Source organism: Ruegeria sp. CE12 (assembly GCF_056537525.1).
On record NZ_JBQFRS010000006.1, the window covers coordinates 57,672 to 114,924 of the forward strand.

56 protein-coding genes (1 of these 56 running past the window's edge) are annotated in these 57,253 nt (G+C 55.4%); 30 read left to right on the plus strand and 26 right to left on the minus strand.

The features are described from left to right. Positions 1–72: 72 nt before the first annotated feature. From ACR0IO_RS15000 to ACR0IO_RS15020, 5 genes are all read right to left on the minus strand, one after another. Positions 73–3,213, minus strand: coding sequence for an efflux RND transporter permease subunit (locus ACR0IO_RS15000; RefSeq protein ID WP_480742404.1), 3,141 nt, complete (start codon positions 3,211–3,213; stop codon positions 73–75). Positions 3,214–3,217: 4 nt separating this feature from the next. After that, positions 3,218–4,357, minus strand: coding sequence for an efflux RND transporter periplasmic adaptor subunit (locus ACR0IO_RS15005; RefSeq protein ID WP_480742405.1), 1,140 nt, complete (start codon positions 4,355–4,357; stop codon positions 3,218–3,220). Between the two features lie 243 nt (positions 4,358–4,600). Further along, positions 4,601–5,509, minus strand: coding sequence for a complex I NDUFA9 subunit family protein (locus tag ACR0IO_RS15010; protein ID WP_480742406.1), 909 nt, complete (start codon positions 5,507–5,509; stop codon positions 4,601–4,603). 36 nt (positions 5,510–5,545) lie between these two features. Then, positions 5,546–6,313, minus strand: coding sequence for a slipin family protein (locus tag ACR0IO_RS15015; protein ID WP_480742407.1), 768 nt, complete (start codon positions 6,311–6,313; stop codon positions 5,546–5,548). Continuing rightward, positions 6,313–7,743 (minus strand): NfeD family protein, encoded by a 1,431-nt coding sequence (locus ACR0IO_RS15020; protein WP_480742408.1) that lies wholly within the window; start codon positions 7,741–7,743, stop codon positions 6,313–6,315. The genes ACR0IO_RS15015 and ACR0IO_RS15020 overlap by 1 nt, the downstream gene beginning before the upstream one ends. Before the next feature lie 323 nt (positions 7,744–8,066). Between ACR0IO_RS15020 and ACR0IO_RS15025 the strand changes: the two genes are divergently transcribed. The 6 genes from ACR0IO_RS15025 to ACR0IO_RS15050 are packed head-to-tail and all read left to right on the plus strand — an operon-like array spanning position 8,067 to position 12,759. Then, entirely contained in the window at positions 8,067–10,055 is a 1,989-nt protein-coding gene (locus ACR0IO_RS15025) for a TonB-dependent receptor domain-containing protein (protein ID WP_480742409.1), read from the plus strand. Positions 10,056–10,075: 20 nt separating this feature from the next. Beyond that, positions 10,076–10,516 (plus strand): hypothetical protein, encoded by a 441-nt coding sequence (locus ACR0IO_RS15030; RefSeq protein ID WP_480742410.1) that lies wholly within the window; start codon positions 10,076–10,078, stop codon positions 10,514–10,516. Between the two features lie 3 nt (positions 10,517–10,519). Then, complete coding sequence (locus ACR0IO_RS15035) at positions 10,520–11,188, plus strand: MotA/TolQ/ExbB proton channel family protein (protein WP_480742411.1); 669 nt, start codon at positions 10,520–10,522, stop codon at positions 11,186–11,188. Next, on the plus strand, positions 11,178–11,549 hold the full coding sequence (locus ACR0IO_RS15040) for an ExbD/TolR family protein (RefSeq protein WP_480742412.1): 372 nt from the start codon (positions 11,178–11,180) through the stop codon (positions 11,547–11,549). Before ACR0IO_RS15035 ends, ACR0IO_RS15040 begins: the two co-directional genes overlap by 11 nt. Continuing rightward, positions 11,546–11,941 (plus strand): ExbD/TolR family protein, encoded by a 396-nt coding sequence (locus ACR0IO_RS15045; protein ID WP_155149509.1) that lies wholly within the window; start codon positions 11,546–11,548, stop codon positions 11,939–11,941. The genes ACR0IO_RS15040 and ACR0IO_RS15045 overlap by 4 nt, the downstream gene beginning before the upstream one ends. Next, positions 11,938–12,759: a TonB family protein gene (locus tag ACR0IO_RS15050; protein WP_480742413.1), complete on the plus strand. Its 822-nt coding sequence runs from the start codon at positions 11,938–11,940 to the stop codon at positions 12,757–12,759. Before ACR0IO_RS15045 ends, ACR0IO_RS15050 begins: the two co-directional genes overlap by 4 nt. Positions 12,760–12,845: 86 nt before the next feature. On the opposite strand, the gene hpaR is transcribed toward ACR0IO_RS15050, so the two are convergent. Beyond that, positions 12,846–13,286, minus strand: coding sequence for a homoprotocatechuate degradation operon regulator HpaR (gene hpaR, locus ACR0IO_RS15055; RefSeq protein ID WP_155149505.1), 441 nt, complete (start codon positions 13,284–13,286; stop codon positions 12,846–12,848). Between the two features lie 107 nt (positions 13,287–13,393). Between hpaR and ACR0IO_RS15060 the strand changes: the two genes are divergently transcribed. From ACR0IO_RS15060 to ACR0IO_RS15095, 8 genes are read left to right on the plus strand one after another with little or no spacing between them, the layout of a single operon-like run. Continuing rightward, on the plus strand, positions 13,394–13,792 hold the full coding sequence (locus tag ACR0IO_RS15060; RefSeq protein ID WP_480742414.1) for a 5-carboxymethyl-2-hydroxymuconate Delta-isomerase: 399 nt from the start codon (positions 13,394–13,396) through the stop codon (positions 13,790–13,792). Between the two features lie 3 nt (positions 13,793–13,795). Further along, entirely contained in the window at positions 13,796–15,307 is a 1,512-nt protein-coding gene (gene hpaE, locus ACR0IO_RS15065) for a 5-carboxymethyl-2-hydroxymuconate semialdehyde dehydrogenase (protein WP_480742415.1), read from the plus strand. 53 nt (positions 15,308–15,360) lie between these two features. Then, entirely contained in the window at positions 15,361–16,344 is a 984-nt protein-coding gene (gene hpaD, locus ACR0IO_RS15070; RefSeq protein ID WP_480742416.1) for a 3,4-dihydroxyphenylacetate 2,3-dioxygenase, read from the plus strand. A gap of 9 nt (positions 16,345–16,353) precedes the next feature. After that, the gene (locus ACR0IO_RS15075; RefSeq protein ID WP_480742417.1) at positions 16,354–17,826 is read left to right on the plus strand and encodes an NAD-dependent succinate-semialdehyde dehydrogenase; all 1,473 of its coding nucleotides are present in this window, start codon (positions 16,354–16,356) and stop codon (positions 17,824–17,826) included. Beyond that, positions 17,826–18,680 (plus strand): fumarylacetoacetate hydrolase family protein, encoded by an 855-nt coding sequence (locus tag ACR0IO_RS15080; RefSeq protein ID WP_480742418.1) that lies wholly within the window; start codon positions 17,826–17,828, stop codon positions 18,678–18,680. Before ACR0IO_RS15075 ends, ACR0IO_RS15080 begins: the two co-directional genes overlap by 1 nt. Beyond that, positions 18,677–19,477, plus strand: coding sequence for a 2-oxo-hept-4-ene-1,7-dioate hydratase (gene hpaH, locus ACR0IO_RS15085; RefSeq protein ID WP_480742419.1), 801 nt, complete (start codon positions 18,677–18,679; stop codon positions 19,475–19,477). The genes ACR0IO_RS15080 and hpaH overlap by 4 nt, the downstream gene beginning before the upstream one ends. Before the next feature lie 13 nt (positions 19,478–19,490). Continuing rightward, positions 19,491–20,546, plus strand: coding sequence for an aldolase/citrate lyase family protein (locus ACR0IO_RS15090; RefSeq protein WP_480742420.1), 1,056 nt, complete (start codon positions 19,491–19,493; stop codon positions 20,544–20,546). A 30-nt stretch (positions 20,547–20,576) separates the two neighbouring features. After that, positions 20,577–21,308, plus strand: a complete 732-nt coding sequence (locus ACR0IO_RS15095; RefSeq protein ID WP_480742421.1) for a metallophosphoesterase family protein — start codon at positions 20,577–20,579, stop codon at positions 21,306–21,308. Between the two features lie 8 nt (positions 21,309–21,316). Here ACR0IO_RS15095 and ACR0IO_RS15100 read toward each other — a convergent pair whose 3' ends face one another. From ACR0IO_RS15100 to ACR0IO_RS15140, 9 genes are all read right to left on the minus strand, one after another. Next, entirely contained in the window at positions 21,317–22,372 is a 1,056-nt protein-coding gene (locus ACR0IO_RS15100) for a 2Fe-2S iron-sulfur cluster-binding protein (RefSeq protein WP_480742422.1), read from the minus strand. Then, positions 22,369–22,596 carry a hypothetical protein gene (locus tag ACR0IO_RS15105; RefSeq protein ID WP_155149491.1) on the minus strand — a complete coding sequence of 76 codons (228 nt, stop codon included), beginning with the start codon at positions 22,594–22,596 and terminating at the stop codon, positions 22,369–22,371. Before ACR0IO_RS15105 ends, ACR0IO_RS15100 begins: the two co-directional genes overlap by 4 nt. A gap of 81 nt (positions 22,597–22,677) precedes the next feature. Beyond that, on the minus strand, positions 22,678–23,838 hold the full coding sequence (locus ACR0IO_RS15110; RefSeq protein WP_480742423.1) for an aromatic ring-hydroxylating oxygenase subunit alpha: 1,161 nt from the start codon (positions 23,836–23,838) through the stop codon (positions 22,678–22,680). Positions 23,839–23,890: 52 nt separating this feature from the next. After that, positions 23,891–24,466: a TetR/AcrR family transcriptional regulator gene (locus tag ACR0IO_RS15115; protein ID WP_480742424.1), complete on the minus strand. Its 576-nt coding sequence runs from the start codon at positions 24,464–24,466 to the stop codon at positions 23,891–23,893. Between the two features lie 412 nt (positions 24,467–24,878). Beyond that, positions 24,879–25,757, minus strand: coding sequence for a glucose-1-phosphate thymidylyltransferase RfbA (gene rfbA, locus ACR0IO_RS15120; protein WP_480742425.1), 879 nt, complete (start codon positions 25,755–25,757; stop codon positions 24,879–24,881). 40 nt (positions 25,758–25,797) lie between these two features. Beyond that, positions 25,798–26,667, minus strand: coding sequence for a dTDP-4-dehydrorhamnose reductase (rfbD, locus tag ACR0IO_RS15125; RefSeq protein WP_480742426.1), 870 nt, complete (start codon positions 26,665–26,667; stop codon positions 25,798–25,800). Next, positions 26,667–27,704 carry a dTDP-glucose 4,6-dehydratase gene (gene rfbB / locus ACR0IO_RS15130; protein ID WP_155149481.1) on the minus strand — a complete coding sequence of 346 codons (1,038 nt, stop codon included), beginning with the start codon at positions 27,702–27,704 and terminating at the stop codon, positions 26,667–26,669. Before rfbB ends, rfbD begins: the two co-directional genes overlap by 1 nt. Positions 27,705–27,706: 2 nt before the next feature. Next, complete coding sequence (gene rfbC / locus ACR0IO_RS15135; protein WP_170334694.1) at positions 27,707–28,267, minus strand: dTDP-4-dehydrorhamnose 3,5-epimerase; 561 nt, start codon at positions 28,265–28,267, stop codon at positions 27,707–27,709. Between the two features lie 572 nt (positions 28,268–28,839). After that, positions 28,840–29,844 (minus strand): LacI family DNA-binding transcriptional regulator, encoded by a 1,005-nt coding sequence (locus tag ACR0IO_RS15140; protein WP_480742427.1) that lies wholly within the window; start codon positions 29,842–29,844, stop codon positions 28,840–28,842. Between the two features lie 247 nt (positions 29,845–30,091). Between ACR0IO_RS15140 and ACR0IO_RS15145 the strand changes: the two genes are divergently transcribed. The 7 genes from ACR0IO_RS15145 to ACR0IO_RS15175 all read left to right on the plus strand — a co-directional run bounded on the left by ACR0IO_RS15145 (position 30,092) and on the right by ACR0IO_RS15175 (position 35,947). Continuing rightward, on the plus strand, positions 30,092–31,387 hold the full coding sequence (locus ACR0IO_RS15145) for an extracellular solute-binding protein (RefSeq protein ID WP_480742428.1): 1,296 nt from the start codon (positions 30,092–30,094) through the stop codon (positions 31,385–31,387). 72 nt (positions 31,388–31,459) lie between these two features. After that, positions 31,460–32,341, plus strand: a complete 882-nt coding sequence (locus ACR0IO_RS15150; RefSeq protein WP_480742429.1) for an ABC transporter permease subunit — start codon at positions 31,460–31,462, stop codon at positions 32,339–32,341. Between the two features lie 11 nt (positions 32,342–32,352). Next, positions 32,353–33,246 (plus strand): ABC transporter permease subunit, encoded by an 894-nt coding sequence (locus tag ACR0IO_RS15155; RefSeq protein WP_480742430.1) that lies wholly within the window; start codon positions 32,353–32,355, stop codon positions 33,244–33,246. An 11-nt stretch (positions 33,247–33,257) separates the two neighbouring features. Further along, a complete protein-coding gene (locus tag ACR0IO_RS15160; RefSeq protein ID WP_480742431.1) occupies positions 33,258–34,304 on the plus strand; it encodes an ABC transporter ATP-binding protein in 1,047 nt (348 codons plus the stop codon). Next, a complete protein-coding gene (locus ACR0IO_RS15165; RefSeq protein WP_480742432.1) occupies positions 34,301–35,329 on the plus strand; it encodes an endonuclease/exonuclease/phosphatase family protein in 1,029 nt (342 codons plus the stop codon). The genes ACR0IO_RS15160 and ACR0IO_RS15165 overlap by 4 nt, the downstream gene beginning before the upstream one ends. Positions 35,330–35,403: 74 nt before the next feature. Beyond that, positions 35,404–35,664 carry a type II toxin-antitoxin system ParD family antitoxin gene (locus ACR0IO_RS15170; RefSeq protein ID WP_480742433.1) on the plus strand — a complete coding sequence of 87 codons (261 nt, stop codon included), beginning with the start codon at positions 35,404–35,406 and terminating at the stop codon, positions 35,662–35,664. Next, positions 35,654–35,947: a hypothetical protein gene (locus tag ACR0IO_RS15175; RefSeq protein WP_480742434.1), complete on the plus strand. Its 294-nt coding sequence runs from the start codon at positions 35,654–35,656 to the stop codon at positions 35,945–35,947. Before ACR0IO_RS15170 ends, ACR0IO_RS15175 begins: the two co-directional genes overlap by 11 nt. 62 nt (positions 35,948–36,009) lie before the next feature. On the opposite strand, the gene ACR0IO_RS15180 is transcribed toward ACR0IO_RS15175, so the two are convergent. From ACR0IO_RS15180 to ACR0IO_RS15200, 5 genes are all read right to left on the minus strand, one after another. Continuing rightward, positions 36,010–37,350: an NAD(P)/FAD-dependent oxidoreductase gene (locus ACR0IO_RS15180; RefSeq protein ID WP_480742435.1), complete on the minus strand. Its 1,341-nt coding sequence runs from the start codon at positions 37,348–37,350 to the stop codon at positions 36,010–36,012. 124 nt (positions 37,351–37,474) lie between these two features. Then, complete coding sequence (nagA, locus tag ACR0IO_RS15185) at positions 37,475–38,632, minus strand: N-acetylglucosamine-6-phosphate deacetylase (RefSeq protein WP_480742436.1); 1,158 nt, start codon at positions 38,630–38,632, stop codon at positions 37,475–37,477. Next, positions 38,629–39,660, minus strand: coding sequence for an SIS domain-containing protein (locus ACR0IO_RS15190; RefSeq protein WP_170334673.1), 1,032 nt, complete (start codon positions 39,658–39,660; stop codon positions 38,629–38,631). The genes nagA and ACR0IO_RS15190 overlap by 4 nt, the downstream gene beginning before the upstream one ends. 8 nt (positions 39,661–39,668) lie before the next feature. Next, entirely contained in the window at positions 39,669–40,433 is a 765-nt protein-coding gene (locus ACR0IO_RS15195) for a GntR family transcriptional regulator (protein ID WP_480742437.1), read from the minus strand. Continuing rightward, complete coding sequence (locus ACR0IO_RS15200) at positions 40,433–41,320, minus strand: glucosamine kinase nucleotide-binding domain-containing protein (RefSeq protein ID WP_480742438.1); 888 nt, start codon at positions 41,318–41,320, stop codon at positions 40,433–40,435. Before ACR0IO_RS15200 ends, ACR0IO_RS15195 begins: the two co-directional genes overlap by 1 nt. Before the next feature lie 157 nt (positions 41,321–41,477). On the opposite strand from ACR0IO_RS15200, the gene ACR0IO_RS15205 reads away from it, so the two are divergent. The 6 genes from ACR0IO_RS15205 to ACR0IO_RS15230 all read left to right on the plus strand — a co-directional run bounded on the left by ACR0IO_RS15205 (position 41,478) and on the right by ACR0IO_RS15230 (position 47,507). Then, on the plus strand, positions 41,478–42,371 hold the full coding sequence (locus ACR0IO_RS15205) for an N-acetylmuramic acid 6-phosphate etherase (protein WP_480742439.1): 894 nt from the start codon (positions 41,478–41,480) through the stop codon (positions 42,369–42,371). A gap of 30 nt (positions 42,372–42,401) precedes the next feature. Further along, positions 42,402–43,652: an ABC transporter substrate-binding protein gene (locus ACR0IO_RS15210; RefSeq protein ID WP_480742440.1), complete on the plus strand. Its 1,251-nt coding sequence runs from the start codon at positions 42,402–42,404 to the stop codon at positions 43,650–43,652. Between the two features lie 65 nt (positions 43,653–43,717). After that, positions 43,718–44,632 carry a carbohydrate ABC transporter permease gene (locus ACR0IO_RS15215; RefSeq protein ID WP_480742441.1) on the plus strand — a complete coding sequence of 305 codons (915 nt, stop codon included), beginning with the start codon at positions 43,718–43,720 and terminating at the stop codon, positions 44,630–44,632. Positions 44,633–44,645: 13 nt separating this feature from the next. Further along, the gene (locus ACR0IO_RS15220) at positions 44,646–45,485 is read left to right on the plus strand and encodes a carbohydrate ABC transporter permease (RefSeq protein ID WP_155149451.1); all 840 of its coding nucleotides are present in this window, start codon (positions 44,646–44,648) and stop codon (positions 45,483–45,485) included. Further along, positions 45,482–46,510 (plus strand): Gfo/Idh/MocA family protein, encoded by a 1,029-nt coding sequence (locus tag ACR0IO_RS15225; protein WP_480742442.1) that lies wholly within the window; start codon positions 45,482–45,484, stop codon positions 46,508–46,510. The genes ACR0IO_RS15220 and ACR0IO_RS15225 overlap by 4 nt, the downstream gene beginning before the upstream one ends. 1 nt (position 46,511) lies before the next feature. Continuing rightward, positions 46,512–47,507: an ABC transporter ATP-binding protein gene (locus tag ACR0IO_RS15230; RefSeq protein ID WP_368669843.1), complete on the plus strand. Its 996-nt coding sequence runs from the start codon at positions 46,512–46,514 to the stop codon at positions 47,505–47,507. Positions 47,508–47,514: 7 nt separating this feature from the next. On the opposite strand, the gene ACR0IO_RS15235 is transcribed toward ACR0IO_RS15230, so the two are convergent. From ACR0IO_RS15235 to cyoA, 5 genes are read right to left on the minus strand one after another with little or no spacing between them, the layout of a single operon-like run. Beyond that, positions 47,515–48,222 (minus strand): SURF1 family protein, encoded by a 708-nt coding sequence (locus tag ACR0IO_RS15235; RefSeq protein WP_480742443.1) that lies wholly within the window; start codon positions 48,220–48,222, stop codon positions 47,515–47,517. Next, positions 48,219–48,575, minus strand: coding sequence for a cytochrome o ubiquinol oxidase subunit IV (cyoD, locus tag ACR0IO_RS15240; RefSeq protein ID WP_155149445.1), 357 nt, complete (start codon positions 48,573–48,575; stop codon positions 48,219–48,221). Before cyoD ends, ACR0IO_RS15235 begins: the two co-directional genes overlap by 4 nt. Beyond that, positions 48,572–49,210, minus strand: coding sequence for a cytochrome o ubiquinol oxidase subunit III (gene cyoC, locus ACR0IO_RS15245; RefSeq protein WP_480742444.1), 639 nt, complete (start codon positions 49,208–49,210; stop codon positions 48,572–48,574). Before cyoC ends, cyoD begins: the two co-directional genes overlap by 4 nt. Beyond that, complete coding sequence (gene cyoB / locus ACR0IO_RS15250) at positions 49,210–51,243, minus strand: cytochrome o ubiquinol oxidase subunit I (protein WP_480742445.1); 2,034 nt, start codon at positions 51,241–51,243, stop codon at positions 49,210–49,212. The genes cyoC and cyoB overlap by 1 nt, the downstream gene beginning before the upstream one ends. A gap of 33 nt (positions 51,244–51,276) precedes the next feature. Next, entirely contained in the window at positions 51,277–52,338 is a 1,062-nt protein-coding gene (cyoA, locus tag ACR0IO_RS15255) for a ubiquinol oxidase subunit II (protein WP_480742446.1), read from the minus strand. Positions 52,339–52,536: 198 nt separating this feature from the next. Here cyoA and ACR0IO_RS15260 point away from each other — a divergent pair, with 198 nt between their 5' ends. After that, a complete protein-coding gene (locus ACR0IO_RS15260; protein ID WP_480742447.1) occupies positions 52,537–53,808 on the plus strand; it encodes an MFS transporter in 1,272 nt (423 codons plus the stop codon). A gap of 66 nt (positions 53,809–53,874) precedes the next feature. On the opposite strand, the gene ACR0IO_RS15265 is transcribed toward ACR0IO_RS15260, so the two are convergent. Continuing rightward, positions 53,875–54,561, minus strand: coding sequence for a DnaA N-terminal domain-containing protein (locus ACR0IO_RS15265; RefSeq protein ID WP_480742448.1), 687 nt, complete (start codon positions 54,559–54,561; stop codon positions 53,875–53,877). Positions 54,562–55,029: 468 nt separating this feature from the next. Here ACR0IO_RS15265 and ACR0IO_RS15270 point away from each other — a divergent pair, with 468 nt between their 5' ends. Continuing rightward, a complete protein-coding gene (locus ACR0IO_RS15270) occupies positions 55,030–56,337 on the plus strand; it encodes an AAA family ATPase (protein WP_155149432.1) in 1,308 nt (435 codons plus the stop codon). Then, positions 56,334–57,253 carry the 5' portion of a ParB/RepB/Spo0J family partition protein gene (locus ACR0IO_RS15275; protein ID WP_480742449.1) on the plus strand. The gene runs 187 nt beyond the window's last position, so 920 of the gene's 1,107 nt are visible here — the first part of the coding sequence; its start codon is at positions 56,334–56,336; the stop codon falls past the right edge of the window. The genes ACR0IO_RS15270 and ACR0IO_RS15275 overlap by 4 nt, the downstream gene beginning before the upstream one ends.

The following is a 57,253-nucleotide window of genomic DNA, read 5'->3' on the forward strand; positions in this document are numbered from 1 at the left end:
GTCTACTAAGGCACGTGAGGGCGGATCGCTCGATAACTGCTCCCGGCGATCCGCACCAATCCGGCTCTTAGCTTAATTGATTTCCTCTGTTTCCTGAACCTCACCCGGCCCATGAACCTTCTCGCGGAACCATTGCGCCAGCACGTAGAGGGCAGGAATAAAGAACACGCCGACAAAAGAAGCCGCGATCATGCCACCAAAGACCGGTGTCCCAACGCCCTTGCGCGCGAGCATCGATGCTCCGGTCGCGATGACCAGAGGGAAAAGCCCTGCAATGAAGGCAAAACTGGTCATCATCACGGCGCGGAAACGAGATCGCCCCCCGTCAATCGCTGCGTCCACGATGCTCATACCCTTCGCGCGCCTGTCCATTGCAAATTCCACAATCAGAATGGCGTTCTTGGCGGCCAAGGCGATCAGAACAACAAGCCCGATCTGGGCATAGAGGTTGTTGGCCAGACCCGCGATCAGCAATGCCGCCATGGCGCCGCAAGCCGCGAACGAGACCGAGAGCAATACGATCAGTGGGATCGTCCAGCTTTCATACAATGCAACCAGAAACAGGTAAGCAAAGAGCACCGCAAGGCCCAATACGATTGGGGTCTTTCCGGCCGCGGCGATTTCCTGTTGTGCAGTTCCCGTCCAGTCATAGCTATAGCCATTGGGCAAGGATTTGGCGGCCACTTGCTCCATGGCAGCGATAGATTGGCCCGATGACACACCCGGTGCTGGATTGCCGGATATCGTCACAGACCGATAGTTGTTGTAGCGCACCAGTTTCTCAGGTCCGGTCGTCAGTTCCGTCGTAGCAACAGAACGCACCGGAACCATCTCACCCTGATTGTTGCGTACGTGAATCCGACTGACATCTCCGATGGTGCCTCGGAACTCTTCCTCCGCTTCAAGATTAACCTGCCAGGTCCGCCCGAACAGGTTCATGTCATTGACGTAGTACCCACCCATTGTCACCTGCATCGCCTGAAACAATGTGCTGACATCAACACCCAAGGTCTGCAGCTTCTCTCGATCCAGATTCAAATTCAGCTTGGGCGTATTGGCCGAAAACGTCGTATACACGCCCGAAAGCCGCGGATCGCTATTGGCATCCGTGATCATTCCCTTTGCGGCAGCACCCAGTTCCAGCGGGCTGCCACCTTGCAGATCCAAGAGTTGGAATTCGAACCCTGAACCGGTTCCCAACCCTGAAATCGGCGGAAGGTTAAAGGGAATTCCGATGGCCGATTTCATCGCCGCGAGGTGTTGGCCCGTATAGGCAATCGATGCATCCACGGACAGGGAAGGGTCCGTGCGTTCTTCGAAAGGTTTCATGATGGCAATCATGAAACCGGCATTTGATTCCGTAAGCCCATCAATAATGCTGTAGCCCGTGACGGTCATCACATCCTGAACGCCCGGAGCCTTCAACAGGATTTCATAAGCCTCATCCATGACCTTGGCCGTGCGATTTACCGATGCACCCTGAGGCAACTGGATTTCCACAAAGTACGCACCCTGATCTTCGGTCGGCAGGAACCCGGATGGTGCTATCTTGAACAATGTGCCTGCGCCAAACATGGCGGCCCCAAGAAAGACCAGGCCAAGAATGGCGCGCCGCGCAAACATACCCGCGACGACAGCATACCCGTCCCGGGCATTGTCAATCCTGCGGGATACCCAGGCCAGCGGGCCCTTTTTGGGTCCCTCATGACGTTTGAGAAGGATCGCACACAAAGCCGGGCTAAGCGTCAGCGCATTCAGGGCCGATATCAGCATCGAAAATGACACAGCCACGGCAAACTGACGGAACATGGCCCCCGTAATCCCCGGTATGAAGGCAACCGGAACGAAGACCGACAAAAGAACAAACGTGATAGCCAGAATAGGGGCGGTGATCTGCTCCATCGCCTCGGCGGTGGCTTCGGGGACCGAAAGATCGGGTCGCTCTGACATGACTTTTTCGACATTTTCGAGAACAACAATCGCATCATCCACAACGATGCCGATCGCCAGAACCAACGCCAAAAGGGTCACGGTGTTGATCGAAAAACCAAGCGCCATCATGAATGCCAGCGCGCCGATCAGCGAAACCGGAACCGCAATCAAAGGTATCAAGGCCATCCGCAGGCTGCCCAAGAACAGGAACACCACGAGCACGACCAACGCAAAAGCCTCGATCAGGGTTTTGACAACCTCATCGATACTGGCCTCGACAAAGTAGACCGAGTTATAGGGAATTTGCCATTTAACCCCATCAGGGAAGGATGGTTCCAGCTGCTCGATTGCATTGCGCACTTCTTCAGCCGTGTTCAGCGCATTGGCCCCCGGAGCCAGATAGACCCCGATCATTGCAGTCGGACTGCCGTCAAACTGAGCAAATGAATCCTGCGACTGCGCGCCCAGATCAACCCGCCCGATGTCGCGGATGTATATGAACGACCCATCGGGTTGAGCACGGACAACAATGTTCTCGAATTCTTCGACTGTGCTCAGACGCCCTTGCGTCTGAATGTTCAGCTGAAACGTAGGGTCTTCCGACATCGGCTGAGCGCCGACACGACCCACAGCCGCCTGAACGTTCTGAGAATTCAACGCAGAAACAACGTCAGACACCGCAACATTCAGACCGGTCATGGTGTCCACATCCAGCCATATCCGCATGGAATAGTTCTGCGCACCAAAGATCGTGGCATCCCCGACACCCGGCGACCGTTTGATACTGTCGAGCAGGTTGATGGTTGCAAAATTCGACAGGTACAGCGTGTCGTGTTCAGGATTGTCCGACGTGACCGCAATCGCCTGCAAAAGCGAAGTTGATTGCTTTTGCGTAACAACCCCCGCTCGCACCACCTCATCAGGAAGTGAGGCCGTTGCAAGCGATACCCGGTTCTGAACGTTGACCGCATTGATATCCGGATCCGTTCCGGGTTCGAACGTGACCTGTAAGCTGTAGCTGCCATTTCCACCGCTGGTGGACTTCATGTACAGCATGTCGCTGACGCCGATAATCTGTTCCTCAATGGGCTGGGCGACGGTGGATTCGACAACCTCGGCGCTGGCCCCGGGGTAATAGGCTGTCACTTGTACCGTGGGTGGAACAATGTCGGGCAGTTGCTGCACCGGCAATTGCGTCAGCGAGATCAGACCAGCCAACGTGAACAATACGGAAATGACGATCGCAAAGCGCGGTCTGCGAATGAAAAGACGAGAGATCATTCGCTTATTCCTTGGCTGGTTGCTGGGTGGTATCTGCCGGCTCTGCCGTGACTTCCATACCCACGCGCACCTTCTGCGCGCCTTGGGTGATCACCTTGTCGCCCTCCTTCAGCCCATCAGTGACCACGGCCTTTGTTCCGGTAACCTCACCGGTCTTGATCGGTGTTTTTGCAACCTTCCCGTCGCTTCCGACTGTCAGGACAAAATAGCCACTCTGATCGCTTTGCAGCGCATCAGCGGGTATTGTCAGGGACTTTTTATCCGGATTGTCTATCACGTTGACCCTGGCAAGCTGATCATTCAGCAACGTCCCGTCAGGATTGGGGAAAATCCCACGGACAAGAACGGTATCCGTGCTTTCCTGAACCGTGGTATCGATGACATCCACCTTACCCGTACTCTCATATACCTCGCCATTCGCCAGAGTGAGCTGAAGCGTGACCTTACCACCCTGCAGGTTTTTACCCTTTTTCTGGAAATCAAGCAGTTGCGCATTGGCTACCGGAAAGGAAACATAAATCGGATCAATGCTGGTCAGCGTCAGAAGCGTGCCGCTTTGCGGACCCACATAAGCACCCTTGCTAAGGTCTGTCAGACCGATACGCCCGTCAAAAGGCGCTGCGATTTTGGTGTAAGAAAGCTGAATATGAGCATCCTGCAAGCTGCCCTGCAGCTGCGTGATCAAGCCATCTGCCTGACCCTGCTCAGCTTGTGCCTTTTGGACGACATTTTCCGGCGTATCCCCTTTGGCAAACAGTTTTTGCTGCCGGTCCAGTTCAATATCGGCCAGAGTTTTCTGCGCCTTCGCGGATTCAATCTGGCCCTGAATTTGAGTGATATCGGCCTGATAAGAATCTTCTTCAATCTCAATCAGGACATCTCCTGATGCGACCTTTGCACCGTCTTTGAAATTGATGTTTTCAATGAACCCATCAACGCGAGCGATGATATCGACCGAGTCAATCGCCTCTATGCGACCAAGATAGGTATCGCTGTATGTGACCGCCGTCATCGATGCTTCTGCGACCACCACGCTTGGCTTGGGAGGGGCCTCCGTCTGCGCCTCAACCGGGGCGGACGACAGGATGAATGCCAACAAACATAGTGTCGAACCCGATACGAAGCCTGATTTTGTGAAATACATTGCAAACCCTTGGTAATTTATTTTGCATAGCCCCGCCGCAACGTGGCAGCCCACCCAAAGAATGAGACTGCAACAGATCTGCGAGCGAAGTCACGAAAAAGATCGAAGCAGGGAGCACAATTGACCAAGATATAGCGTGACGCAATAGAAAGTGCCGGATCAACAACTTGGCGACAGATCCTCATCAGCGTCACGATAGTGCCCAGCTCCACTGGTTCGTACCGGTCTAAAACGGCAGTTGGCTCAGATCAAACCCAGAGCAACAGCAGATTGTGGATGGATTTCAAGATCGGAAAAGGTCGCGACATTGTCCCCAACAACGTTGTCCTGCCGCATAAGCGCCACCTGAGCGGTCGTAATAGGCGGCTGGGGCAAAGCCGCCATCGTCATAGCAAGCAGCCACCAGAGCTGGTAGGGCACAGGTACTAGCAACCTCTTTTTGCCGCCGCGCCGCGCCAGTCTTTGGACTATATCCCTGTAGGTGAGGACATCTGGCCCACCCAATTCGTAAATGCGCCCGCGAGCATCAGAGAATCCGGAGACACGAACCGCGGCCCTCGCAACATCACCGACCCAGACCGGCTGCAACTGAACACTCCCATCCCCAAACAACGGAAAAATCGGCATGCGTTGTACGATCGCGACGAGGTCGCCAAAAAAAGCACCGTTTCGGCTAAACAAAACACTTGGGCGCAGTATCGTAGCATCCGGACAGGCGCAGAGAACAACTTTTTCTCCTTCCGCCCGCGCACGCACATAGGCGGATCGAGAATTGCGATCAGCTCCGATCCCGGAGACATGAATCAGGGATCTGACACCAACCGAGATCGCTGCCTCAGCGACGGAGCGCGCACCGATCACATGGATATCCTGAAAAGTTTCCGAGCGGGTTTCGCTATAAAATCCGATACAATTGACGACAACGGCAACGCCATTGAAGACACGCCGCAACGTCTCTGGTTCCTTCAAATCACACCGCACCACACCAACAGAGCTCTCATCACCAAAGCCCAGTTGAACAGCATTTTCTGGAAATCGCGTCGCAACACTGACGATGAACCCTGCGTCCTTCAGTTCCCGGACAACCCTGCGTCCGAGGAATCCAGTGCCGCCAAGAACGACTGCCGTTTCTCCGGTCTTTGTCGTGGCCATGGCCGCCTCCTGTGATGCTGCGCTTCACCGCTTGCTTCAAACGTCGGACTTTGAAGATTTGGGCAACAGATCAATAGGCAAAGGAAACACGACCGTCGTTGTACCATCTGCGGCGATATCGTTGAGAGCGTTGAAATAGCGCAGTTGCATGGAGTTTGGCTGGGTCGCCAGAAGTTTGCCCGCTTCGACCAGTTTCGACGCCGCCTGAAACTCACCTTGTGCATTTATGACCCGTGCCCGTCGCAAACGTTCAGCCTCGGCCTGTTTGGCAATGGCACGCACCATGCTCTCGTCAATATCCACGTGCTTGATTTCGACATTCGCTACCTTGACGCCCCAAGCGTCCGTCTGGCGATCCAAGATCTCCTGGATGTCAGCATTTAGCTTGTCCCGCTCAGCCAGCATCTCGTCCAGTTCGTGCTTGCCCAGAACCGACCGCAAAGTAGTTTGTGCCAATTGGCTGACGGCGGCCCGGAAATCAGCCACGTTGATGATTGCCCGCTGCGGATCGACGATACGAAAGTAAATCACCGCGTTAACCTTGACCGAGACATTGTCACGGCTGATCACGTCCTGACTGGGCACATCTTCCACGAACATACGCAGGTCGGTACGCACAAGCTGCTGTACCACCGGAATGATCAGAACAAAGCCCGGTCCCGAAACCCGTGTGAACCGCCCCAGAGTGAACAACACCCCACGCTCATACTCCCGAAAGATGTAGATTGCTGCCTGCAGGAACAGGAAGACCAGCACCAACGCGATGAGATAGGCGATCCATTCAAACTGGAATGCTTGCATCATCAAACCCCTCCACCAGTTTCAGATTGCTTGTCCATCGCCGGGCCGACACGCAGCGTTAGCCCGTCGACCCCCAAAACGCGCACCTCTTGACCAGGCCGCAAGTCGGCATTTCCGTCGGCCTTCCAGCGCTCGCCCTCAACCCAAACAAACCCGACCCCATCGGACCAATCCAATACGCGCGCTGGCGCCCCGATCATCCGGTTTGCGCCCGTAACCGGCGCACGCCGGTAGGTCTGAATCGTATATCCAAGAAGTACAGCCAGGATCGATGCGCTGACCATCGCCATGACACCGATCAGCCACCACGAGACACGGTAGGCCTCGACTTCCGTGTCCACAAGCATTGCTGCCCCCAGAGAGAAGGCGATGATCCCACCCAGCCCCAGCACCCCGAAACTGGGAGAGAAAGCTTCGGCCACCATGAATGCGATACCAAGGCCGATAAGTGCCAGCCCGGCGTAATCAAGAGGCAGTTGATTGAGCGCATAGAGCCCCAGCGTCAGGCAGATCGCACCAACCACTCCGGGCACAACAGCCCCAGGGTTCCAGAACTCGAATATCAGGCCATAAACACCCAACATCATCAGCACCAATGCCACGTTCGGGTTTGAAAGGATGCTGAGTATGCGTGTGACTGCCCCCATCTCGATCCGTTCCACGGGCAGACCTGAAACCTTCAGCGTTTCTCGGGTTTCACCCATCACCACGCTGCGCCCATCCGCATCCCGCAACAGCGCATGCAAATCCGAAGCCATCAGGTCGATAACGTTCAGTTCCAGTGCCTGTGCTGCAGACAGACTCTCGGCTTGCCGCACCGCACTTTCGGCCCAGTCTGCGTTGCGATCGTGTAATTCAGCCAGGCTGCGGATCAGGGCCGCCGCATCGTTTGTGGCCTTGGCCGACATGACATCCTTTGGGGCCAGCGGATCGTCAGAGGTACCCTCTTCAGTCTCGTCACTCTTCTCGTCCGCAGCATCGGGGGGTTGCCCAGGCAAGCCACCAGGAAGACCACCAATTGCAACTGGTGTGGCCGCACCCAGATTGGTTCCCGGTGCCATTGCCGCAACATGGCTGGCATAGAGGATATAGGTACCTGCGCTGGCGGCATGGGCACCCGGAGGCGCGACATAGGTAATTACCGGAACTGGTGAAAGCAGTATCTCGGAAATAATCTCGCGCGTTGCGTCAGCCAGCCCTCCCGGGGTGTTGAGCTGAAATACGACAGCAGAGGTTGGTTGGTTCCTTGAGCCCTCAAGAACGCGGGCAACATGATGCACGGTTGCCGGACCAATTGGTCCTTCTATCACCGTGTGCAACACGCGGTTCTCAGTTGCCTCTGCCGTATCAACCTGACCATCTAAACGGTCTGCTGACAGAAAGGCCAGAATGATAAGACAGAGGAATCGTAGCTGTTGCTTCGCAAGCTCCATCTCTGCTTCTCCAGAACATAAGATAGAGCGATCCGCCGTGGTCTCAAATCACCGACAGAATTTGCGCTGCTTATTCGAGCGCGTGGCCACGGTCACAAGATTGATCGCAAGGCTATACTTCCGCTGCATCCATTGTGACCTCACAGGCCGCTGCCGGACGTTGCGTAGTCAATATTGATATAAAGATTGTTTGTTGACTATTTTAGTAAGCTTTATTAACGGTCCCACGTCACTGAACAGTGATTCAGAAAACAAGACCAAAACAGACCACCGCCAGCTTAGTGCAAGCCCTTCCGGTCCAAGTGTGTATCGAAGGGACAGAAATGCGTGCACAATTTCGAATGATGAGGCTTTTGGGCACAGCCTCTTGCCTGAGCATAATCGCAGCAGGGGCTTTGGCGCAGGAACAGGGACAAGAACAGGAAGATGGCTTCCTGGGCACCTTGGAACTGAGTGAAAGTAAACGTGAGATCCAGACAGACACGGCAATTCCGATCACAAACATTGATCAGGAAGAGATCAATGATCGGCAGGCCAACACTGTTGCAGAACTGATCGACTCGGTTCCTGGTGTGACGCTTGTGAATGGCTCGACGCCTCAGGGGTCCGGTATAAATATCCGCGGCTTCGGTGCGAATGGTACATTCGGAACCGACCAGAAAGTTCTGATTCAGGTCGATGGCGCGACCACCGGTGCCGAAGAACTCTATCGCATCGGCAACCAGCTGTTCACCGATCCGGAGCTTTATAAAAGCGTATCGGTTCTACGCGGCACCGTAGGTTCATTCGAGTACGGATCCGGCGTTGTTGGTGGTGCAATTCTGCTTGAAACCAAAGACGCCTCTGACTTCACCGGAGGTCAACCTGGCTTCCGCTTCCGACAAACCTTTGGCGGAGCATCAAATGGCGATGGCTTCCTGTCCTCATCCATTCTGGCATGGCAACCGACCGAGCAGTATGAATTCTTGCTGAACTACACTCACCGCGAACAGAGCGATCAGAAAGATGGCGGCGGCGAAACCATCGGAAACAGTGCATTTGAGCTGCCGTCATACCTTGCGAAAGCCAAATACTCATTCGGTGACAATTTCGAGCACTCTCTGACCGCGTCTTGGAACAACTCGACCTCTCAGGAAAGAGATGTCCCTTACGACTCGTTTGGAACGACTTCCGGTGCTTTCGGGAATGTCGACAGAGATATCGAGACGGCTGTTGGTATCTTGCGCTATCAATATCGACCTGCAGACAATGATCTGATCGATCTTGACGTCAATCTGAGCTACTCGGATCAGCAAATCGACAGTTCTGCCGTAGGACGTCCTTCGCCACTGCTGGACGCCGATCACCGGTATGAAACGACTAAGCTGACGGTCAAGAACACAGCTTATTTCCAGACCGGAATAGTCAATCACGACCTGCGCGTCGGTGTTGAATACATCAACCGCGAACGGCTTGATGCGTTTGCAGCGCCCGGTGGAACGGATCGTCGATTTGCATTCTTTGCAGTTGACGACATGCAGGTAGGTGAAAACTGGACAATCACACCCGCCATTCGCTACGAGACCCAATCGATCAAAGGCGACGCGGACCAAAGCCCGCCGGACAACGCCAGCTACAACAACAATGCCCTGATGGGCGGGTTGTCGGCACGTTACGAATTCGAAAGTGGTTTCGCGGTATTTGCCAGCGGTGCCTATACGGAGAATCTGCCGATCATCGACGATCTTGGAACTCCGTTGTTCATGACCCAGCCCGAGAAATCGACGACCTGGGAAGCTGGCTTCTCATATGACCGTGGCGATGTGTTTTCCTCTGGTGACGTTATACGTGCCAAAGTCAACCTGTATGATACAACCCTGCGGGACATCACGTCGTATCGTAATCTTGACGAAGTCAACGCTCAGGGCGTTGAGATCGAAGCCTCCTATGCACATGCAAGCGGCTTCTACGTCGACTTCAATGCCAACGTGACGGACGCGACAGAAACCACCAACACCGGGGCTGAATCCCGCTGGCGCAACGAACCGGCAGACACAGCCCGCCTTACACTCGGCAAACGGTTTGGTGAAACGCTGGATGTAAGCTGGGAAATCTTGGGTGCCAAAGCTGTTCAAACCAACGGCCGTACTCTGGCTGCCGGGTATGGTGTGAATACACTGCGCGCAACCTACCTGCCGCAAGAAGGTGCCCTTGAAGGTTTCGAGTTCCGCGTCGGGATCGAGAATATCCTGGACAAGAACTACCTGCCTTATCTGTCGACCCGAAATGCACCAGGTCGCAACTTCAAGCTGACACTGGCGAAAACCTTCTGATTCAATCGAAAGGACCGACAATGAAGAAAACCCATTTTCGCAACATTGTCCGAGCGGTCCCGACAATCCTGCCCCTGATCACAGGGGCAGGATTTGCCGCAGCTCAGGAACCCTCGGGTGTTATGATCGAACTGAGTTCGGCGGAAGCCAAAGACGACGGCTGCCTGCTGAATTTTCTGATCGAGAACAGCAATCCGGATGACATTTCCTCAGCTGTTTATGAGGTCGTCCTGTTCGGCGAAGAGGGAGAGGTTTCGTTGCTGACTCTGCTCGACTTCGCGGAACTACCCACCGGACGTCCGAGGGTAAGACAGTTTCAGTTTAACGACAGAAAGTGCGACCAGATCGGAGGAATTCTGATCAACGGCGCAGCGACCTGCGAGATTAACGGCAATTCGACAGACGCCTGTATGGATGGTCTGCGTCTCAAAAGCCGGCTTGAAACAGAGATGATTGGTTAACCCATGTCAGATCTTCACAATACCCTACTGGAAATACTCGAACTTGGCGGCCCGGTTGTCGCCATTCTGATCGCCGCATCAATCGCCACGCTGTCATTGGTCCTGTATAAGCTGTGGCAATATAAAGTTGCGGGCGTTGGACGCCATCTGGAGCTCTCTCTCGCGATTGAAGCCTGGGACAGACATGACCGCGACGCAGCGCTGGCCCATTTACGCAAAAGCCGCAGCTATCTGGAACCTGTGGTCCGGATGGCACTTTCAGGCGGAGATCAGACACTCTCGGACCGCGTCGATGCCGAGGCCGAAGACCGCTTTGCCCGGCTGGAACGCGGATTGAATGTTCTGGATATGGTGTCACAACTCGCACCTCTTTTGGGGCTGTTTGGAACAGTACTTGGAATGATCGAAGCCTTTCAGGAGCTTCAGGGCGCCGGAAGCGCGGTGGACCCTTCGCTTTTGGCAGGCGGTATCTGGGTAGCCCTTATGACAACCGCCGCAGGTCTGGCGGTGGCAATGCCCACCTCTTTGATCCTGACCTGGTTCGAGGCTCGTATGCGACGCGAACGCATTTTTGCGAACCGGGCTCTGCGGACGATCTTTGCACCCGGTCACGCGGCAGAGGAACCACTGGGCGCCACCCTCGCGACCACGAAACTGGCTCATGGCGCTTGATACCCGAAAAAAGCGGCGCAAGCGCCTGTCACTGACATCGCTGATCGATGTCATCTTTTTGCTGCTGCTGTTCTTCATGCTCAGTTCGACCTTTTCAAAGTTTGGCGAAATCGAACTGACTTCGGCAGGGGCTGGTGGCAGCACACAGGAAAGCACCATCCGCTTTCTGAAACTCGAGGCCGAGCGCATCACACTTGATGGCAAACCCCTACTCCTCGACCAGATTGGGGCAGCTTTACAAAGTGACAAGCAGCAGACGGTGCTGATCAGTCTCGAAAAAGAAGCAAGCTCGCAGCAACTTATTGACCTGCTGACGGTGCTGCGCCCCATGAAGATGCTACAGACACGGGTGCTGGGATGATCAGTCTTGATCCAAAATCTGATCAGGCCAAAGAGCCGACAATTGCACTTATCAATGTCGTCTTTCTGATGCTGGTCTTCTTCATGATCGCGGGCAGTATCGCGCCGCCACTAAGCAACTCTGTGCAGCTTGCAGAGACACGGGATCTGGAAGGGCGCGAACCGCCGGATGCATTGGTGATCCGAGCTGACGGCGTTCTCGAATATCGTGGTGCCGAACTGACCTCGGTTGGCGCATATGTGGATCGTGCAGCGCTGGAATTGCCGCTGGATAGCGTTCGGGTCGTCCCGGATCGGGCCTTGCCAGCAACCGAGCTGGTGAAGGTCAGCACAGAATTGCGCGGCCTTGGGGCCAAAAAGATCTTCGTCGTCACTGAAAGAGCGCTGCAATGATCCCGAGTTCCCGTACTGCGGCCATCATCGCCGTCCTGCTGGCCCTCGCAACCCACAGCGTTGCGCTGCACGATTTCTCAGCAAAGGAAGAGATACAGATCGAAGGCGGTGGATCTGTTGAGGTTGCTGCGTTGGGTTCCTCTTTTGAAGACTACACAGCGGGAACTGCAGCAGCAGCTGAAGTCACCAAACAACATACCGCTGAAACACCCGAACAATCAAAACCTGTAGACCCTTCCAAGCAGGTGATGGAACCAGAGATCGCTGCTGCAGCCAGTCCGGCACCAGCAACCGCCTCAGCCAAACCTGTCGTTGCCGTTCGAAAACCGGCCACGCGACAACAGGCCATGAAACCAGTCGAGCAGGCCAAACCAAAGGCAGCGCCAGAGCAAAGCAAAGTCAAAAAACCAGAACCCGAACCAGAGGCAAAAAATCAGGTCGCGGCGCAGCAGGGAAATTCTCAGAACAATGCCAAAAAAGGCAGTGAGGCCGGCGAGACAAGCAAAGGTGATGCAAATGCGCAAAAAGCCAAGGTCAATTCCGCAAAGCAAGGCAATGCCGAGGCGAGTAATTATGCCGGACTGGTCAAGCGTGCCATCATGCGCGCGCGCCGAAAAAGCGTTAACATCCGAGGAGCGGCGCTGGTATCATTTCGCATTGCCGATAACGGCTCCTTGATGTCGGCCTCGATAAGCCGCAGCTCGGGATCAAAGCGACTGGATCAGGTCGCACTTGCACAGGTAAAAGCCGCGGCTCCTTTTCCTCCTCCTCCGGCATCTGCAAGACGGGAATTCACGATAAAAATTGTTGGAAAGTAGCAAACCAACAACCTTGAATACATCTCTATTCTTCGTACGCTGAAACTAGTGTCCAGCCCAACGCGCAAGCCGATCGCCTTAGGGGATCAGACCCTGACCGCCTGCAGCTCCTCAAGCAGGTCCAGTAGCTGATCCAGCTTCTCCTGCCCCATCTGCTGTTCGATGCTGCTGTAAATCGCCAGCGAGGTCGCAAGGTTCTCTTCGAGTATGAGGCGACCACTATCAGTGATCGTTACCATGGTGCGCCGCTTGTCCTGACTGTCCTGACGACGGGTGACATGACCGTCGGCCTCCATCGTCCGAAGAATACGGGTAAGGCTGGGCAGCAACAGGCAGGCCTCTTTCGAGATCGTGCTCTGCTCCACTTCTCCCATCTCATCGAGAACGCGCAGGATTCTCCACTTTTGCTCGGTCAGCTGGATGCCTTGCAACATGTCGCGGATCGGCGCCATGACGGTTTCGCGCGCGCGCAGCAAGGCGATGGGCAAAGCACGCGAGGTGCTGGTGGTATGGCTTTGTACAGTCATATCCGCGTTCTAGAGGCCTGATCCAGGAATTGCAAAGATTAACAAAGCAAGTTCTTGACAGGATCGATATCATTTACTAAACATGTTTACTAATTAGAGGAGACCACATGCCCCACTTCCACGTCGAATATTCCGGCAATCTCGAGGATCGGATCGACATGGCTGGCCTGTGTGAATGCATCCGGTCAACCGCAGCCGAGATTGATACCTTTCCCATGCCCGGCATCCGCGTGCGCGCAACAAGGGTCGATCACTACTCCATCGCCGATGGTAACCCTGATCATGGCTTTATTGATATCTCGATCCGGTTGCGCGCCGGGCGCCCTGACGAAGTCAAACAGGATGCTGCCCAACAGATATTCGAAGCCGTAAAGGCGTATCTGGCACCGGCCTTCTCGCAATACTCCATCGCGCTATCGTTCGAAATGCGCGACATCGACCCCGACCTTTCACCCAAAACCGGCACGATCCGTGACCATTTGGGACCAAGCACTCAGGAGACCTGACGCATGAGCGCACTGGACACCAATATCGAAAAACTGACCGGCTATCTGGCGCGCTTCAGGCAAGGCGGGATCAAGAACCGTATCGCTGGCAAAGATCAGGACGGCACAGCAGGCGTGTTCCAATCTACATCACCGGTCGACAAGTCAGTGATCTGCGATGTGGCACATGGCACCGCACAGGACATAGATGTCGCTGCCAAAGCCGCCGCTGATGCCTTTCCGGAATGGCGCGACATGCCAGCCACCGAACGCCGCAAAATCCTGCTGAATGTCGCCGATGCGATCGAGGCACGAGCCGAAGAAATTGCCTTGTGCGAATGCTGGGACACCGGCCAGACCATCCGCTTCATGTCCAAAGCGGCCCTGCGCGGTGCAGAGAACTTTCGCTACTTCGCCGATCAGGTTGTTCAGGCGCGGGATGGGCAGCATCTGAAATCCCCGACGCTGATGAATGTCACAAGCCGGGTACCAATCGGGCCGGTGGGTGTGATTACCCCATGGAACACACCGTTTATGCTGTCCACGTGGAAGATTGCCCCTGCGCTGGCCGCAGGCTGTACAGTTGTCCACAAACCAGCCGAAGACTCGCCGCTGACGGCAAGGCTGCTGGTTGAGATCGCAGAAGAGGCGGGGCTGCCCAAAGGTGTGCTGAATACCGTGAACGGGTACGGGCCCGATGCAGGCAAAGCTCTGTGCGAACACCCGTTGCTGAAAGCGATCGCTTTTGTGGGCGAAAGCCGCACCGGCAGCCTGATCGTGAAACAGGGTGCCGATACTCACAAACGAAACCACCTTGAACTGGGCGGCAAAAACCCGGTCATCGTCTTCGACGACGCTGATCTGGATCGGGCGCTGGATGCCGTGATTTTCATGATCTATTCGATCAACGGTGAACGCTGCACATCATCTTCACGCCTGTTGATCCAGGACACGATCAAGGAAGAATTCGAGGCGAAACTGATCGAGCGGGTGAACAATATCAAGGTCGGTCACCCGCTGGATCCGGCGACCGAAATCGGCCCGCTGGTCACCCAGGAACATTACGACAAGGTCACCAGCTATTTCGACATCGCCAAAGAAGATGGCGCAATCGTAGCAGCTGGAGGGGTCAAGGTAGGCGACGAAGGCTATTTTGTACGCCCCACCCTGTTCACCAATGCAAGCAACGATATGCGCATTGCGCGGGAAGAGATCTTTGGCCCTGTCCTGACTTCGATCCCGTTCACAACCGAAGATGAAGCCCTGCGGATTGCCAACGATACACCCTATGGTTTGACAGGCTATGTCTGGACCAATGATCTGACGCGCGCGCTGCGGTTTACCGACAAGCTCGAGGCCGGAATGATCTGGGTGAACTCGGAGAATGTACGCCACCTGCCCACACCATTCGGCGGGGTCAAAGCATCGGGCATCGGCCGCGACGGCGGTGACTGGAGTTTTGAATTCTACATGGAGCAAAAGCACATCGGCTTTGCCACTGGCCAGCACAAGATCATGCAATTGGGCAAGCTCTAACGGCAGGCCCCGATCCAAGACGCGCGAAACCACACCAACTCCAGGAGGCTTCAATGCCCGTTCCCGCCCCCAATCTGTATCCTGATTTCAACACGATCCGCCTGAGCCATGTCTGCCTGAATGTTAGTGATCTGACCGCATCGCGTAAGTTCTATTCCGAAGTTCTGGGCCTGCAGGTTTCAGACGAGAGCGACACCCATGTCTATCTGCGCGCCATGGAAGAGCGTGGTCATCATTGTGTGATCCTGCAGAAATCAGATCAACCGGGCACCGTCGAAGTCATGGGGTTCAAAACCTTCGATGAAGCGGACTTGGACCAGGCCGAAGCATACTTCAAAGCCAAGAGCCGTCCGACCGAATGGGTTGAGCGTCCTTATCAGGGGCGGACACTCCTGACCTCGGACAATATGGGAATCCCGCTGGAATTCTATCACAAGATGGACCGGTTGGAACCGATCCATCAGAAATACGCGCTCTATCGTGGGGTAAAGCCGCTGCGGATCGATCACTTCAACTGTTTCTCGACCAATGTCGACGACAGCGTCGCTTTCTACAGCGATTTCGGGTTCCGCGTGACCGAATACACCGAGGATGAAGACAGCAAACGTCTGTGGGCCGCATGGATGCATCGCAAAGGTGGCGTTCACGACATGGCATTCACCAACGGAACGGGCCCGCGCATGCATCACGTGGCGTTCTGGGTGCCAACGCCGCTTAATATCATTGATCTGCTCGATCTGATGTCCACGACCGGCTACGTCGACAATATCGAGCGCGGACCAGGGCGGCATGGTATTTCAAACGCATTCTTCCTGTACATCCTCGACCCCGATGGTCACCGCATCGAAATCTATTGCTCGGATTACCAGACCGTCGATCCTGATCTGGAGCCGATCAAATGGGACCTGAAAGATCCGCAGCGCCAAACCCTCTGGGGAGCCCCTGCCCCGCGCAGCTGGTTCGAGCACGGCACACCCTTTGTCGGTGTTGACGTGAAAGAGGCTGATCTTGCCGCCTCACCCATCATTGCGCCGTAAGGGACTGGAATGCTGGAACTGAAAGATCCCGGGCTGCTGCGTCAGGCAGCCCTTGTCGGCGGTGACTGGATTGAGGCCGATGCCAAAAACGGCTTGGCCGTGACCAACCCGGCTACAGGCGATATCATTGGATATGTTCCCAATCTGGGGGCTGAAGAGACACGCGCAGCCATCAAAGCGGCTCAAATCGCGCAAAAAAACTGGGCAAAGCGGACGGCCAAAGACCGCAGCCAGATCCTGCGTCGTTGGTTTGAGCTGATGATGGCGCATCAGGACGATCTGGGCGCGATCCTGACTGCTGAACAGGGCAAACCGCTGGCTGAAGCGAAAGGTGAAATCGCCTATGGCGCCTCCTTCATCGAATGGTTCGCCGAAGAAGCCCGGCGCGCCTATGGTGACGTCACGCCCGGCCATGCGCCAGACAAGCGGATCATCACGATTAAACAACCCATCGGTGTTGTCGCCGCAATCACACCATGGAACTTCCCCAACGCTATGATCACGCGCAAGGCAGGGCCAGCCTTTGCAGCGGGCTGTTCAATGGTGCTGAAACCCGCCAGCCAGACCCCGTTCTCGGCAATTGCACTGGCAGTATTGGCTGAGCGGGCGGGACTGCCCAATGGCTTGTTCTCGGTCATCACAGGCTCAGCCCGCGACATCGGCGGCGAGATGACGTCGAACAAGATCGTGCAAAAACTGACCTTTACCGGGTCGACCGAGATCGGTGCGATGCTTTATGCGCAATGCGCGCCCACGATCAAGAAACTGGGTTTAGAGCTGGGCGGCAACGCGCCCTTTATCGTGTTCGACGATGCAGATTTGGATGCTGCCGTCGAAGGTGCTGTAGTCGCCAAATTCCGCAACAACGGCCAGACCTGTGTCTGTGCCAATCGAATTTACGTGCAGTCCGGGGTTTATGACGCCTTTGCTGAAAAGCTCGCCGCCAAGGTCGCGACCCTGCCCACCGGAAACGGGTTTGACGAAGGTATCATCTTTGGTCCGTTGATCGACCAAGCCGCCGTAGACAAGGTGACCGAACATATTTCCAACGCTACATCAAAGGGCGCTCAGATCACGCTTGGTGGCAAACCGCATGCTCTTGGCGGCACCTTCTTTGAACCCACCATTCTGACCGGCGTAACGCCGGATATGGCTGTGGCCAATGAGGAAACGTTTGGCCCGGTCGCGCCGCTATTCAGGTTCGACACCGAAGCCGAGGTCGTCGCGGCAGCTAATGATACCGAGTTTGGGTTGGCCTCGTATTTCTATTCGCGTGACATGGCCCGCGTCTGGCGCGTCTCTGAAGCGCTTGAGTATGGCATGGTTGGCATCAACACCGGATTGATCTCAACCGCCGAAGCTCCCTTTGGCGGCGTTAAAATGTCTGGGCTGGGCCGCGAGGGATCGCGCCATGGTCTGGATGACTTCATGGAACTCAAATATCTGTGCATGGGCGGGATCGATGCCGCCGAGGAGGTCTGATGCGCTTTGCCACCTACACTGCCAACAGCGAAACCTACTTCGGTGCAATCACCGACGAGGGGGCAATTGCGTTGAATGACGCCTTCCCGGGTCACAGCAGCCTCTATGAAGTGATCGCCGCAGGGCAGTTCGACCAGCTGGCTAAAGCAGCAGAAGGAAAGCCGGTTACCCACACGGATTTCACCTATGAAATGGTCATGCCCGATGCCCGCCGTATCCTTTGCGTCGGGGTGAACTTTCCGGACCGAAATGCCGAATACAAAGATGGTAGTGAACAGCCAAAATACATGTCGCTGTTTCCCCGCTTTGCCAGCGGCTTCACCGGCCATGATCGCCCGATGATACGCCCGCCGGAGAACCAAACTCTGGACTATGAGGGCGAAGTGGCCATCGTAATCGGCAAAGCCGGGCGGCGGATTTCGCAGGAAGATGCCTATGATCACATCGCTGCACTGACATTGTGCAACGAGGGTACGATCCGTGACTGGGTGCGGCACGCCAAGTTCAACGTCACACAAGGCAAGAATTGGGACAACTCGGGCGCAATTGGCCCGTGGCTGGTGCCGTTCACCGACGCGGCGCAGCTGGATGACGCCCGCATTCAAACCCGCGTAAATGGTGAACTACGTCAGGACGACACGCTGAACCGCATGATGTTCCCGATCCGGCGCGAGATCGAGTACATCTCGACCTTCATGACGCTACAACCTGGCGACATCATCGTCACCGGCACGCCCACGGGTGCCGGCGCGCGGTTTGACCCACCCAAATACCTTGCCCCGGGTGATGTCGTTGAAATCTCAGTCAATGGGATCGGTAAATTGCGAAACACCGTTGAGGATGAACAGGTATGACACCCGAAGATCACGTCCGTGCCGCAGCAGATCTGCTGGAAGCCGAACGCACGGGTGAGCAGATCGGTTTGCTCACGCTGCGCCACCCTGAGATGGGAATGGACGACGCTTATGAGGTGCAGAACGCCATCTATCACCAGAAACTGGCCGAGGGGCGCAAGGTGATCGGATGGAAGATCGGGCTTACTTCGAAGGCAATGCAATACGCGCTGAACATCGACATCCCCGACAGTGGCATACTGTTCGATGACATGGCGTTCGACAACGGTGATACGGTGCCTGCAGGCCGGTTCATTCAGCCCCGGATCGAGGCGGAAATCGCCTTTGTCATGAAGTCAGCCGTCGGTGGGGAAAACGTTGCGCGCGACGATATAGTTGCCGCAACAGACTATGTTGCGCCCTCAATCGAAATCCTCGACACGCGCATTCAGCGGGTAGATTCTGCAACAGGCAAATCCCGGACCGTCTTTGACACGATCAGTGACAATGCTGCCAACGCGGGCATCGTTTTGGGAGCCGAACAACACGCCATCGATGTGTTTGATTTGCGCTGGGTCGGGGCGCTGACGTTCCGAAATGGTGAGATTGAAGAGACCGGTCTGGGTGCAGGTGTACTCAACGATCCGGTTGAAAGCGTTGTCTGGCTGGCACGACGCATGGCGCAATACGGCCAAAGCATCGAACCCGGTCAGGTCATCCTGTCGGGCAGCTTCATTCGCCCCGTCGAATGCCCGTCAGGCACCGAGATTCACGCGGATTTCGGGCCGTTCGGATCGGTCGATATCAACTTCGCCTGAAGGAGCGCCACACATGCCCGCGCCAAAGAATATGTTCAAAGCCGCTCTGAAAGCAGGTCAGCCTCAACTTGGATGCTGGATCGGGATGGCCAATGCCTATGCTGCTGAAATCGCATCGACCGCAGGGTTTGATTGGTTGTTGGTCGATGGAGAACACGCACCCAACGATCTACGCTCGATCCTTGACCAGGTGCGTGTGATCGAAGGTTCGGGCAGTGTGCCAATCGCACGTCTGCCAGTCGGTGAGACCTGGATGATCAAACAGTATCTGGATGCGGGTGTTCAGAACATTCTGGTGCCGATGGTCGAAAGCGGCGATCAGGCCCGAGAGCTGGTTCGGGCCATACAATATCCGCCACTTGGCGTCCGGGGTGTCGGGTCTGCACTTGCACGCGCATCACGCTTTGCTGCGATCCCTGACTATCTGAAAACTGCCGACGAACAGATCTGCCTGCTGGTCCAGGTTGAAAACCGCGCTGGTCTGGACGCATTGGACGATATTCTGGAGACCGAAGTAGACGGAGTTTTCATCGGGCCATCAGATCTCGCAGCGGATATGGGACATATTGGTGAGGCCGGTCATCCGGACGTAACAAAGGCCGTTTTGAACGCGATAAGCCTGATCGTTGCGTCGGGTAAAGCTGCCGGTATTCTGACGCTCGATCCAGTATTGCAGCGTAAATGCCTGGATCTGGGTGCAACATTTGTCGCCACCAGCATTGATGTGAACTTGTTTGCCAATGCAATACGCAAGGCGGCGGATGACGCGCTTGCCCTATTGCCGAACCAAAAAGTGTCTGGTGTCGCCCAGACCGGTTCGGCCAGCAAATATCTGCAGCAATTGTGCAAGCACTGGTCCCATAAGGCCGAAGCGTCGTTTGATGCGCATCAGGGCAGCGTGTCGTTCACCGATGGCTATCGGGTCTCAATGACTGCCGACGACATCCATCTGAATATTCAGGCTGAAACTGGTCCTCGGGGTGATATCACAAAATGGAAAGACGTGATTGAGAGCCATCTGATACGATTTGCCTTCCGCGAAGACTTCAAAATCGAATGGGCTGATTAGCGCAAGATAAGGCCAGAAAGGAACGATCGATTGGCACCCAATCCCGTTTACGCCATCGGAGATATCCATGGCCAGCTAGAGATGCTGCAGGAGGCATTGGCACGGATTGAACAGGACGGCGGAGCGGGTGCCAGGATTGTCTTTCTGGGCGATTACACGGATCGCGGACCACAAAGCCGTGAGGTAATAGACTTGTTGCTGCGCGGACAAGCAGACGGTCGAAACTGGATCTTCCTGCGCGGCAATCACGATCAGATGTGTTCCATGTTCATGGAAGAGTATCCTCGCAACGATGCCCGTTTATTGGTCGGATACCACTGGCTTCATCCCCGGATCGGAGGGATCGAAACGCTGAAATCCTATGGGGTGGACGTTGCTGAAGGCGATCGGATCTATCAGGTTCATGCCCAAGCTCGAAACGCCGTACCTAAAGCGCATTTGGAGTTTCTGGCAGGGCTGAAGACCCTTCATCAGGAAGATGGGGTTCTGTTTGTGCATGCCGGTATTCGACCCGGTATCGCACTGAATCAACAAGATCCCGACGATCTGATCTGGATACGCGATGAGTTTCTGACCTACCGCGAGCCACACCCCCAACTCGTCGTCCATGGTCATACCCATGTGACCATGCCCGAACATCATGGCAACCGGATCAATCTGGATACGGGTGCGGGATACGGGAATGCGCTTACCGCCGCCGTGTTCGAGGGCACCCGGTGTTGGGTTCTGGATCAGGTCGGCCGAAAACCACTCACCCGCTAGCCCGAAACTCAAGGATACTCGATTGTCAGCGCATCCGATTCAGCAACGCTCTGACAGGTCAGGATTTCGCCGCGCGCGATCTCTTCGTCATCCAAGGCCATCTGCGCACGCATATGGACCTTGCCCTTTTTCAACCTCGCCTTGCAACTTCCGCAAACGCCCGACTGACAGCTATAGTCTGGACGCAAACCCGCAGCGAGGGCTGCTTCGAGCACGGTTTGATCCGCAGCAATCTGAACCGTATGCTCCTGACGGTCCAAAGTAATCGAAGCTGTCGCAGCGATGCCTTTGACCGTTGTGTCAATGGCGCCTGCGCCACCAAAGCTTTCCAAGTGAATACGGTTGTCAGGCACGTCCATCGCCAGCAATGCAGCTCGAGTTGCCTTGTTCATCTCCCCTGGTCCACAGATCCAATATTGTACGTTCTGCGCGACTGGCGGTGACTCATCGATCGCAGCCGCGATCGCCTCGGCGTCTACCCGACCAGAGCGCCATGGTGAAAACCAGGTCCACATCGAAGGCGAGGACAGAATGTGCCGAACAGTGAAACGTTCAGGGTATTCTGCTGCCAGTGCATCAAGTTCTTCGTGAAAGATGATGCTCTTGTGGGATTTGTTGCCATAAATCAGATACGCAACCGAATAAGGTTCATCAGTCAGTACTGCATTGATCATCGCATATAGTGGGGTGATACCACTGCCCGCGCCAAAGAAGTAATGCGTGCGCCGTTTCAACGATCCCGGTTCAAGAACAAACCGTCCATCCGGCCTCTGAGATTCAACGATATCGCCAACCTTCAGCCGATCAGCCACATAGTTTGAAACCACACCACCTTTGGTTCGTTTGACGGTGATACGCAGATTTTCACCCGGTGGGTTCGAGATCGTGTAACAGCGGCGATGTTCCTGCCCGTCGATCATAAACCGCAAGGGCAGATGTTGCCCCGCCTGCCATTGAAACTGATCGTTCGCCTCTTCCGGAACGGTCAGGATTACGCTTGTAGCGTCACCGCCAATTTCCTCGCGAATGTCAGTTACACTCAGTTTGAAGAATGCGGCTGTCATGCAACGTATCCTGCACCTAACATCACCCAAAGGCCGCCCAGCACCGCGAGAATTGCGCCCCAGATCCAGTTGGGCGGTTCATATCCGGTAATCCACATGACCGCGTAGTCGACAGCAAACCAGGCGACAACCCACCCCGCCCACATGACAAGGCCGGCACCGCTCAGCATCAACCAGACAAAGCTGGCCAGAAAGATCAGGTTAGAAAGAAAAAACAGTATCATGGCTACCCCATCTAAAGTTCAAGGCCGGCAACAAAGCGAGTTGAACAATCAGCCTGATGAACTCGCAGTTTTTCACTTGTCTCAAGACGCCTCTTGCGCCTTCATGAAATCCAGAATTGCCTGCTGATGGTTCGTAATCGGACTTTCCCCAACCGCGGAAGGCCCGATTTCCAGATACGGGCTGTACAGGGATTTCTGCTGCTGTTCACAGGCATAGACATCCTCGGCGGTGAAATCACCCGACGCCATCGGATCGTTTTCATCAATGGCGTCATCGCCTTCGTATTTGGGCCCACCAAAACCCTTCCAGAATCCCCAACTGTTCCATTGTTGCTTCTGGAATTCCCAGCCCGAGACGTTAGCCAGCTTGCTCCGGTTCTGGATTCGCGTCAGATCAGGTGCCAGTGGGGTGATGATGAACAGATTCCAGCTCTCTTCACTTGCCCCTATTCCAATCCCGGGGAACAGCATCGGCACCCACGCCCCCGAGTGCGGTTTGGGGATGACACGCGGAAACGGCAGGTTGTTTTCCAGATCTTCCGCATAGTCCGGCGCCGGCGGTTCCCAGAAATGATAATGAGGACCTTTCCAGCCATACTCGGCCTTGGCGTGATCATACATATACAACGTATTCGAATGCAGATGGCTCAGGTGATAGACATCGATATAGTTTTCGACGACGATCTTCCAGTTCGCCCTGATCTCATACGAGCTGGCTGAATCCGGGTATTCGACCAATTCTTCCGGTTTGTGAGGTCCGAGATACGGGTCAACCGCACCGAACCATTCTGCCAGAGATGGCGGATCTGGATCTGGATGTACGAACAGCATTCCCCGCCAGATATCGACACTCGCCGGTTTCAAACCAAAACACTTCTTGTCAACACCGTTCGGGAACTCTCTGGCCTCATCTGGCACCGAAATCAGGTTGCCTTCCAGGTCATATGTCCAGTCGTGATAGGGGCAGGTCAGAGCCTTTTGTGTTTTGCCCACCGCGCGGATCAACTGAGTGCCGCGATGGCGGCAAATGTTGTGAAACGCGCGCAAACGACGATCCCGCCCCATCACGATAAAGATATTGTTCAGGCCCGCCTGCACCGAGATATAATGCCCCGGCTCAGGAACGTCCTCGGCCAGCCCGGCAAATCGCCATGTCCGCGAGAAAATCAGGCGTTGTTCTTCATCAAACCAATCCTTTGAGGTGTATGCCTCAACCGGCAGACGGTGGTACATTCGGGTCATTTAATGGCTCCTCAGCCAAGATCGATGGCACGTGTTTTGAATTGCCAAAGCTCTATTTTTTTGGTTCCAGACTGCTTGTCAGCAAGAGGGCCGCGCTTTTCAGCTCGTCGCGCCATGTCTCTGGTGGTTTCAGGGGTGACAGAGAGTCAAATGATACAAAAATCGAAGATACGCCCTGCGCCACAGCGCGAACGCGCTCGGCATCTGCATCGGGGCATGTTCGTTTCAATGTCTCTTCGAGCACTGCCAAAAACCGCACCATGGTCTCCAGTAGTGGTTGAGCAAGGGAGGGGTAATCCCCAACGGATGCCGTCAAAGATTGCCAAACGGTCATCAGTCGTGGATCGATAGCACCATCGCTGGCGAACAGGACTTCGACCAACTGATCGCTGGTTTCAATGTACTGCAATACCTGATCCAGCTCTCCCGTCAGAGCATTGAATGTCCCGACCACATGCTCATTAAGCGCCTCAATCATTTGATCTCGATTGCCCAGATAGTGACGCAGCAATGGGCGCTTTACTCCCGCCTCTTCCGCAATTCTTTCTTGCGTGGCACCTTCAAGCCCAAAACGTGCAACACACGTCATATACGCGTTCAGAATTTCCTCGGAACGTTGTGTTTTCAAACTTGGTCGCGGCATCGAAATTCCATCATTTGTCGGAGTTATACATAGTTGGCCACAGTAAATTGTCAATGTTGACGATAATCGGTATTGTTTCAGAAGAACCTGAATTCAGGCACGTGTCCATGCCGCACAGCCGTCACCAAAGTTCAATAGGTCACCAAGTTCTCGGAAAACAAACAACCCCATTGGCTACAAAAACCTAAGTTTTGCAGCCAGAACTGACCAAGTCAGCAGAAGCAATAAATAAAGATCATATTTGTCTGGATCCGCAGCTGCCTTCAGGAGGTACAGCCAGGCCAGCACCCGTCACGACAAACCAGACCTGCAGTCCATGTGGATTATCATTAGAGGCCCGCAAAAATTGCGGGCCTCATTGAGTACTTAGCAACCAGATCCGCCCCGACGGCACGGACTAGTTTGGCTCATTCAGATTGGCCAGATACCGGCCATAGGCATTCTTTTTGAACATCTCAGCGCGTTCTGCGATGTCATCCGCGCTGATCCATCCCTGACTGAAGGCGATTTCCTCAAGACAGCCGGTCTGCAAACCCTGTCGCTGCTCAAGGGTGCGGACGAAATTGCTGGCATCCAGCAAACTGGCATGAGTGCCCGTATCGAGCCAGGCATAACCACGCCCCATCCGTTTAACGGTCAGCTTACCAGCCTCCAGATACATCTCGAGCAAAGTGGTGATCTCAAGCTCGCCCCGCTCGGACGGCTTCACTTCGCGCGCAAGCTTTGGCGCATCGCCATCCAGGAAATACAGTCCTGTCACCGCATAATTCGATGGGGGCACTTCCGGCTTTTCAATGATCTCCACGGCCGAGCCGTTCTCGTCAAAGCTGACAACACCATATCGCTCAGGGTCGGTCACGTGATAACCAAACACCGTGCCGCCGTCTTGCTGGCCGTCAGCCTCTGCCAGAATATCCGGCAATCCGTGACCAAAAAAGACATTGTCGCCCAGAACCAGAGCCGAGGGCGCACCATCCAGAAAATCCTCTGCCAGCAGATACGCCTGCGCTAGTCCATCAGGCGATGGCTGTACGATATATGTCAGAGAAACGCCCCACTGACTGCCATCCCCGAGCGTCCGCTTGAACTGTTCCTGATCCTGAGGCGTAGTGATTAACGCAATCTCGCGAATGCCAGCCAACATCAGCACCGAAATCGGATAATAGATCATGGGCTTGTCATAGAGCGGCAAAAGCTGCTTTGAGATGCCCATCGTGATCGGATACAGCCGTGTTCCGGAACCACCGGCCAGAATAATACCTTTGCGATCTGTCACGTTTCGCTCCTTGAGGCTAATCGGATTTTTGAGAAGTCGCTCATGAAATCTCACCCTTCTGCCGCAGTTGTTCAACAATGGTCTGTGTTGCATCGCGCCAATCCGGGCGTGGCACGCCAAACACGGCCTGAGTCGTACTGCAGTCCATGCGCGAATTCATCGGGCGGGTGGCAGGCGTCGGATAATCCGCCGTCGGAATCCCGGTGACATCAACGGTGCGACCGGCAATGCTGAAAATCTCGCTGGCGAAATCTTTCCAGCTGACATCGGGCGCGCCAGAGAAATGGTAGATCCCGCTCTTGCCGGAATCTTCACATAGCTGCTCGGCAATCGCCAGGCAGGCCTCGGCAATGGCGCGGGCTGGCGTTGGTCCACCGATCTGGTCATCCACAATCGACAACGCATCGCGCGTCTCCGAAAGCCGTAACATGGTTTTGAGGAAATTGTTGCCATGTCCCGAGAACACCCAGGACGTACGCAAAATGGCATATGTAGCGCCCGAAGCGGCGATACCTTTCTCCCCCGCCAATTTGGACCGGCCATACGCATTTTGCGGGTCCACCGGGTCGGTCGGAGACCACGGGGTCTCACCCTGTCCGTCAAAGACATAATCGGTAGAAATATGTACCAGCGGACAAACAAGCGCGGCGGCTGCACGCGCCATGGCGGCAGGTGCCTCGCCATTGATGACATGAGCGAGTGCGTCTTCTTCTTCGGCCTTGTCCACGGCAGTATAGGCAGCCGCGTTTATCACTGCGCGCGGTGTGTGTTTGCGGATTGCCGCTTCACAAGCCTCGGGATCTGACAGATCGACAGCAGATCTGGGCAGGAATACCGCGTCGGGTGCCAACGAAGTCAGTTCATGCGCAACCTGTCCGGTTTTGCCGAATACGAGGAGCGGAGCAGCCATCAGCCGTGCCCCAACCTTGTGCCAACGCCTTCGCGATCCAGGAGCGGACGCCACCAGTCCTCGTTTGCCAGATACCAATCGATGGTACGCTCAAGACCTTCCTCGACAGTAACCGACGGGCGCCAGCCCAGCTCGGTGCGAATACGATCGGGATCAATCGCATAACGGGCATCGTGACCCGGGCGATCGGTCACAAAGGTGATCAGCTTCTCATAAGGTTCAGAACCCGGGCGCTTTTGATCCAGCAGCCGACAGATCGTTTCTATCAGCTCGATGTTGGATCGTTCGTTTTCACCACCGATATTGTAGCTGCGACCAAGTTTGCCTTTTTCCAGAACGCACAACAGCGCGTCTGCGTGGTCTTCGACGTAAAGCCAATCACGAACGTTCAGTCCCTGCCCGTAAACCGGTATCTCTTTGCCGGAAATGGCATTGAGGATCACTTTCGGCACCAGCTTTTCGGGGAAATGGTAAGGACCGTAGTTGTTGGAGCAGTTGGTCAGAACCACTGGCAGACCGTAAGTCTCATGCCAGGCGCGAACCAGATGATCGGATGATGCTTTTGATGCCGAATACGGGCTGCGCGGATCATACGGGGTTTCTTCGGTGAACATTCCGTCTTCACCAAGCGAGCCATAGACCTCATCCGTCGAGATATGATGGAAGCGGAAATCGTCCGGACGCCCCTGCCCCACCCAATAGCTGCGCGCTGCCTCGAGCATGTTATAGGTGCCGGTCACATTGGTTTCGATGAAATCGCCCGGACCATCGATTGAACGGTCAACATGACTTTCAGCGGCAAGGTGCATCACTGCATCAGGGCTATGCTTTGCAAAAACCCGATCCAGATCAGCCCGGTTTCTGATGTCGGCCTGTTCAAAATGATAAAGCGGGCTGTCCGCTACTGGCGCTACATTCTCGAGGCGCCCCGCATAAGTCAGTGCATCAAGATTGATAACCTCATGGCCCCTGCTGATGGCCAAACGCACAACAGCTGAACCGATGAAACCTGCGCCGCCGGTGATCAGTAGCTTCATGTTCATTCCTCGTATTCAAATGGGCTGTCAAAGTCTTTCAGCAAAGTCGCATCCTTGTCCTTTTGAGACAGAACAGCATCAGCCGTCAGACCCCAGTCGATCCCGATATCAGGATCGTCAAAACGAACGGACCCGTCACATTCCGGCGCATAATAATCTGTGCATTTATAGACGATTTCGGTATCAGGTTCGCGCGTGACAAAACCGTGCAGGAAACCTTCGGGTATCAGCAACTGCCTGCCGTTTTCACTGCTGAGTTCAACCCCGATCCACTTGCCATAGGTCGGGCTCCCCTTACGGACATCGACAGCAACGTCGAACAACCGGCCACGACCGCAGCGGACCAGTTTGGCCTGCGCATGTGGAGGTGACTGAAAATGCAGCCCCCGCACAGTATTCACGGTCGCTGAAAGTGAATGATTATCCTGCACAAAATCGATGTCGATTCCTTCAGCGAGCAGCGTCTTGCGGTTCCAGCTTTCTGAGAAAAAGCCGCGCTCATCGCCAAAACGGGCGGGTTCTAACAACAGAACTCCGGGCAACTCGGTTTGTGTAACTTTCACAGGACCCTCCACTTCGGGTGCAGTACATTAAATTTTCTCGTAAAAACCCTCTTATACTTGCAAGAAAGAAGGCTTCGACTATCGTTCTTTATCCGGATGACTGACGCCTGTTACAACGTCCATGATGCGCGCCCAGCTGTATCACTTTGATATCACTTTTAGTCAATCTCCACTCTGGCCGCGAGTCTGTGGGTGACCTCGGCAGTGGCTATACCTCCGGCATCCAAGACGCAAAGTTGGTCGGCTGTTACAACACATGTTAGAAGATGCGCAACCGTGATTGTCAAATGATCCCACTGAGTGATTGCGGCGAAACAACACCTGCATAACGTCGAAGAAAGGCAAGTTCCCACACCAGCATCAGCGCGAAAATGCCCTTTGTCAGCAAAGACATGGGCACAGTGCAGCGAACCTACCGGCAGAGATGGCACCTCTGGCCCATGGAAGTGAGATGAGACACCCATTGCCATCTGAGACAAGCTGAAGTCTGCCGATTGCAGATTGGCACAGATCAACTCTTAGCTGTACTGTCGCCTGGTTCCAAGCTGACATTCTGCGCAGCGGAGCAGTGCTTAGTGGGTCTTCCGAAGTACGATTTCCGGATCAACAAACACAGTCTGCGATGCTCTGCCCGGATTGGTCAGGCGGTGCTCAAGCAAGGCAATGGTTTCATCGACTGATGCGTTAATGGGATTGCGAACTGTGGTCAGGCACATTTGCGGCCAGCTTGCCATCGACACATCGTCAAATCCGACCACTGAAATATCGCCGGGAATATCAAGCCCGTTGTCTTGTGTTGCGGACAACGCCCCAAAAGCCGTCGCATCATTAGCGCAAATCAATGCGTCAATACCAGGCGCCCTCTTTAGAATTTCCGATGCCGATTGGTAACCACCTTCAACGGTGTAGTCTCCCTGTACTTCAGCCTCCAGTTCCAGACCAGCTTCTTCCAGAGCACTCACAACTCCATTCCGCCGCTCACCCGAAGAATAAAAGTCCTGAGGACCTGCGATAAACCCAAAACGCCGACGCCCCTTTTCCAGCAACATCCGTGTCATCATCATCGTGCCATCGGCATTTCGGCAACAAACGTTATCGACGCCGGGCGCGTCAATGGGGCGGCCTGAGGATATCATCGGAATACCCAGCTTGGTGCATTGCCCAACCATCTCGGCAGACATGCTGCCACCTCTGACAATCAGGGCGTCCAGCGGATACCGCAATACATCTTCGATCGCAGATCTGGAGTTATCATCGCTGCCATCAATGAGAATGGGCCAGCGCTTCATTCCGTTGAGCTTTCCCACGAGCCGGCTGACAAAAGCAGTGTCATAAGCGCTGCGCATATTGCCCACAAATATGGCAACCAGTCGCGACCGACCGCCCTGCAACCCGGCAGCCAATGCATTGGGCTGATATCCAAGCTCTGCCGCGACAGCATGTATCCGCTTTCGTTTCTGCGCATCGACATAAGCGCCTGGCGTAAAGGCACGAGAAACCGCGGATCGCGATACGCCAACCATGTCGGCCACTGTTTGTGCCGTCACGCGACGGTGTTTTGGGCTGTCTTCGTTCATATACAACGTCTCATCGACGCACGGTGAATTTGTCAAGATTCTCAAACAAAAGCTTCACAAGACTGTCACGCTAACCGGCTATGTGAACGCGTGTGCACATCTGGTGCGCGTTCGACCAGAGATGCGGCTGCCGCATTTCTGCAAACACTGCTGCAACGGGGTCTTTTCCCTTATATTCTGAGGATGTTCAGCATCCTCACCGACGCCCTGTATTGGGCGCGAAAACCGGAGTACCGAGATGCTTAACATGAAGTTCAGCACCACCGCCGCCGCCTTTGCCATGATGGCAGGCACCGCCTTCGCCGAAACCGAAATCACCTGGTGGCATGCAATGGGCGGCCAGCTGGGAGAGACCGTCAACAAGATCGCCGAGGATTTCAACGCCTCGCAAGACGAATACAAGATCACCCCCGTATACAAAGGCAGCTATGAAGAGACGCTGACTGCTGGCATCGCCGCCTTCCGCGCGGGCGAGCAGCCCAACATCATGCAGGTGTTTGACGCCGGTGCCGCCACCGTAATCGGTGCCAAGGGCGCAACCATCCCGGTTCAAGACCTGCTGGCCAGCAACGGCGTTGAGTTCGACATCAACGATTATATCGCCGGCGTTCGCTACTTCTATGCCGACAGCGACGGCAAGATGATCGGCATGCCGTTCAACTCGTCGACGCCCATCATGTACTATAATGTCGACGCGCTCGAAAAAGCAGGCGTCACCCCGCCAAAGACGTGGGAAGAGTTCCAGTCCACCACAGCAACTGCCCTGAAAGATGCAGGCTACATTGCACTCAGCCAGTCACACCTGCCGTGGATCTTCACCGAGAACTTCATGTCGCGCCACGACCTGCCGTTTGCGACGAACAACAACGGCTATGACGGCAACGACACCCAGATCCTGGTGAACAACGACGCGATCAAAGCGCACTTCACTGCCGTAACCGAATGGAAAGAAAACGGTCTGTTCGAATGGTATGGCACCGGCTGGGGTGACAACGCCAAGCCGTTCGAAGAAGGCAAAGTTGCCATGTGGCTGGGCTCGTCCGGTTCCTTTGGCGGATTGCTGCAGAAAGACCTGCCGTTTGAGTTCAGCGCGACCGAGCTGCCCTATTGGGAAGCTGTCACAACCGAGCCATCCCAGACCTTCATTGGTGGTGCTGCCCTGTTCGCCATGTCGGGCAAGTCGGATGAAGAAAACAAGGCAGCAGCCGAATTCTTTCGTTTCCTGACCTCGCCTGAGACTCAGTATTTCTGGCATCAGGAAACCGGTTACGTTCCGATCACCGAAGCCGCATACGAAGTTGCCAAGAAAGACGGCCACTACGACCGCTTCCCAGCCGCCGAAGTAGGTGTAAACCAGCTGCAGGCCAAAGCCGGTGACAACACCAAGGGTTACCGCATGGGCTTCTATGTTCAGATCCGGGACATCATGAACCGAGAATATGGTCGTATCCTGACCGGTGAAACTGATGTGGAAACCGCGTTCAAGACCATCGAAGCCGAAGCCAACGAACTGCTGGCCCGCTTCTCCAAGACCCAGAGCTAAACTCTGGATCACCCCCAGGATGGTCACGCTGTCAAGGCGTGGCCATCTCTCTTTTTTCGCAATGGACCACTCATGAAACGCGCGGGCTTCGACAATATCTGGCTTCCTGTGGCGCTGCTGCTGCCTCAGTTGATGATCATCGCCATCTTCTTTTACTGGCCCGCTGGCTGGGCACTGCAATCCTCTTTCTTCCTGCAGGACCCGTTTGGGTTCGGATCGACCTTTGTCGGCGCCGAAAACTACACCTCCCTCTTGGGCAACGATCAGTACAAACGCGTCGCTGGGTTTACGATCATCTACTCGGTACTGGTCACGTTCTTCTCGCTGGCCATCGCCCTGTTGCTGGCGGTCAAAGCCGACAAGGTAATCCGGGGCGCCAAGACCTATCGCACGCTGCTGATGTGGGTTTATGCGATTGCGCCACCTGTCGCAGGGTTTCTGGGCATCTTGTTCTTTGACCAAAGCACAGGCCCCATGACCAAGTTTTTTCAGATGTTCGGCTGGGATTTCAAACTGGGCGTGGACTATAACGCCACTGCAACGGCAATGATCATCGTCGCCGTCTGGAAGCAAATCCCGGTCAACTTCATCTTCTTCCTGTCTGGCCTGCAATCCATTCCGCGTTCAGTGCGCGAGGCAGCCATGATCGACAACCGATCGGCCACCGGGCGTTTCTGGGAAGTGACATTCCCTCTACTGGCGCCAACTGCGTTCTTCCTGCTGATCATCAACATCACCTACGCGCTGTTCGACACGTTCGGCATCATTGACGCGCTGATGAAGGGTGAACCGGGCAACAACCCGATGACGCTGGTTTACAAGGTCTATCTCGACGGATTCCGAGGCAATGACCTTGGCGGATCATCGGCACAATCCGTGGTTCTGATGGTGCTTGTTCTGATCCTGACTGTCTTTCAGTTCCGGCTGGTTGAACGCCGGATTCACTACACTTGAGAGGGCTGACAATGGCTGACACAACCCTTGAAACACCTGTCACTGTTCATCGCCCTCGCCGGATCAAATGGGAGGCGATCGGAGATCACACCGTTCTGATCCTTGGCGCTTTGTTGATGATGCTACCGCCCCTTCTGGCCCTGACCACGGCCAGCCACGATGCGGTCACCATTCACCGCGAGGGTCTGCAACTGACATTGGGTGACGATCTGGGCAAGAACTTCAACGCCGCCATGTTCGAAAAGGGCGGCTTTACCCAGACGGTCGATGGCACACTTATGCTGATGAACTCGTTCATTCTGGGCATCGGCTTTGCAGTAGGCAAAATCGTGATTTCGATGATGGCCGCCTATGCCATCGTCTACTTCCGCCTCCGCTTTGCGACGCTGGCCTTCTGGGTGATCTTCACCACTCTGCTGCTGCCGCTTGAGGTGCGCATCCTGCCCTCTTACGAAGCAATCCAGAAGCTGGGCCTGACGAACACTTACACCGGATTGATCGTCCCTCTGATCGCGTCGGCAACCGGTACGTTCTTTTTCCGGCAATTCTTCATGTCCGTCCCCGAAGAACTGGCCGAGGCCGCCCGGATCGACGGCGCGGGTCCGTGGAAGTTCTTTATCGACATCCTCGTGCCCCTCAGCCGGACCATGATCGCGGCAATCTTCATCATCATGTTCGTCTTTGGCTGGAACCAGTATCTGTGGCCGACGCTGATCACCACGGATGAGAGCTTCTTCACGCTGGTCCGCGGCATCAAGCAGATCGTTCTGTCCTACACCGACAGTCAAATCCCCGAACACGGGCAGGCTTTGGCGCTGGCCATCGTTGCGATGATTCCGCCGGTGGCGATCGTCGTTTTCTTCCAAAACTGGTTCGTCAAGGGCCTTACAGAATCCGATAAATAAGGAATACGCGCATGGCTCAGGTATCATTAGAGGGCATCCGCAAGGTCTATCCAAACAGCTTTCAGGCAGTTGAGACTACCAGCTTCACTATTCAGGATGGCGAGTTCGTCGTTCTGGTCGGCCCATCGGGCTGTGGCAAGTCCACCTTGCTGCGCATGATCGCGGGCTTGGAGGAAATTACCGAAGGGACGCTGAAAATCGGCGACCGGGTGGTCAATGATGTGGACCCCGCAGATCGGGACATCGCAATGGTGTTCCAGAACTACGCTTTGTATCCGCATATGACGGTCCGCAAGAACATTGGTTACGGGCTGAAGAACCGCGGCACATCGACAAGCGAGATCGACGCTAAGGTACAAGACGCGGCGAAGATGCTGAACCTGACCGAATATCTGGACCGCAAACCGGCGCAATTGTCGGGCGGTCAGCGTCAGCGCGTCGCCATGGGTCGGGCGGTGGTCCGCGATCCGTCTCTGTTCTTATTCGATGAACCCCTGTCCAACCTCGATGCCAAGCTGCGCAACCAGATGCGGATCGAGATCAAGGCCCTGCAACGCCGTCTTGGAACCACGGCCGTCTACGTCACCCATGATCAGGTCGAAGCGATGACTATGGCCGACCGCATCATCGTTCTGAACGCTGGACGGATCGAGCAAATCGGCACGCCATCCGAGATCTATCACAACCCGGCCTCGACCTTTGTTGCCTCGTTCATGGGTGCGCCACCCATGAACCTGATCGACGCACAAGTGGAACAGGGACAGGTAAAAATCAACGGGTACGAAGGGCTGATGCCTGCCTCGGCCTCCAACACAGGTCCGGTTACACTGGGTATTCGCCCCGAAGACGTGGTGCTTGACGAGCAAGGTGCAGTTCCTTTCCGGGTCGATATCCTTGAGGAGCTTGGAGCCCACCGGCTGTTGCATGGTGATCTGGGCGGCCAGTCCTTCACCGTCCTCATAGGCAAGGACCATGCGGCTGAAATCGGTGAGACCCGGGTCCGTCTGAAACCCGACGCCCTGCGTCTGTTTGATGTTGAATCGGGAAAAGTTCTTTGATCACAACCACGGTAAGCGCGCTGCCCGCGATCACACCGGTACAGCGCGAACGGATTTTGACCGCACCTCGAACGGCTGAGGCACATCGTGCACTGCTGTCCAATCTGCCTGCCATGAATGCTTTGCAAACGGGGGGCGAGGCATCATCCAAGCAACTGCCCGGCAATTTCACTGTGGCGGCCTGGAATGTCGAACGTTGCCTGTTCCCGGAAGAAACAGCCGATCACCTCAGCAATATCGCCCCGGATGTGGTCCTGCTCTCCGAGGTCGATCACGGCATGGCAAGAACAGGTCAACGGCACACAACCGAAGCCATGGCTTCCGCTTTGGATATGGCCTACGCCTTTGGCGTCGAATTCCACGAACTGGATTTGGGCGGACCGACAGAACGCGCATTCTGTTCCGACAATTTCAATGTGCTTGGATGGCACGGCAATGCGATCCTGTCCTCTGCGCCTTTCGAGCGCACAGCGTTGATCCGCCTCGATGATCATGGACACTGGTTTGCTGCAGATGCAGGCGCTGCCGACCCCGATCAACCCCGGGTCGGGGGTCGCATGGCTATCGCAGCCGTCATTCCGACAGCCAATGGACCTGTGTGTTTCGTTTCCACCCATCTGGAAAGCAATGCCGCTGCTGCGCACCGCCATGCACAGTTTCTGACCCTGCTGAATGCTCTCGACCAGTTTGCACCAGATATGCCAATCCTGATTGGCGGCGATCTGAATACCGGAAATCACCTGCCACCCGATTTTGACTGGCGGCATGAGACATTGTTCGAACTGGCTGAACAGCGCGGTTACAATTGGGGGTTTACCGCAGATGGGCCGACAACCCGGCCCAGTCTGATCACCCCGCACCCGGACCGGGTCATGAAGCTCGACTGGATCGCAGGCCGTGATCTGACTTGTGTGGATAAGGGCGTTCTGTCTTCGCTCGACCAGAACGAAAAACCTCTGTCAGATCATGATTGCGTCTGGAGCAAGGTCACGGTTGCGGATCACCAAGCGCCTAATAAATCCTGACAGAACAAAGATCTGAAAGATCAGATCACAGGCAGGGCTTGGCGTCGATATGATTTAATACTATTATATGAGATATGAAAAACGTCAGTATCTCACTTACGGATCACCACGCTGCAGAAATTGATGCGTGCATTGCCACGGGCGACTATGCGTCTGTTTCTGAGGTTGTGCGCACCGCTTTGCGCGAATTCCTGTCGCGTGGGATGGTCCCGGATGCCCGCCAGATCGATCATGACATCGCCGAATATCTGGAAAGTCAGAGGAATGGTGAAAGACTGTTGAGCGCAGATGCAGCGAAACGGGATGTTCTGGGCGCTCTGACCAGTGACACCTAACAAACTTGTTTTCACAGCAAGGGCCAGCACCGATATCAAACGTCGCGCGCGTTATCTGATGAGTGAGCGTGGTCAGGCATTTGCCACAGCCTGGGTAGATGCACTTTTTGACTGGCTTGAAAAAATTGCCGAAGGGGGTGCGCTCATTGGAACCGCGCATCCGGTGCAATCGCAAATTCGGACTTTCGGCTACAAGCGTCAGGCGACAATTCTTGCTGAGTTTGCCCAAGGCGAAATGCGGATTATCCGCATCTACTTCCCCGGGCAGGATTGGTCTCGGTAGCTGAAACCATCACATCCGGTTTCCAAACCGCCATCAGATTTCTGGACCAATTAGAGCAGCAATCACTCCTTTCCCGACCGCCACTCTTTCCAAATCAGATAGCTGTTTGCCCCAAGCGATCCGAACGGCTCCGGCGGCAATCGGGGCGGCATCGGCTGAGCAAGGAAATGATCCGCGATCTGTGATCCCCCCTGCAATATCAGTTCTGAAACTCCCATCCCTTGCAGAGTGCCGCGGGCAATGCCCAACCCGTTCTGACAGCACGCGGAAAACACCCCTGAGTCCAGCTCTCCGAAAGCCGCTGATCCATTTCGGCTCAGACACAGCATTCCGGCCCAGCGGTGCTCCATCCTGACATCCGCGAGCTGAGGAAACCTCTCGCTGAACTTGCGATCATGGACCCATCCCGCATTGCGCAAACGCATCCTGGTCGTTTCCTGCGTCGGATGAAAACTCGAACAGCTACGGATCAGAATTCGGTCGCCATAACTGCCGGAAACACGGCGTACTGATGTTCCCATCGGATCAGCAGGCGTGGCGGCCCAACGTGGCTGACCACCCAACCTGTTGATCTGCTCAGACGTCAGCGATTGGGTCAGCGAGGCATAAAGGCAGATATGCATCAAACGTCGTTGATAGAAACCGAAACTTTCCAGATGACCATTGTTAGTCAGAATAATCCGACCTGTTGAAACACGGGCATCTGGCGTTTTGACCAACCAGTCCGCACCTTCCTTTTGAAAACCTGTAACCGGAGAGTTTTCAAACAACTCAACCTTCTGCGCCAAATGCTCTGACAAGGCCCTGATGTAGGCGGCAGGCTGAATCATCACGGTACCGGGCGCAAACAGCCCTGATCGATAGTGCGTGCTGCCTGTGATCTCCTGCATCTCACGACGGTCATAAAGCGTATGCGGCTCACCCAGCCGGTCAAGATAGGCTGCAAATTCGCGGTTGTGCCTGTCTCCTGCCCGCGTCGCTGCAGCATTGATCTTTCCACAGGGATCAAACATCTCATCCGTCAACGCGCATTCTTCAGCAACCTGCGTCGCAAAAGCGATGGCTTGCCGGTTCAATGCGATGGTGTGTTTGTCATCCTCAAACGTTGATCCCGCGTAGTTATCCGAACTCAGATCATGGGGCAGATCAATCATGAAGCCCGAATTCCGCCCGGCTGATCCTTCAGCAAACCGACCAGCCTCGAGAACAACAACCCTCAGCGTTGGATCAAGCTGGTGCAGACGCCGGGCAGCGGTAAGGCCAGCAAACCCACCGCCTACAATCGTGATATCGGCAGAGATGTTATGCTCAAGCTTTGGGAAAAACGTCTGTGTTGGCAGAATGGCATTCCACCCTGAGGCACCAATCTGCCGAGGCAAACGTTTCGCACTGTACTGAGTCAAAGGTCCGCCTTTTCCGATTTACGCAACCCGAAGATCACTACCTTTATACTCGGCAGCGTCATAGCTGAAACCACACGGCGAGCTCTTGCACCGCCAACTCGACCAACCCTAGGGTGTTGTCAGACTAGCTCACCAATTGTTTTCCGCTCTGCCACACACCCTGCAGAGTCCGATCTATACCAATATGCAAAATGTTTGCTGCGGCACCCGGAGAAAGGCGACCCAAATGCGGCTGCCGAACCAAATCTGCGGGGATGCGACTGGCCATTTCAACAGCTGTCTCTAATGAGACATCGGTTAGTTCGGCAACGTTCTTCACTGCATCCAACAACTCGAGATGCGCCCCGGCCAACGTACCATCAGACAGGGTCAACCGGTTTTCGCTGCGCAATATTTCCCTGCCATTGAGCATGAAGCTGGCGATGTCTGAACCCGCCGTCGCCATGGCGTCACTGACCAGAAACACGCGACCCGGTCCATTCTTTGCGTGGATAGCATTGCACATTGAGGCCGGGTGAACATGAATCGTGTCAGCGATCAGACCAGCGGACAATTCACCCAAAGCAAGTGCAGCCCCGACAGTGCCCGGCTCGCGATTTCCCATCTGACTTTGCGCGTTGAACAGATGCGTCACGCAACGCGCGCCAGCTTCAGCTGCGGCACGACAATCTTCATAACTCGCATCAGTGTGGCCCAACGACACCACGATCCCAGCCTCTGACAAAGTTCTGATCTGGTCACCGGAGACGCTCTCGGGTGCAACTGTCACCTTCAGAACCGGCAGCTTCTGTGCAGCTGCAAGCAGCCGTTCTAGATCCGTTTGCTCCATTGGCCGGATCAGATTGGCTTCATGTGCCCCTTTTCGCGATCTGGACAGATGCGGACCTTCGAGGTGGAGGCCAATGATACCTGGCACCTCGTTTTCAACAGCCTCGATGGCAGCCGCAATTGCCTGTTCCGTAATCTCGGGCGTATCGGTGATTAGTGTCGGCAGGATCGAAGTGGCACCGATCTGCGCATGCGCCTCAGCCATACGGCGCAGCGTCTCAACATCCGGCGCATTGTTGAACATCAATCCACCGCCGCCGTTGACCTGAAGGTCAACGAAACCCGGGATTAGCACACCTCCGTCGAGCTCGATAACTTCGACACCGGCCCCAAGATCAGCTTTCGGTACAATGGACTCGATGCGGCCAGCGTCATGCAGCAAAGCATGATCCCGCACGATACCTTCAGGCGTCAGTATGTCTGCACCGACTACGGCACTCGGCTGCTGGCTCATACGGTTTCAGTCACCTTGTTCAAATGGCGCGGGGTATCTGGATCAATACCCCGGGATGCTGCAAACGCCTCTACCATGGAATAGAATGACACGATAAGGCTCAGCGGGTCGGCAAGCGCATGATCCGTTCGCACATGATCCACTCTGAGCGCCCGCTTCACCTTGTCAGTTGTCGCAAACACCCGCGCACCCTTGGCGCTGATCGCATCCGCCACTTCGGCCAGAGCATTTTCAGCGGCATCTGCTGCCGCAAAGCTCAGAACCGGAAACCCCTCCTGAACGATGGAAACCGGTCCGTGCAGCACTTCGGCAGAAGAATAGCTTTCTGCATGCAACTGACAGGTTTCTTTAAACTTCAAAGCCGCCTCATGTGACACGGCCAGGGCCTGCCCGCGTCCCAGAGTAAACAACGATGGATGCGCTCCGATTGCCTCTCTGACTTCGGGCCAGTCAATCCTGGCTGCCGCTTCCAACTGCTTTGGCAGTGCCCGAATGGCCGCGAGCAGCTTGTCGTCCCTGCTCCACTCTGCCAGCAACCATAGGCCGGCAACAGCAGATGTCACAAAGGTCTTGGTTGCAGCAACGCTCAACTCTGGTCCTGCGTGAATATCAATCGGGTGCGCACTGGCCTCTGCCAATGGAGAGGTTGCATCATTTGTCAGCGCGACAGTTAACGCCCCATCGCGTCCCGCATTGCGCGCCATAGCCAGGATATCGGGGCTTTTTCCGGATTGTGAGACTGACAGGCACAAGCCGTGCTGCAACTTCAGAACGGAATCATAGATCGATGCAATGGATGGCCCTACTGACGCGACCGGAACCCCCAGCACAATTTCAGAAGCGTACTTAAGATAGGTACACACGTGATCAGACGATCCTCGCGCAACCGTCACAATGAAGGTTGGATCAAGCTCTCGCGCAACATTGGCGACGGCCGCGATATCGCTCTGACCCTGAACCAACAGCCGCTCAACGGCCTGAGGTATCTCATCGATTTCCCGACGCATTCGGGTGATCTGTTGCTGCATGCTGTTTCCTAGCTATTGGCCAAGCGCAGTTCCGCCACAAAGTCATAGGCATCGCCGCGATATATGGATCGGGTAAATTCAACGACCCGGCGGTTCGACAGGTATGAGGTGCGTACAATGCGCAATCCAGCCGCTCCCGGTTCAACACCCAACAGGGCGGCGTCGTCGTCTTCGAGATTGATGGCTGAAATCCTCTGCAATGCGCGAACCGGACGATTTCCATCGCGTTCCAGAACTTCATAAAGCGAGGATTCAACTAAGTTTGGTTTTGGCAAAATATCGATCGGTAGTGAGGCGCGCTCGATCGCCATTGGTCGGTCGTTGGCGCGGCGCAGGCGGGAGATCCGCGCAACCGCTTCGCCCGAAGACAGAGCAAGCGCCATCACCTCTTCAGGAGAAGGTGTATGCACACCCCGCTCCAGCCATTCGCTGGAGGAATCCAGCCCGCGCCGGGTCATGTCTTCGGTAAACGACGTCAGCCGGGAAAGGGATTGCTCAACCTTCGGCGTGCCGTCGGCAACAAAGCTCCCCGATCCCTGACGCTGAATGATAATGCCCCTATCCACCAGATCCTGCATCGCGCGGCGAACCGTAACGCGCGACAGGCCGGTCAGATTGGCGATTTCCCGTTCTGCAGGCAAAGGTGCACTCTCGCCCAGCAGACCCGTTTCGATGCTTTCTTCGATCCGCTTGCGCAGGCGCACATATCGTGGACCCGTGGCGTCTTGCATCCAGTCGTCGGACTTGAGGAAGTTCTCGATGGTATCTGCCATCACTCTGCCTCCACTTTCGCTTGCTCGGCCAACCGACCCGCCAGTAACAGGGCTCCATCGACTGCGGTCCCTTTGGGTTTTGCTAAGGCCTCGCGCATTTCTGACGGCAGATAATCTGCATAATGTGGCGCCACGCCACCTACTGCGCAGATGGGTTCGTCTTTGGCGCACCCCAATGCGTGCAACCCAGCCACGAGGTAATCCGCACCGCTTTGCATGATCTCCACCGCGACCTGATCTGCATCCTTCGCCGCTGAAATGATCATGGGGGCGAACTCGGCAAATTCAGCGGGGCGCGCAACCCCTGAGAACTTGACGATTTCCGCCGGATCATCGCTGAACCTTTTACTGATGTCTCGGGTCAGTGGGCTGTGCGGCGCAATTGCGTCCATGGCCAGCAAGACGCGCCGAACAAGTTGCAGGCCCAACCAGTTTCCCGATGCCTCGTCTCCGATCAACGGCCCATAGCCACCGATGAATCTGATCTCACCATTACATTGACGCGCCAAAAATGAACCGGTCCCAACGCCAAGCAATGACCCATTCACTGTCCCCAGCGCACCCACGACTGCTGATCTGCGATCATCTTCAACCTCAACGATCCGCGATGGCAATCGGTCTGCAACCTCTGACGCCACTGTCGCATCAGTGACGCCGGCCAGCCCCGCATAAACCGGAATGTCCGACAGTGCTGAATACGGAAGCCCGGCCCGCTCGATCAATGCACCCAGACCATCCACCAACGTCTGCACGGCTGCTTCACGATCCGAGAAAACATTGGCGCTACCAAGCATTACCTCAATCCGCCCCGCAGGCGAAGTCATAGCAAAACGGCAGCGCGTGCCGCCGCCGTCAATTGCAATGAGATATGGGAAGGACTCATCCATGTAGATACCTTTACAATACCTATTGTATGAAAAAAAGACCTTTGCCACATTTATCTTGCTATTTTGGTGATTTTTCTTGGTAATTACGTTATTTCCAAGCAAGAGGTAGACAAAAGGTATTATATAGGTATTAATTACTCCACCAAAGGGGAATCACATGTCGCCGCAAATGCTGCCGCAAACCGAAATGCTGCGAGACGAAGCTGAAGGGCTGGACCTGCGTCCAGATCCGGACATTCTCGTACGCCTGCTCGACGCGCAGAAGGCTGCCCTAAACGGTCTGGACAACTGCATTGAAGATCTATCCTCGGGCGCAGCGATCCTTGCGGAAACAATCAGAAACAACGGTCGCATCTATTATGTTGCTGCGGGTTCTTCGGGCCTGATGGGTCTGGCGGATGGCGCCGAGCTGCCGGGTACATATGGGCTGTCCCCTGAATCGATCGCCATCTGCATGGCTGGTGGAGTGCCGACCGGCGCAGAAATGCCCGGTCATACCGAAGACGATGCAGAAACAGCCAGGGTCGCAACTGCCAAGATCAAACCCGGGGACTCAGTCATCGCCATTTCTGCAAGTGGCTCCACCCCCTATCCCGTAGGCTTCGTTCAGCATGCCCGTGCAGCGAGCGCCCGGATCATCTGCATTGCCAACAACAAAGATGCCCTGCTGTTCGAACATGCCGACTGCGCCATCTTTTTGGATACACCGCCAGAAATGATTGCAGGGTCAACCCGGATGGGCGCTGCTACGGCGCAGAAAGTAGCGTTGAACATGATGTCTACCTTGATGGGTATTCGGCTGGGGCATGTCCATGACGGCATGATGGTCAATGTCATCGCAGACAATCGCAAACTGCGTCAGCGCGCCGAAGGCATTGTTCAGAACATTACCGGAGCCTCGGATCGCGCTGCAAGCGAGGCGCTGGATCAGGCCTCAGGCAACCTGAAACAGGCCGTTCTGCTGGCCGCAGGGGCAACCGATCTGACACAGGCAAAGCAACTGCTTGATAGCGCAGGCGGGCATCTGCGCCCGGCGCTTGCACAAATTTGAACCAGAACAAAACATTAGGGAGAGAAGACCATGAAAAGAACATCACTAAGCGCAATTCTGCTTGCGTCCTCAGCTCTGGCTGGTGCCGCGCAGGCAGAAACGGTTCTGACAATCGAAAGCTGGCGCAATGACGACCTTGCCCTTTGGCAGGAAAAGATCATTCCGGCCTTTGAGGCACAAAACCCTGACATCAAGATCAAATTCACACCTTCCGCCCCGGCTGAATATAACGCCGCGCTGAATGCCAAACTGGATGCCGGTTCCGCCGGTGACCTGATTACCTGCCGCCCGTTTGATACTTCGCTGGGTCTGTACGAGGCCGGACATCTGGTGGACCTGTCTGATCTGAGCGGAATGGCCAATTTCTCGGATGTAGCAAAATCCGCCTGGCAGACCGATGACGGCTCGGCCTCGTTCTGCGTTCCGATGGCCTCAGTAATTCATGGCTTCATCTACAACAAGGATGCCTTCGAAGAGCTTGGCCTGTCCGTGCCGGAAACCGAAGAAGAGTTCTTTACTGTCCTCGAAAAGATCAAGGAAGACGGCAACTACATTCCAATGGCCATGGGTACGAATGACCAGTGGGAAGCCGCCACCATGGGCTACAACAATATCGGCCCGAACTACTGGAAAGGCGAAGAAGGTCGTCTGGGCCTGATCGATGGATCGCAAAAACTGACGGACGAGCAGTGGGTTGCCCCTTATCGCCAACTGGCAAAATGGGGCGATTATCTGGGTGACGGGTACGAGGCGCAGACCTATCCCGACAGCCAGAACCTGTTCACGCTTGGGCGCGCCGCCATCTACCCGGCAGGCAGCTGGGAAATCAGCGGCTTTAACAATCTGGCCGATTTCGAAATGGGTGCGTTCAAACCACCAGTTCCTGCAGCAGGTGATAATTGCTACATCTCCGATCACACTGATATCGCGATTGGCCTGAATGCCGCATCTCCGAATGCCGAAGCAGCCCGGACTTTCCTTGATTGGGTCGGTTCGGAAGAGTTCGCAACGATCTATGCGAACGCCCTGCCCGGTTTCTTCTCGCTGTCCAGCTTTGATGTTCCCATGGAAGATCCGCTGGCGCAGGAGTTCGTAAGCTGGCGCGGAGATTGTGGGTCGACCATCCGCTCGACCTATCAGATCCTATCGCGCGGAACACCAAACCTTGAGAACGAAACCTGGAACGCCTCGGCTCAGGTGATCAAGGGCGAGGAGTCTCCAGAAGACGCCGGCAAACGACTGCAGGATGGCCTGGCCACCTGGTACGCCCCGCATCAGTAAACCACTCACGACACCAATGGCTCCGGCTTTCAGGCCGGAGCCAACCTGAACTCTTGAGGCATGACATGGGCAATAGCCGGATCAAATGGCACATCGTGGTTTTTCTGGCACCCGCTGTGCTGGTTTACTCGGCCGTCATGGTCTTTCCACTGTTCAATACGCTGCGGTTGGCGCTTTACACCGAAGTTGACCAGACCCGCGTGTTTGTTGGCCTCGACAATTTCCGAACCCTGTTTGGCGATCCACTATGGTCTGAATCCTTCTGGAACGCGTTGGGCAACAACTTCTGGTTCTTCTTCATCCATATGCTGGTGCAAAATCCCATCGGGATTGCATTGGCCGCTATGCTCAGCCATCCGCGATTGCGCTTTGCCGCTTTCTATCGCTCGGCCATCTTCATCCCGACAATCCTGTCCTTTGTGATCGTCGGATTTGCATGGAAGCTGATCCTGTCCCCGATCTGGGGCATCGCGCCGGATATGCTGGCTGCGATTGGCCTTAAATCCCTCTATGCCCCCTGGCTGGGGAAAGAGGAGTACGCTCTGACAACACTCGCGCTGGTCTCGGTCTGGCAATTCATCGGGATACCAATGATGCTGATCTATGCCGCGCTACTGTCGATCCCCGAAGAAATTCTAGAGGCCGCCGAGGTCGAGGGTATCACCGGAATGTCTGCTTTCTGGAAAATCAAACTGCCGCTGATCCTGCCATCAATCGGCATCATCTCGATCCTGACCTTTGTCGGTAACTTCAACGCATTCGACCTGATCTATGCCGCACAGGGCGCGCTTGCAGGGCCGGATTTCTCAACCGATATTCTGGGCACTTTCATGTACCGCACCTTCTTCGGCTTCCAGCTGCAACTGGGTGATCCGCATATGGGATCGGCAATTGCAACGGGCATGTTCGCGATCATCCTGACCGGAGTCTGCATCTACCTGTTTCTGATCCAGACCCGTATCCGCCGGTATCAGTTCTGAGGGGGATGGGATCATGAACAAAGCTCGCAGAAACCCCTTCAACATCGCCGCCATGCACGGCGCGCTGATCCTGTACACGCTGATCGCGCTATTCCCGGTCTTTGTGATCGTGATCAACAGCTTCAAATCCCGAAAGGCGATCTTTCGTGAACCGCTGGCCCTGCCGGATGCCGAAACATTCTCGATGATCGGTTATCAGACGGTGATGAAACAGGGTGATTTCTTCCTGTATTTCCAGAACTCGATGATTGTGACCGTAGCGTCGTTGTTCTTCATCCTTCTGTTCGGAGCGATGGCGGCCTTCGCGCTCAGCGAATACCGGTTCAAAGGCAACACTCTGATGGGGCTCTACCTGGCGTTGGGCATCATGATCCCGATCCGCATCGGTACAGTTGCGATCCTCGACATGATGGTGGCGACGGGGCTGGTAAACACGCTGATGGCGCTGATCCTCGTCTATACCGCACAAGGTCTGCCGCTGGCCGTCTTCATCCTTTCCGAATTCATGCGCCAGGTCAGCGATGATCTCAAAAACGCCGGGCGCATTGACGGGCTCAGCGAATACACAATCTTTTTCCGGCTGGTTCTGCCACTGGTGCGCCCGGCGATGGCGACCGTGGCCGTGTTCAACATGATTCCGATCTGGAACGACCTGTGGTTTCCTCTGATCCTGGCCCCTGCTGAGGAAACCAAAACGCTGACGCTGGGCAGCCAGGTTTTCATCGGACAGTTCGTCACCGACTGGAACGCGGTTCTGTCCGCGCTCAGCATGGCGATCCTGCCGGTGATGGTTCTGTATGTCATCTTCTCGCGACAACTGATCCGCGGCATTACTTCGGGGGCGGTCAAATGATCCGGGTTCTCATCGCAGGTCTGGGTAACATGGGGCTGAGCCATGCGCTGGCGCATCACCATCACGCTGACGCTATAATCGTTGGGCTGGTGAACCGATCCGGTACGGTCGATCACGCTGACCTGCGGTCATACCCGGTCTTTACAGACTTCCAGACAGCACTGGCCGAAACCAAGCCGGACCTGGCCGTGATAGCCACCTACTCCGACAGCCATGCCGATTTCGCCTGCGCAGCCATGGAGGCCGGGGCGCATGTATTTGTAGAAAAGCCGCTGGCAACTACAGTTGAAGATGCCCGTCGCGTCGTGGAAAAGGCGGTTAAGACCAATCGCAAACTGGTCATCGGCTACATCCTGCGCCACCATCCGTCCTGGATGCGGCTGATCTCCGAAGCCCGTGATCTGGGTGGTCCCTATGTTTTCCGCCTCAATTTGAACCAACAATCGACCGGCCCGACCTGGGAGACGCACAAGGCTCTGATGCAGACCACCTCTCCCATCGTTGATTGCGGTGTCCACTATGTCGATGTGATGTGCCAAATCACCGACGCCATGCCTGTTCGTGTCAACGGAATGGGTCTGCGGCTTTCGGATGAGATCGCACCCGACATGTACAATTATGGCCAGTTCCAAGTGGTCTTTGAGGATGGCTCCGTTGGTTGGTACGAGGCCGGCTGGGGGCCAATGATGTCCGAAACCGCGTTTTTCGTGAAAGACATCGTTTCACCCAACGGTGCGGTATCGATCACCGAAGGCGACAAAGGCGACTCAGACGACGTGGACGGCCATACCAAAGTGGGTGGCATTCTGGTGCACAAACCCGGCGGAGATACCCTGATCGAAATGGAAGGCGAACCCGGCCATCAGGAACTCTGCGATGCGGAACAGGCTTACATGCTGAAAGCCATTGCCGATGATATCGACCTGACCCGCCACATGAGCGACGCGGTGCAATCCCTGCGCATCTGCCTTGCCGCCGATCAAAGCATAAGAACCGGCCAGCCGGTCGACCTGAAGGAGACGTAACGTGACCGCCCTGACACTAAGCAATGTGTGCAAGTCATTCGGCCAGGTGGAGGTCCTGAAAAACATCGACCTGACCGTTGAGGAAAACGAATTCGTCGTATTCGTCGGTCCTTCGGGCTGCGGTAAATCTACGCTCCTGCGCGTAATCGCGGGATTGGAGGATGCGACATCGGGCACTGTCGAAATCGACGGGGAACGGGTCAATGACACGCCGCCTGCCAAGCGCGGCATTGCCATGGTGTTCCAGTCATATGCGCTCTATCCGCACCTGACGGTCCGGGGCAACATGGCGCTGGGTCTCAAACAGGCCAGACATCCGAAGAGTGAGATTGACCGTCGCATTACCGAGGCCAGCAGGATGCTGTCTCTGGAACCGTATCTGGAACGCCGCCCAGCCGAACTGTCCGGTGGTCAGCGCCAGCGGGTTGCAATCGGTCGCGCGATCGTGCGGAATCCGAAACTGTTCCTTTTCGACGAACCCCTCTCAAATCTGGATGCGGCGCTCCGCCTGAACACACGGGTCGAAATTGCCAATCTGCACCGGCAGATCAGCGCCAGCATGATCTACGTGACCCACGATCAGACCGAGGCGATGACGCTTGCGGACAAGATCGTGGTTCTCCGGGATGGCAGAGTCGAACAGATCGGCAGCCCGATGGAGCTGTACAACAACCCCGCCAATCGTTTTGTGGCCGAGTTCATCGGCTCTCCGGCCATGAATTTCGTACCGGGCGACATGATTGGCGGCAGCACCAATACCGTAGTTGGGATACGCCCGGAATACGCTCAACTCGGCGCGACAGGACCTCTGTCAGGAACTGTGGTGCATGTCGAAAACCTGGGCGCAGACACCAACGTTCTGGTGAATATCGGTACGGATAAACCCTTCACCGTGCGCGCGTTTGGCCAGCACGATGTGTCCCCGGGCAGCGAAGTTGGCATCAATTTTGAAGCAGGCAACACGCTGACCTTCGGCACGGACGGGTTGAGGCTCTAGGTTAACTCTACTTCTCGGACCGGCCCGAGCGTATAACGTAGACCAAAGCAGCGGCAAAAAGGATCGCCATCGCGTACCAGGTCAGCGCGTATGACAGATGCGTGTTCCTGAACTTGACGATGGTAAGTCCACCGCGAGGCCATGCCTCGGGCGCACCTGCATGTTCTGCGTCGATGAAATAGGGCAGCGTATCGCCAAGTCCCAGAGCCTTGGACATTGCCAGCGTATCGCGCGAAACCCAACGGTCATTTCCCGGATCATTGCGCTCCAACAACGTGCCCTCGGGCTCGGTCGGGCGCAACAATCCGGTTATGCGGGAATCCGTTTCAACCCAGTTCTCGGGTTGCTTCTGATCTGACGAAACAAAACCACGATTGACCCACAGCACCCCCTCGCCTGTTGTCATCGGTGACATGACCCAGAATCCGGGCCCCAATTCGGTAACCGCCTTAACCAATATCGCGCCAGTCGTCGGGAATTGACCATCAACAGAGACACGCAAATAGGCATGCTGGTCAGGATCGAATACGTCAGGCAGCGCGGCCGGTTCACCAAAGGCCCGGCTTTTAACAGCTTCTATTAGCTCTACTTTCCAGGCCAGCCGTCGCATCTGCCAGTTGCCCAGCAAAACAAAGACAACGATCAACACCGCCGACAACCCCAACAGCAGCACGGTCACCCATCCGGGCCGTCGGGCGGTATTTTGATCGCTCATGGCAGGTTGCGAACCCGCTCGATCTGTTCATGTGCGGGCATCATATTGGCGTCCAGATTGAACATGACCCAGATCGACCCCGCGAGGACAATGACCAGCAGCAATACCGTCAAGCCAAGCGACATTGCCTGCCACCCCTCCTCGGCCTTCAGGGTAACGTGCAGAAAGTAATGGATGTGCACCAGCATCTGTGCCGCGCCCAGCGTGAAGATGATCGCAACAGCCCAGGCCGTATTGTCCATCACATCACCCAGTACGATCCAGAACGGGATCAGAGTCAGTACTACGGAAAGCAGGAAGCCGATAACATAGGATTTGAAGGTGCCGCCGGCCCCTTTTGCGTGATCGCTCATAGCAGGACCCCCGTCAGGTAGACCAAGGAAAAGACACCGATCCAGATCAGATCGAGGAAGTGCCAGAAAAGGGACAGGCACATGACCCGCCGCTTGTTTTCATGGGTCAGCCCATGCTGGCCCAGCTGAGCCAGAAGCACAAGCAACCAGATACTGCCACCCAGAACGTGCAGACCATGCGTGCCCACCAGAATGAAGAACGACGACAGGAATGCGCTTGCCATCGGGGTCGCGCCAATGTGCCAGAGGTGCTTGAACTCCTCGATTTCCAAATACAGGAACCCTGCGCCAAACAGCCCTGTGACAATCAGCCAGAGAACAGTACCGCGCAGGTCATCCATCTCCATCCTCAGAACAGCGAACCCGTACGTGATCGATGAGAACAGCAGCGCAAAGGTGGCGACCAAAATCATCTCGATATCGAACAGGTCGACGGGGGCCGGACCGGCCGCATAGTTGCGGCCCAGAACAGCGTAGGTTGCGAAGAGGATGCCGAAGATCAGGCAGTCGCTCATCAGATAGATCCAGAACCCAAGCATGGTTCCGTTTTCGTGATGCTCTTCGTGATCGTCTCCGTGATGGGGCTCTTCGATGACGAAGAACTCTTTCGGCTGATCCGTACTTGTTTCCGTCATTATTCCGCAGCCCCCGCCAGCAGTTGTGTCCGCTGGTCTTCGATACCCTTCACTTCATCCGCCGGGACATAATAGTCGCGGTCGTAGTTGAACGTATGGCCGATGCCATAGACCAGCGTTGCAGCGAAACTGACAGCCGCCAGCCACCAGATATGCCAGATCAGAGCAAAGCCCATGACGGTCAGGAATCCGGCCATGACGATGCCCGTGGCCGTATAGCGCGGCATGTGGATCGGAACGAACCCATCGGTGGGGCGCACGAACCCTTCGCGCTTCATCTGAGTGAAGGCGTCCAGCTCATAGACACGCGGCGTGAAGGCGAAGTTATAGTAAGGCGGCGGTGAAGAGGTCGACCATTCCAGCGTACGTCCATTCCACGGATCGCCCGTGACATCACGCAGCGCATCACGATTGCGGATCGAGACATAAATCTGCACCAGGAACGCCGCGATACCTGCAGCAACGAACAACGCGCCAACCAGAGCGATCACGAAATAGACCGAATAGAAGGTGGTCTCGAACTGACTGATACGGCGGGTCACACCCATCAGTCCCAGAACGTAAAGCGGCATGAAGGCCAGATAGAACCCGATCAGCCAGCACCAGAAGCTGACCTTGCCCCAGAATGGTTCCAGTTTGAATCCGAACGCTTTGGGCCACCAATAGATGATGCCTGCAAAGATGCCAAACACAACGCCACCAATGATCACATTGTGAAAATGCGCGATCAGGAACAGCGAGTTGTGCAGCACATAGTCCGCCGGGGGCACCGCCAGTAGAACGCCGGTCATACCACCGATCACGAATGTCAGCATAAAACCCATGACCCACAGCATCGGGGTCTCGAACCGGATGCGTCCCTTATACATGGTGAACAACCAGTTGAAGATCTTGGCCCCGGTCGGGATCGAGATGATCATCGTGGTGATGCCAAAGAAGGCGTTTACGTTGGCCCCTGCCCCCATGGTGAAGAAATGGTGCAACCAGACAATATAACTGAGCACCATGATCACGCAGGTCGCGTAAACCATCGAGGTATAACCGAACAGCCGCTTGCCGGTGAATGTCGGCACGATTTCCGAAAAGATACCAAAGATGGGCAGGATCAGAATGTAGACCTCTGGATGACCCCAAATCCAGATGAGGTTCACATACATCATCGGATTGCCGCCCAGATCATTGGTAAAGAAATGGGTACCCAGATAGCGGTCCGCCGTCAGCAGTGCCAACGTTGCGGCCAAAACAGGGAAGGTCACAACGATCAGGATGTTGGTGCACAGGGTCGTCCAGACAAAGACCGGCATCTTCATCAGTGTCATACCCGGTGCGCGCATCTTGATTATCGTCACCACAAGGTTGATGCCTGACAGAGTTGTCCCGATCCCGGCAATGTTCAGCGACCAGAGATAATAGTCCATACCGACGCTCGGACTGTATTCGAGCCCCGAGAAAGGCGCATAGGCCAGCCAGCCCGCAGTCGAGAACTCACCCACAAACAGCGACAGCATAATCAGCACCGCGCCCGAGATGGTCAGCCAAAGGCTGAGGTTGTTCAGGAACGGAAAGGCCACATCGCGCGCGCCGATCTGCAGCGGCATAACGTAGTTCATGAAGCCGGTGACAAAGGGCATCGCCACGAAAAAGATCATGATGACGCCATGGGCGGTGAAGATCTGGTCGTAGTGGTGCGCGTTCAGATAGCCCTCACCCCCGCTGGCGGCGATGGCCTGATGACCCCGCATCAGCAATGCGTCCGCAAAGCCACGCAGCAACATGATCAGACCCAGAACCATATACATGATCCCGATCTTCTTATGGTCGATGCTGGTGAACCATTCTTTCCAGAGATAACCCCAGAGGCGGTAGTAAGTCAGCGCCCCGACAACGGCCAAACCGCCGAGCATGACAACGATGAACGTGACCAGCACGATCGGCTCATAGAAGGGAAACACGCCCCAAGACAGCTTGCCCCAGAATGGGTCCACACCCGAAACATGGGCGATACCGTCAGCGACTTCGTGAGATAGCGACATAGCGTTATCTTTCCAGTTCTTATTCGTTTCAGGTCAGTTCGCGGCCGCCGGAGGTACCAGCGTCATCGCAGTGATAATTTCGTCTTCGCGGATGCGCATTTCGGGGCGGATCATCGCCATCAGCGCACCAGGGTCATCGGCCGAGCAAATGCCACGGAACATTTCGCGGTTCCAAAGCCCCTCAAGGCCACCACCGCCCAAGGCATCCACCATCATCATGTCATTGAGGCAAAGCGTGTCATCCTCGATGCACAGGTTGACGATCTTGTCCCACAATCCGTCTTCGACAGTGTTGTAGTAGGTCACAGGGTGGGAAATGCTGGGTTGGTTCAGTTGAGCGAGCGATTCCCGGTCCAACTCGGTTCCCTGCGTGCGCACCTGTTCAACCCAGGCATCAAAATCTGCCTGATCCTTGCCATGGAACTTAAAGCGCATCTGCGAAAAACCTTCGCCGCTGTAATTGGCCGAGAAACCGTCATAGATGCCGGCTTCGTTGATCACTGCATTCAACTCGGTCTGCATGCCGGACATGGCATAGATCTGTCCTGCAAGCGCCGGTACGAAGAACGAATTCATAACCGTGGTCGATGTTATTTCGAACTTGATCGGCCGGTCCACGATCGCAACGACTTCGTTGACCGTTGCAATGCCCTCTTCCGGGTAGATGAACAGCCATTTCCAGTCCATCGCTGAAACCTGGATCACCATCGGTTCGACAGATTCGTCGATCTCTTCAACCGCTGAAATCCGCCTCAACGGCTCAAATGGATCCAGCCTGTGGGTCGCGACGTAGGTCAGCCCGGCAAGACAGATGATGATCGCCAACGGCACGGACCAGATGATGATCTCAAGACTGGTCGAATGATCCCAGTCCGGCTCATACGTCGCATCCTTATTCGACTCGCGGTACTTCCATGCGAAGAACACGGTCAACGCCATGACCGGAACGATCACGATCAGCATCAGGACCGTTGAGTACAAAATCAGGTCCGCCTGCTGAACGGCGACATCGCCGGAAGGATCGAGGACAACCATGTCGCACCCTGCCAGTGCGATTAGCGACAACAATGCTGCCGCGGGAAATGCGCGCTTCATTTTCTTGCGTCTCTTGGATCGGTTTTGGACTGAAGAGTTGCTAAGCTGGCGAGACATTCACGTACCTCTGCTTGCGAGGCCCCTTGTGCTGTTTTCTATGTCGTGGTGCAATGCGACAAATGATGACCCACAGAATTACCTTTGGCTTGGTGCTCCGGGAACGATGGGTATCCCGAACATTCGAGACAGGAGTATATCATGACCAGCGTTGATAACACACCGCGCTACTCAGCTACGATTGACGAGGTGATCACCACCGTCGTCATGGCGCGAGTAACTGATTTCTTTGGATTTTTTGTGTATGCTATCGCTTCGGCCCTGGTATTTCCCCAATTGTTTTTTCCGATGCTCGACCCGCTGTCTGGTACGCTGGCGTCATTTGCGATCTTTTCTCTCGCATTTCTCGCACGCCCCGTCGCAAGCCTTTTGGGTCGAACCTTGCAGTACAAAATAGGCCGGGTCGGCAAGGTGTCACTCGCGCTTTTGCTGCTGGGAACGTCCACTGTCGCCATCGGTTTGCTGCCAGGATATGAGAAAATCGGCTGGCTCGCGCCTGTTTTATTGGCTGTTTTGCGCATTCTTCAGGGTCTTGGACTCGGTGGCGCCTGGGACGGATTGACGCTGCAGCTACAAAGCGCTGCGCCAAAAAACCGCAAGGGCCTCTATGCCATGGTACCCCAACTGGGCGGACCTATCGGATTCGTTGTGGCCGCTTCGATATTCTTCGTTCTCAACGGTTTTCTGACAGAAGAAGAGTTCATCAAGTGGGGCTGGCGGTTCGCATTCTTCGCAGTAATGGCGGTGAATGTCGTATCCCTCTATGCTCGCGTCCGGTTGCTGAATGCCGATCTGGGCGTTGAGCCAGAAGTCACGGAATCTGCACCTCTGAAAGAGCTGGTTCAGAACGAGGGCAGAACCATCCTGCTTTCGGCCTTCCTGCCTCTGGCCAGCTATGCGCTGTTCCACATGGTCACGGTGTTCCCGCTTGCATTCGCAGCCATCTATGAGCGGTTCGAGATCACCGAGGTTCTGACCGTGCAGTTGATTGGCGGTACGCTGGCGATCCTGACAGTGATTGCATCGGGCATTCTGGCGGACATGTACAACCGGCGCACAGTGATCAAAATCAGCACGGTTCTGATCGTCATGCTCAGCCTGATGATCGGAACATTGGCCCATTATCCGTACGCCTATATCCTGTTCGGCTTCCTCGTGCTGGGTCTCTCATATGGTCAGGCAAGCGCCATTGTGCCAAAGCGCTTTCCGAAGAAATACCGCTATTCCGGTTCCGCTATGGCAACGAACCTGTCCTGGATTTTCGGAGCAGCCTTTGCGCCCCTAGTGGGAGTCGGGCTTACTGCAGTATTCGGCCTGTGGGCTGCAGGGCTTTATCTGCTTTCGGGTGCGCTGGTGACATTTGGCGCGCTTAGCCTGCTGAACAAACGCGATTCAGACGACAGATCAGCTTGATCGACGAATATGTTTACCGGGTAAGCGATGAATGCTTGCCCGGCGAGCGACGTAATGCAGACTTAGCTATTCGGCAGCTTCAACCCGAATGGATCTGATCGAAGGATCTGTGCGCCCGTAAGCGGCCAGAATTCGACCACTCCACTTTTGGGCGATGTAGTCTGCCATGAAACGAGATGGCGCCATCAGGGTTGCGACGCCCCCTGCCCTCTCGACCTCGGTAAGGTGCTGAAACCAGCTTGACCAGAGTTCAGGGTCGCGCCCATGCAGGGCCGCCTGAACGGCGCTCCAGACTTCGTCACCGTCTGTCTCAGCCAGGGGTGGCTTAACTGCGAATGGAACTATGTTCGATGGTTCGACTTCCGGCTCATGTCCCATTCGTTCTGCAAAGTCTGTGCCAATGACAGGCCAAACCGTAGACGTATCCAGCATGATCTGTTTGAGGTCCAGCTCGTAAACGGCAACGCGTCCGCGAACAGCCGGGCGCTTAACCGCTATCCAGCCTAAACCACGTAGCTTGGCCATTTCTCTTTTGACAGTGCGCTCATCGACAGACCAAAGGCGGGCAATTTCTTCCCGCCCAATCGACAACTCATTGTTACGCCAGTTGTATCGCGTGGTGATCAGGCTCACGATTCGCAAAATGCTGCGCTGACGATGCTTGTCACCGGATAAGGCATGGACAGCCAAAGCCGATAAAATATCATACTTGAGGGCTGGCGCATTTCGGCCAACCGGCTTTGAAAGCTGCATCCGGGTCCTCACCGTCTCAATCTGCCTCGTGCGGGTTAGTCCGCATCGTTAGCGCCGTTTCCCAACGCTTTTCGTAATGTTGTCCTGATTAGCGTCCAATGTGACGATTCTGTCAAGAGCCCTCTGAAATTGATGCAATTCGGAGCCCCATTCCGATCTAAAAATATAAATAGATTGGTGAAGTATTGGTGATGGGGGACATCCTACGCGTCCCCCTATTTGAGAGGTTTGTCCCCCTAAATCGGGCAGAGCTCTCCGATCTGTCCCCCTAAATCTTGTGCACTAAGCCAAGCGATGGGTGAACGCAGGGATGTCTCCTCTCCGAATCGGTCGGGCGTCGAAAACCCCTTAATTTCTTACCCGCGGGTAAGATTGGGATTTCATGATAATTTCTTTTGCCAAAAACGCAAACCAAGCGTAAAAAGCGAATAGGCAAAAATTTACGTCCAATAAAAAGAGAGCTGAGGCATGTACACGCACGAAGACCTGAATGCATTGCGCAATCAATCACTCAAGTTGCAGGGTTGGATTCGCCAGCAAACTTTCAGCCCCGAGATGGAGAAGACGCTGCGCCGGTTTTCCAGCTGGGAAGTTTCCGAGCTGATATTTCGGGTGAACCAGTCAACCTTTCGCGGCAAGCTGGCCGCTGACCCTTCTCTGCCCGGTGGAGAGGTGGAGCCAGACGGCCGGCAACGTTGGTTCAGCCTTGAGGAGGTCAATGAGCTGCGTCGACGGCTCAAGGTCAATCGCAGATCCCTGATGCCGCCACGTCCTGTAGGAAAGCGGGCTATCCGTGCGGCAGTCGCGAACTTCAAGGGTGGCGCCGGCAAATCGACCGTCGCATTGCATCTAGCGCATGCCGCCGCTCTGGATGGGTATCGCGTGCTGGTGGTAGATTTCGACCCCCAGGCGACGCTGAGCCATTCCATGGGTCTAACGGATGTGGCCGAGGACTTCACCGTCTGGGGCATCATGGCGCGGGACCTGATCCGCGAGACCGAGCGGATGAACAACCGCCCGGCGGCAGCGGAATCTGGAACCGCCCTGCCCCGCCGCGAGTTGCCGCCCTCGATCACCGACATGGGTCTTGGTGACCTGCGCATCGCAGACTTTATCAAACAAAGCTCATGGTCGACCATCGATGTCATCCCCTCCTGCGCCAACGCTGCCTTCGTTGAATTTGCCTCTGCGCAGTATCGGCATCTGAATCCGGAATGGTCGTTCTTTGCCGCGGTATCCCGATATCTCGATCAGATTCCCGACGATGCCTATGACCTGATCCTGTTCGATTGTCCTCCGGCCATTGGGTATCAGTCGATGAATGCGGTCTTCGCTGCTGACATGCTCTATGTGCCGTCCGGCCCAGGATATTGGGAATATGACTCGACCACGTCTTTCATTGGTCAATTGGCTGAGGCGCTCGAAGACCTTGCCTATGGTTTCGACAAGACCTTACCCACGGGTAAGATTGGTCTGCCCAAGACATTCTGTGAACTTCGCTTCTTGTTGACGCGTTATGAACCCGGAAACGCACTGCACCTTGCCATGTTCGATGCGTTCCGCAAGGTTTTCGGCGAACACGTTGCCGAGCACCCTGTCGAGATGACCCGCGCAGTTGAGCAGTCAGGCCGCTTCCTGAGCTCGGTCTATGAAATGGACTACCGCGAAATGACGCGAGAGACCTGGCGGCGCGCACGATCGACCTTTGACAATGTATATGAAGAATTCCGGGGCGTAATGTTGTCGGCCTGGGACAAGCTGGAGGATGACGCATGAGCCGTAAACGCAGAATGTTCGATATCGATATGCCGGCTGTTGAGGATATACCGGTTGGCAAGGTTCCTGACAAAGTGCTCGAAAAACGTCGCGGTCCAATGGCCGCTGCGATTTCCGAGAATGCGGATGCGTTGCGGGACCAACAATCTACAGAAGATGCAATTCGGTCCGAGAATGATCGACTGGCGCATGAGCTTGTCCGTTTACGTTCCGAAGGTCTTGTGACTGAGCACATCGCATTATCCGATGTGATGACTAAAAAGCTGACGCGCGATCGCAAACCCGGCCCTGATCCCGAACTGGATGAGCTCAAACTTTCAATCCAGGAGATTGGCCTGTCCAACCCGATCCGCGTAGAACGTCGACCCGATGGACGATTTGACCTGATTCAAGGAATGCGGCGCCTCTCGGCATATCGCGCCCTGTACGAGGAAACCGGTGATGAAGCCTATTCCAAAATCCCTGCAGGTATCGCCGAAGCGTCAGAGCTGAACGACAGCTATCGCCGTATGGTGGATGAAAATCTGATCCGCAAGGATATCTCCTTCGCTGAAATGGGTGCGCTTGCGCGGGCATTTGCAGATGATCCGAACAACGATTGTGTGGATGTCGATAAGGCTGTGTCGATCCTGTTCAAGTCGGCGAGCTATACGAAGCGTAGTTATATTCGGGCTTTCGCCAGCCTTCTTGCCTTGCTGGAGAAGGTGCTGATGCATCCCAACGACATTCCGCGCAATGTAGGTGTGGAACTCAAACGCAAGTTTGATACAGATCCTGGCCTTATCGGGCAGGTGAGCTCTGCGTTGATGAGTGAACCTGACCGGGACAGTAGCCGTGAGGTAGCCATTTTACGCAGCTTTTTAAACACAGAAGCTGCCGAGCCGACCAAGAATGCAACGAAGAACAACAGCAAACC

Bases quoted from the DNA above. Each gene is read 5' to 3' on its own strand.
- cyoB (WP_480742445.1), bottom strand. From the start codon at position 51,243: ATGTCGCTATCTCACGAAGTCGCTGACGGTATCGCCCATGTTTCGGGT.
- rfbD (WP_480742426.1), bottom strand. From the start codon at position 26,667: ATGGCTGCTCCGCTCCTCGTATTCGGCAAAACCGGACAGGTTGCGCAT.
- rfbB (WP_155149481.1), bottom strand. From the start codon at position 27,704: ATGAAGCTACTGATCACCGGCGGCGCAGGTTTCATCGGTTCAGCTGTT.
- ACR0IO_RS15080 (WP_480742418.1), top strand. From the start codon at position 17,826: ATGCGCTTTGCCACCTACACTGCCAACAGCGAAACCTACTTCGGTGCA.
- ACR0IO_RS15060 (WP_480742414.1), top strand. From the start codon at position 13,394: ATGCCCCACTTCCACGTCGAATATTCCGGCAATCTCGAGGATCGGATC.
- ACR0IO_RS15160 (WP_480742431.1), top strand. From the start codon at position 33,258: ATGGCTCAGGTATCATTAGAGGGCATCCGCAAGGTCTATCCAAACAGC.
- ACR0IO_RS15040 (WP_480742412.1), top strand. From the start codon at position 11,178: ATGGCGCTTGATACCCGAAAAAAGCGGCGCAAGCGCCTGTCACTGACA.
- ACR0IO_RS15035 (WP_480742411.1), top strand. From the start codon at position 10,520: ATGTCAGATCTTCACAATACCCTACTGGAAATACTCGAACTTGGCGGC.
- ACR0IO_RS15075 (WP_480742417.1), top strand. From the start codon at position 16,354: ATGCTGGAACTGAAAGATCCCGGGCTGCTGCGTCAGGCAGCCCTTGTC.
- ACR0IO_RS15155 (WP_480742430.1), top strand. From the start codon at position 32,353: ATGGCTGACACAACCCTTGAAACACCTGTCACTGTTCATCGCCCTCGC.
- ACR0IO_RS15270 (WP_155149432.1), top strand. From the start codon at position 55,030: ATGTACACGCACGAAGACCTGAATGCATTGCGCAATCAATCACTCAAG.
- ACR0IO_RS15190 (WP_170334673.1), bottom strand. From the start codon at position 39,660: ATGCAGCAACAGATCACCCGAATGCGTCGGGAAATCGATGAGATACCT.
- ACR0IO_RS15265 (WP_480742448.1), bottom strand. From the start codon at position 54,561: ATGCAGCTTTCAAAGCCGGTTGGCCGAAATGCGCCAGCCCTCAAGTAT.
- ACR0IO_RS15210 (WP_480742440.1), top strand. From the start codon at position 42,402: ATGAAAAGAACATCACTAAGCGCAATTCTGCTTGCGTCCTCAGCTCTG.
- hpaE (WP_480742415.1), top strand. From the start codon at position 13,796: ATGAGCGCACTGGACACCAATATCGAAAAACTGACCGGCTATCTGGCG.
- cyoD (WP_155149445.1), bottom strand. From the start codon at position 48,575: ATGAGCGATCACGCAAAAGGGGCCGGCGGCACCTTCAAATCCTATGTT.
- cyoA (WP_480742446.1), bottom strand. From the start codon at position 52,338: ATGAAGCGCGCATTTCCCGCGGCAGCATTGTTGTCGCTAATCGCACTG.
- ACR0IO_RS15205 (WP_480742439.1), top strand. From the start codon at position 41,478: ATGTCGCCGCAAATGCTGCCGCAAACCGAAATGCTGCGAGACGAAGCT.
- hpaH (WP_480742419.1), top strand. From the start codon at position 18,677: ATGACACCCGAAGATCACGTCCGTGCCGCAGCAGATCTGCTGGAAGCC.
- ACR0IO_RS15050 (WP_480742413.1), top strand. From the start codon at position 11,938: ATGATCCCGAGTTCCCGTACTGCGGCCATCATCGCCGTCCTGCTGGCC.
- ACR0IO_RS15010 (WP_480742406.1), bottom strand. From the start codon at position 5,509: ATGGCCACGACAAAGACCGGAGAAACGGCAGTCGTTCTTGGCGGCACT.
- ACR0IO_RS15005 (WP_480742405.1), bottom strand. From the start codon at position 4,357: ATGTATTTCACAAAATCAGGCTTCGTATCGGGTTCGACACTATGTTTG.
- nagA (WP_480742436.1), bottom strand. From the start codon at position 38,632: ATGAGCCAGCAGCCGAGTGCCGTAGTCGGTGCAGACATACTGACGCCT.
- hpaD (WP_480742416.1), top strand. From the start codon at position 15,361: ATGCCCGTTCCCGCCCCCAATCTGTATCCTGATTTCAACACGATCCGC.
- ACR0IO_RS15220 (WP_155149451.1), top strand. From the start codon at position 44,646: ATGAACAAAGCTCGCAGAAACCCCTTCAACATCGCCGCCATGCACGGC.
- ACR0IO_RS15140 (WP_480742427.1), bottom strand. From the start codon at position 29,844: ATGAACGAAGACAGCCCAAAACACCGTCGCGTGACGGCACAAACAGTG.
- ACR0IO_RS15195 (WP_480742437.1), bottom strand. From the start codon at position 40,433: ATGGCAGATACCATCGAGAACTTCCTCAAGTCCGACGACTGGATGCAA.
- ACR0IO_RS15235 (WP_480742443.1), bottom strand. From the start codon at position 48,222: ATGAGCGATCAAAATACCGCCCGACGGCCCGGATGGGTGACCGTGCTG.
- ACR0IO_RS15025 (WP_480742409.1), top strand. From the start codon at position 8,067: ATGCGTGCACAATTTCGAATGATGAGGCTTTTGGGCACAGCCTCTTGC.
- ACR0IO_RS15150 (WP_480742429.1), top strand. From the start codon at position 31,460: ATGAAACGCGCGGGCTTCGACAATATCTGGCTTCCTGTGGCGCTGCTG.
- ACR0IO_RS15170 (WP_480742433.1), top strand. From the start codon at position 35,404: ATGAAAAACGTCAGTATCTCACTTACGGATCACCACGCTGCAGAAATT.
- hpaR (WP_155149505.1), bottom strand. From the start codon at position 13,286: ATGACTGTACAAAGCCATACCACCAGCACCTCGCGTGCTTTGCCCATC.
- ACR0IO_RS15145 (WP_480742428.1), top strand. From the start codon at position 30,092: ATGAAGTTCAGCACCACCGCCGCCGCCTTTGCCATGATGGCAGGCACC.
- cyoC (WP_480742444.1), bottom strand. From the start codon at position 49,210: ATGACGGAAACAAGTACGGATCAGCCGAAAGAGTTCTTCGTCATCGAA.
- ACR0IO_RS15105 (WP_155149491.1), bottom strand. From the start codon at position 22,596: ATGATACTGTTTTTTCTTTCTAACCTGATCTTTCTGGCCAGCTTTGTC.
- ACR0IO_RS15020 (WP_480742408.1), bottom strand. From the start codon at position 7,743: ATGGAGCTTGCGAAGCAACAGCTACGATTCCTCTGTCTTATCATTCTG.
- ACR0IO_RS15100 (WP_480742422.1), bottom strand. From the start codon at position 22,372: ATGACAGCCGCATTCTTCAAACTGAGTGTAACTGACATTCGCGAGGAA.
- ACR0IO_RS15200 (WP_480742438.1), bottom strand. From the start codon at position 41,320: ATGGATGAGTCCTTCCCATATCTCATTGCAATTGACGGCGGCGGCACG.
- ACR0IO_RS15000 (WP_480742404.1), bottom strand. From the start codon at position 3,213: ATGATCTCTCGTCTTTTCATTCGCAGACCGCGCTTTGCGATCGTCATT.
- ACR0IO_RS15215 (WP_480742441.1), top strand. From the start codon at position 43,718: ATGGGCAATAGCCGGATCAAATGGCACATCGTGGTTTTTCTGGCACCC.
- ACR0IO_RS15045 (WP_155149509.1), top strand. From the start codon at position 11,546: ATGATCAGTCTTGATCCAAAATCTGATCAGGCCAAAGAGCCGACAATT.
- ACR0IO_RS15260 (WP_480742447.1), top strand. From the start codon at position 52,537: ATGACCAGCGTTGATAACACACCGCGCTACTCAGCTACGATTGACGAG.
- ACR0IO_RS15090 (WP_480742420.1), top strand. From the start codon at position 19,491: ATGCCCGCGCCAAAGAATATGTTCAAAGCCGCTCTGAAAGCAGGTCAG.
- ACR0IO_RS15225 (WP_480742442.1), top strand. From the start codon at position 45,482: ATGATCCGGGTTCTCATCGCAGGTCTGGGTAACATGGGGCTGAGCCAT.
- ACR0IO_RS15015 (WP_480742407.1), bottom strand. From the start codon at position 6,313: ATGATGCAAGCATTCCAGTTTGAATGGATCGCCTATCTCATCGCGTTG.
- ACR0IO_RS15030 (WP_480742410.1), top strand. From the start codon at position 10,076: ATGAAGAAAACCCATTTTCGCAACATTGTCCGAGCGGTCCCGACAATC.
- ACR0IO_RS15110 (WP_480742423.1), bottom strand. From the start codon at position 23,838: ATGACCCGAATGTACCACCGTCTGCCGGTTGAGGCATACACCTCAAAG.